The organism is Microvirga massiliensis, from assembly GCF_001006805.1.
Taxonomy (GTDB): Bacteria; Pseudomonadota; Alphaproteobacteria; order Rhizobiales; family Beijerinckiaceae; genus Microvirga; species Microvirga massiliensis.
Genome location: NZ_LN811354.1, coordinates 266,563 through 320,681, shown reverse-complemented (window position 1 = coordinate 320,681; position 54,119 = coordinate 266,563). Strand labels below are relative to the sequence as shown.

50 protein-coding genes and 2 pseudogenes (1 of these 52 running past the window's edge) are annotated in these 54,119 nt (G+C 64.2%); 28 read left to right on the top strand and 24 right to left on the bottom strand.

The window, feature by feature from the left end; all coding sequences use genetic code 11:
* The 4 genes from BN1233_RS17575 to BN1233_RS17560 form a co-directional block, all read left to right on the top strand.
* The coding region (locus BN1233_RS17575; RefSeq protein WP_048708019.1) for a TOBE domain-containing protein at window positions 1–253 on the top strand (253 nt) is incomplete at its 5' end.
* Window positions 254–331: 78 nt separating this feature from the next.
* A complete protein-coding gene (locus tag BN1233_RS17570; RefSeq protein ID WP_046864881.1) occupies window positions 332–1,657 on the top strand; it encodes an ABC transporter substrate-binding protein in 1,326 nt (441 codons plus the stop codon).
* A gap of 150 nt (window positions 1,658–1,807) precedes the next feature.
* Complete coding sequence (locus BN1233_RS17565) at window positions 1,808–2,707, top strand: carbohydrate ABC transporter permease (RefSeq protein ID WP_046865046.1); 900 nt, start codon at window positions 1,808–1,810, stop codon at window positions 2,705–2,707.
* Between the two features lie 16 nt (window positions 2,708–2,723).
* Window positions 2,724–3,626, top strand: coding sequence for a carbohydrate ABC transporter permease (locus BN1233_RS17560; protein WP_046864880.1), 903 nt, complete (start codon window positions 2,724–2,726; stop codon window positions 3,624–3,626).
* Between the two features lie 187 nt (window positions 3,627–3,813).
* Here BN1233_RS17560 and BN1233_RS17555 read toward each other — a convergent pair whose 3' ends face one another.
* Window positions 3,814–6,885: an efflux RND transporter permease subunit gene (locus BN1233_RS17555; RefSeq protein WP_046864879.1), complete on the bottom strand. Its 3,072-nt coding sequence runs from the start codon at window positions 6,883–6,885 to the stop codon at window positions 3,814–3,816.
* 128 nt (window positions 6,886–7,013) lie between these two features.
* Window positions 7,014–8,129 carry an efflux RND transporter periplasmic adaptor subunit gene (locus BN1233_RS17550; RefSeq protein WP_046864878.1) on the bottom strand — a complete coding sequence of 372 codons (1,116 nt, stop codon included), beginning with the start codon at window positions 8,127–8,129 and terminating at the stop codon, window positions 7,014–7,016.
* A gap of 136 nt (window positions 8,130–8,265) precedes the next feature.
* On the opposite strand from BN1233_RS17550, the gene BN1233_RS17545 reads away from it, so the two are divergent.
* From BN1233_RS17545 to BN1233_RS17520, 6 genes are all read left to right on the top strand, one after another.
* Complete coding sequence (locus BN1233_RS17545; RefSeq protein WP_046864877.1) at window positions 8,266–8,832, top strand: TetR/AcrR family transcriptional regulator; 567 nt, start codon at window positions 8,266–8,268, stop codon at window positions 8,830–8,832.
* 135 nt (window positions 8,833–8,967) lie between these two features.
* A complete protein-coding gene (locus tag BN1233_RS17540; protein ID WP_046864876.1) occupies window positions 8,968–10,146 on the top strand; it encodes a 4-hydroxybenzoate 3-monooxygenase in 1,179 nt (392 codons plus the stop codon).
* A 107-nt stretch (window positions 10,147–10,253) separates the two neighbouring features.
* Entirely contained in the window at window positions 10,254–11,618 is a 1,365-nt protein-coding gene (locus tag BN1233_RS17535; RefSeq protein WP_046864875.1) for an MFS transporter, read from the top strand.
* 127 nt (window positions 11,619–11,745) lie between these two features.
* Window positions 11,746–12,471, top strand: a complete 726-nt coding sequence (gene pcaH / locus BN1233_RS17530; RefSeq protein WP_046864874.1) for a protocatechuate 3,4-dioxygenase subunit beta — start codon at window positions 11,746–11,748, stop codon at window positions 12,469–12,471.
* 4 nt (window positions 12,472–12,475) lie between these two features.
* On the top strand, window positions 12,476–13,111 hold the full coding sequence (gene pcaG / locus BN1233_RS17525) for a protocatechuate 3,4-dioxygenase subunit alpha (RefSeq protein WP_046864873.1): 636 nt from the start codon (window positions 12,476–12,478) through the stop codon (window positions 13,109–13,111).
* 14 nt (window positions 13,112–13,125) lie between these two features.
* Window positions 13,126–13,959: a 3-oxoadipate:acetyl-CoA acetyltransferase gene (locus BN1233_RS17520; protein ID WP_046864872.1), complete on the top strand. Its 834-nt coding sequence runs from the start codon at window positions 13,126–13,128 to the stop codon at window positions 13,957–13,959.
* A gap of 345 nt (window positions 13,960–14,304) precedes the next feature.
* Here the strand turns inward: BN1233_RS17520 and BN1233_RS17515 are convergent, their stop codons facing one another.
* On the bottom strand, window positions 14,305–15,054 hold the full coding sequence (locus BN1233_RS17515; protein WP_046864871.1) for an aspartate/glutamate racemase family protein: 750 nt from the start codon (window positions 15,052–15,054) through the stop codon (window positions 14,305–14,307).
* Between the two features lie 186 nt (window positions 15,055–15,240).
* Between BN1233_RS17515 and BN1233_RS17510 the strand changes: the two genes are divergently transcribed.
* Window positions 15,241–15,666: a hypothetical protein gene (locus BN1233_RS17510; RefSeq protein WP_046864870.1), complete on the top strand. Its 426-nt coding sequence runs from the start codon at window positions 15,241–15,243 to the stop codon at window positions 15,664–15,666.
* A 46-nt stretch (window positions 15,667–15,712) separates the two neighbouring features.
* Here BN1233_RS17510 and BN1233_RS17505 read toward each other — a convergent pair whose 3' ends face one another.
* A complete protein-coding gene (locus tag BN1233_RS17505) occupies window positions 15,713–16,630 on the bottom strand; it encodes a LysR substrate-binding domain-containing protein (protein WP_046864869.1) in 918 nt (305 codons plus the stop codon).
* Window positions 16,631–16,811: 181 nt separating this feature from the next.
* On the opposite strand from BN1233_RS17505, the gene BN1233_RS17500 reads away from it, so the two are divergent.
* The 3 genes from BN1233_RS17500 (at window position 16,812) to BN1233_RS17490 (ending at window position 18,321) form a co-directional block, all read left to right on the top strand.
* The gene (locus tag BN1233_RS17500; protein WP_046864868.1) at window positions 16,812–17,237 is read left to right on the top strand and encodes a DoxX family protein; all 426 of its coding nucleotides are present in this window, start codon (window positions 16,812–16,814) and stop codon (window positions 17,235–17,237) included.
* 73 nt (window positions 17,238–17,310) lie between these two features.
* Window positions 17,311–17,841: a VOC family protein gene (locus BN1233_RS17495; protein ID WP_046864867.1), complete on the top strand. Its 531-nt coding sequence runs from the start codon at window positions 17,311–17,313 to the stop codon at window positions 17,839–17,841.
* A gap of 180 nt (window positions 17,842–18,021) precedes the next feature.
* The gene (locus BN1233_RS17490) at window positions 18,022–18,321 is read left to right on the top strand and encodes an HU family DNA-binding protein (RefSeq protein ID WP_046864866.1); all 300 of its coding nucleotides are present in this window, start codon (window positions 18,022–18,024) and stop codon (window positions 18,319–18,321) included.
* 90 nt (window positions 18,322–18,411) lie between these two features.
* On the opposite strand, the gene BN1233_RS17485 is transcribed toward BN1233_RS17490, so the two are convergent.
* From BN1233_RS17485 to BN1233_RS48410, 6 genes are all read right to left on the bottom strand, one after another.
* Window positions 18,412–18,930 (bottom strand): DoxX family protein, encoded by a 519-nt coding sequence (locus tag BN1233_RS17485; RefSeq protein WP_082145512.1) that lies wholly within the window; start codon window positions 18,928–18,930, stop codon window positions 18,412–18,414.
* Window positions 18,931–19,213: 283 nt separating this feature from the next.
* Window positions 19,214–20,497: an RNA polymerase sigma factor gene (locus tag BN1233_RS17480; protein ID WP_046864864.1), complete on the bottom strand. Its 1,284-nt coding sequence runs from the start codon at window positions 20,495–20,497 to the stop codon at window positions 19,214–19,216.
* On the bottom strand, window positions 20,494–20,859 hold the full coding sequence (locus BN1233_RS17475) for a YciI family protein (RefSeq protein WP_046864863.1): 366 nt from the start codon (window positions 20,857–20,859) through the stop codon (window positions 20,494–20,496). The genes BN1233_RS17480 and BN1233_RS17475 overlap by 4 nt, the downstream gene beginning before the upstream one ends.
* A 276-nt stretch (window positions 20,860–21,135) precedes the next feature.
* Window positions 21,136–23,496 (bottom strand): Tex family protein, encoded by a 2,361-nt coding sequence (locus tag BN1233_RS17470; protein WP_046864862.1) that lies wholly within the window; start codon window positions 23,494–23,496, stop codon window positions 21,136–21,138.
* A 346-nt stretch (window positions 23,497–23,842) separates the two neighbouring features.
* Window positions 23,843–24,637, bottom strand: coding sequence for a DUF6455 family protein (locus BN1233_RS43000; protein WP_048708022.1), 795 nt, complete (start codon window positions 24,635–24,637; stop codon window positions 23,843–23,845).
* Entirely contained in the window at window positions 24,634–25,029 is a 396-nt protein-coding gene (locus BN1233_RS48410; protein ID WP_048708026.1) for a hypothetical protein, read from the bottom strand. The genes BN1233_RS43000 and BN1233_RS48410 overlap by 4 nt, the downstream gene beginning before the upstream one ends.
* A gap of 163 nt (window positions 25,030–25,192) precedes the next feature.
* On the opposite strand from BN1233_RS48410, the gene BN1233_RS17450 reads away from it, so the two are divergent.
* Window positions 25,193–27,049 (top strand): ABC transporter ATP-binding protein, encoded by a 1,857-nt coding sequence (locus tag BN1233_RS17450; protein WP_046864860.1) that lies wholly within the window; start codon window positions 25,193–25,195, stop codon window positions 27,047–27,049.
* A 194-nt stretch (window positions 27,050–27,243) separates the two neighbouring features.
* Window positions 27,244–28,077: a hypothetical protein gene (locus BN1233_RS17445; protein ID WP_046864859.1), complete on the top strand. Its 834-nt coding sequence runs from the start codon at window positions 27,244–27,246 to the stop codon at window positions 28,075–28,077.
* Between the two features lie 111 nt (window positions 28,078–28,188).
* Here BN1233_RS17445 and BN1233_RS17440 read toward each other — a convergent pair whose 3' ends face one another.
* Both BN1233_RS17440 and BN1233_RS17435 read right to left on the bottom strand, forming a co-directional pair.
* Window positions 28,189–29,166 (bottom strand): MBL fold metallo-hydrolase, encoded by a 978-nt coding sequence (locus BN1233_RS17440; protein WP_046864858.1) that lies wholly within the window; start codon window positions 29,164–29,166, stop codon window positions 28,189–28,191.
* Window positions 29,167–29,368: 202 nt separating this feature from the next.
* Window positions 29,369–29,635, bottom strand: a complete 267-nt coding sequence (locus BN1233_RS17435) for a hypothetical protein (protein ID WP_046864857.1) — start codon at window positions 29,633–29,635, stop codon at window positions 29,369–29,371.
* 1,039 nt (window positions 29,636–30,674) lie between these two features.
* On the opposite strand from BN1233_RS17435, the gene BN1233_RS17420 reads away from it, so the two are divergent.
* Window positions 30,675–31,043 carry an SPW repeat protein gene (locus BN1233_RS17420; protein ID WP_046864854.1) on the top strand — a complete coding sequence of 123 codons (369 nt, stop codon included), beginning with the start codon at window positions 30,675–30,677 and terminating at the stop codon, window positions 31,041–31,043.
* Here the strand turns inward: BN1233_RS17420 and BN1233_RS17415 are convergent.
* Window positions 31,040–31,303: a hypothetical protein gene (locus BN1233_RS17415; protein WP_046864853.1), complete on the bottom strand. Its 264-nt coding sequence runs from the start codon at window positions 31,301–31,303 to the stop codon at window positions 31,040–31,042. The two genes, BN1233_RS17420 and BN1233_RS17415, sit on opposite strands and share 4 nt — an antisense overlap.
* Before the next feature lie 407 nt (window positions 31,304–31,710).
* On the bottom strand, window positions 31,711–32,778 hold the full coding sequence (locus BN1233_RS17410) for a sensor histidine kinase (RefSeq protein WP_048708029.1): 1,068 nt from the start codon (window positions 32,776–32,778) through the stop codon (window positions 31,711–31,713).
* Window positions 32,779–33,151: 373 nt separating this feature from the next.
* Between BN1233_RS17410 and BN1233_RS17400 the strand changes: the two genes are divergently transcribed.
* From BN1233_RS17400 to BN1233_RS17340, 11 genes and pseudogenes are all read left to right on the top strand, one after another.
* Complete coding sequence (locus tag BN1233_RS17400; RefSeq protein WP_046864851.1) at window positions 33,152–33,559, top strand: response regulator; 408 nt, start codon at window positions 33,152–33,154, stop codon at window positions 33,557–33,559.
* Between the two features lie 308 nt (window positions 33,560–33,867).
* On the top strand, window positions 33,868–34,314 hold the full coding sequence (locus BN1233_RS17395) for a hypothetical protein (protein WP_052763830.1): 447 nt from the start codon (window positions 33,868–33,870) through the stop codon (window positions 34,312–34,314).
* Between the two features lie 1,563 nt (window positions 34,315–35,877).
* Window positions 35,878–37,131 carry a Do family serine endopeptidase gene (locus tag BN1233_RS17375; RefSeq protein ID WP_244470706.1) on the top strand — a complete coding sequence of 418 codons (1,254 nt, stop codon included), beginning with the start codon at window positions 35,878–35,880 and terminating at the stop codon, window positions 37,129–37,131.
* Entirely contained in the window at window positions 37,076–37,312 is a 237-nt protein-coding gene (locus tag BN1233_RS49720) for a PDZ domain-containing protein (protein ID WP_342341654.1), read from the top strand. The genes BN1233_RS17375 and BN1233_RS49720 overlap by 56 nt, the downstream gene beginning before the upstream one ends.
* Window positions 37,313–37,563: 251 nt before the next feature.
* Window positions 37,564–38,722: pseudogene (locus BN1233_RS17370) on the top strand (glycosyltransferase family 4 protein).
* A gap of 443 nt (window positions 38,723–39,165) precedes the next feature.
* A complete protein-coding gene (locus BN1233_RS17365; protein WP_046864847.1) occupies window positions 39,166–39,654 on the top strand; it encodes an Hsp20 family protein in 489 nt (162 codons plus the stop codon).
* A gap of 87 nt (window positions 39,655–39,741) precedes the next feature.
* On the top strand, window positions 39,742–40,260 hold the full coding sequence (locus tag BN1233_RS17360) for an Hsp20/alpha crystallin family protein (RefSeq protein WP_046864846.1): 519 nt from the start codon (window positions 39,742–39,744) through the stop codon (window positions 40,258–40,260).
* Window positions 40,261–40,335: 75 nt separating this feature from the next.
* The gene (locus BN1233_RS42990; RefSeq protein ID WP_048708032.1) at window positions 40,336–40,713 is read left to right on the top strand and encodes a hypothetical protein; all 378 of its coding nucleotides are present in this window, start codon (window positions 40,336–40,338) and stop codon (window positions 40,711–40,713) included.
* Window positions 40,714–41,158: 445 nt separating this feature from the next.
* Window positions 41,159–41,500 (top strand): hypothetical protein, encoded by a 342-nt coding sequence (locus tag BN1233_RS17350; RefSeq protein ID WP_048708035.1) that lies wholly within the window; start codon window positions 41,159–41,161, stop codon window positions 41,498–41,500.
* Window positions 41,443–42,063 (top strand): hypothetical protein, encoded by a 621-nt coding sequence (locus BN1233_RS42985; RefSeq protein ID WP_147707354.1) that lies wholly within the window; start codon window positions 41,443–41,445, stop codon window positions 42,061–42,063. The genes BN1233_RS17350 and BN1233_RS42985 overlap by 58 nt, the downstream gene beginning before the upstream one ends.
* Window positions 42,064–42,279: 216 nt before the next feature.
* On the top strand, window positions 42,280–42,879 hold the full coding sequence (locus BN1233_RS17340; protein ID WP_052763828.1) for a PepSY domain-containing protein: 600 nt from the start codon (window positions 42,280–42,282) through the stop codon (window positions 42,877–42,879).
* Between the two features lie 379 nt (window positions 42,880–43,258).
* Here BN1233_RS17340 and BN1233_RS17335 read toward each other — a convergent pair whose 3' ends face one another.
* From BN1233_RS17335 to BN1233_RS17290, 10 genes and pseudogenes are all read right to left on the bottom strand, one after another.
* Window positions 43,259–44,002: an ABC transporter permease gene (locus BN1233_RS17335; protein ID WP_082145530.1), complete on the bottom strand. Its 744-nt coding sequence runs from the start codon at window positions 44,000–44,002 to the stop codon at window positions 43,259–43,261.
* A 58-nt stretch (window positions 44,003–44,060) separates the two neighbouring features.
* Window positions 44,061–45,248, bottom strand: coding sequence for an ABC transporter permease (locus BN1233_RS17330; protein WP_046864844.1), 1,188 nt, complete (start codon window positions 45,246–45,248; stop codon window positions 44,061–44,063).
* On the bottom strand, window positions 45,245–46,309 hold the full coding sequence (locus BN1233_RS17325) for an ABC transporter ATP-binding protein (RefSeq protein ID WP_046864843.1): 1,065 nt from the start codon (window positions 46,307–46,309) through the stop codon (window positions 45,245–45,247). Before BN1233_RS17325 ends, BN1233_RS17330 begins: the two co-directional genes overlap by 4 nt.
* Before the next feature lie 153 nt (window positions 46,310–46,462).
* Complete coding sequence (locus BN1233_RS17320; protein ID WP_046865037.1) at window positions 46,463–47,506, bottom strand: ABC transporter substrate-binding protein; 1,044 nt, start codon at window positions 47,504–47,506, stop codon at window positions 46,463–46,465.
* A gap of 147 nt (window positions 47,507–47,653) precedes the next feature.
* Window positions 47,654–48,169: a GNAT family N-acetyltransferase gene (locus BN1233_RS17315; RefSeq protein ID WP_082145509.1), complete on the bottom strand. Its 516-nt coding sequence runs from the start codon at window positions 48,167–48,169 to the stop codon at window positions 47,654–47,656.
* 47 nt (window positions 48,170–48,216) lie between these two features.
* Window positions 48,217–49,272, bottom strand: a complete 1,056-nt coding sequence (locus BN1233_RS17310) for a histone deacetylase family protein (RefSeq protein ID WP_046864842.1) — start codon at window positions 49,270–49,272, stop codon at window positions 48,217–48,219.
* Window positions 49,273–49,358: 86 nt separating this feature from the next.
* Window positions 49,359–50,651: pseudogene (gabT, locus tag BN1233_RS17305) on the bottom strand (4-aminobutyrate--2-oxoglutarate transaminase).
* A gap of 81 nt (window positions 50,652–50,732) precedes the next feature.
* Window positions 50,733–51,689: a 2-hydroxyacid dehydrogenase gene (locus tag BN1233_RS17300; protein WP_046864841.1), complete on the bottom strand. Its 957-nt coding sequence runs from the start codon at window positions 51,687–51,689 to the stop codon at window positions 50,733–50,735.
* An 80-nt stretch (window positions 51,690–51,769) separates the two neighbouring features.
* Entirely contained in the window at window positions 51,770–53,380 is a 1,611-nt protein-coding gene (locus tag BN1233_RS17295) for an ABC transporter ATP-binding protein (protein ID WP_046864840.1), read from the bottom strand.
* Window positions 53,377–54,119: the 3' portion of an ABC transporter permease gene (locus tag BN1233_RS17290; RefSeq protein WP_046864839.1), read on the bottom strand. It continues 97 nt past the right edge of the window; the window shows 743 of its 840 coding nt (coding positions 98–840); the start codon falls outside the window, past its right edge; it ends in the stop codon at window positions 53,377–53,379. Before BN1233_RS17290 ends, BN1233_RS17295 begins: the two co-directional genes overlap by 4 nt.

The following is a 54,119-nucleotide window of genomic DNA, read 5'->3' as shown; positions in this document are numbered from 1 at the left end:
TGAGGGCCGCGCCGCGATCTACGGCGTGCGGCCGGAGCACTTCGCGCTCGGCAATGGCGGGATTCCCGCGACCGTCGTCGTGGTCGAGCCCACCGGCTCGGAGACCCAGGTCGTGGCGCGCCTCGGCGACCAGGAGGTCATCTGCGTGTTCCGGGAGCGGATCACGGCCCGGCCCGGCGAGACGATCCACGTCGCCCCCGATCCGCGCCTCGTCCACCTCTTCGACGAATCCAGCGGCAAGCGCCTCGCCTGACCCTTTCGAGCGCGCGGCCTCACGGGACAACCGGCGCGCTCGGTACAAGAACCAGTCCCGGCCATGGAAGGAATGCCGATGTCGATTTCGAGACGTAACCTCCTGCTCGGCGCGACGGGGCTCGCGGCCGGCGCCGCGGGCGCCAAGCTGATCGGTGCCACGCCCAGTCCGGCCTTCGCACAGGCCAGCATGCCCACGTTCAAGCCGGAACAAGGCGCGTCGCTGCGCGTGCTGCGCTGGACGCCCTTCGTGAAGGGCGACGAGGATTCCTGGCTCGCCAACTCCAAGAAGTTCACCGAGATGACGGGCGTCGAGGTGCGCGTCGACAAGGAGAGCTGGGAGGACATCCGGCCGAAGGCGGCGGTTGCGGCCAATGTCGGCCAAGGCCCGGACATCATGCTCGTCTGGTTCGACGACGCCTTCCAGTATCCCGACAAGCTGCTCGACGTGACCGATATCGGCACCGCCTTCGCGCAGAAATACGGCGGCTATTACGAGGGCCTCGAGGGCTATGCGAAGCGCGGCGACAAGTTCATCGCGCTGCCCATCGCCGCGATCGGCAACGGGATTCTCTATCGCGAGAGCATGGTCAAGGCGGCCGGCTTCTCGACCTTCCCAGACAAGACCGACGCCTTCCTGGAGATGTGCAAGGCCCTGAAGGCGAAGGCGAAGCCGGCGGGCTTCGCGCTCGGCAAGGCAGTGGGCGACGGCAACAACTTCGCGCACTGGATCCTGTGGAGCCACGGCGGCCAGCTGGTCGACGAGAAGGGCAAGGTGGTCGTCAATTCGCCTGAGACCATCAAGGCCCTGCAGTATGCCCGCGAGCTCTACCAGACCTTCATCCCGGGCACCGAGAGCTGGCTCGACATCAACAACAACCGTGTGTTCCTGGCCGGCGACATCTCGGTGACGGCGAACGGCGTCTCGCTCTACTACTCGGCGAAGAACGACCCGAAGCTCGCCGAAATCGCCGCCGATATCCGCTCGGCAAACCTGCCGATCGGGCCGGTCGGCAAATCGGCCGAGCTGCACCAGACGACCTCCGGCGTGATCTTCCAGTACACGAAGTTCCCGAACGCCGCGAAGGCCTACATGCAGTTCATGCTCGACAAGCCGCAGATGGACCAGTGGATCACGGCCTCGAGCGCCTATTGCTGCCCACCGCTCCGCGGCATGATCGACAATCCGGTCTGGGAGTCGGATCCGGTGCACAAACCCTACAAGCGCGCCTCCGAGACCCTGCGCACGAACGGCTATGCCGGCCCGCTCGGCTATGCCTCGGCCGCGACGATGGCCGATTACGTGGTGGTCGACATGGTCGCCGAGGCGGCGACCGGCCAGCGGACGCCGGAAGAGGCGGCAAAGCGCGCCGAAACCCGCGCCAACCGCTACTACCGCGTCTGACGATCGGGGCCCCTGCAGACGGGGCCCGCCTTTTCGCTGTCGTCCCGCATCGCTGCCCCGGTGCGGGACGAGTTCCATGGAGCGCCGAGCGAGGATCACACCATGGCCGAAGCCGCCCTCGGACGGAATGTCGTCCCGCCTCACCGATCGATGACGACCTCGATCCTGCAAAGCCGTGGCATGACGGGCTTCCTGTTCATGCTGCCGGCGCTCGCGTTTCTGTTGATCTTCCTGACCTATCCGCTCGGGCTCGGCGTCTGGCTCGGCTTCACGGATACGCGCATCGGCCGGGCGGGCACCTTCGTGGGGCTCGAGAACTACCAGCTCCTGTGGGACGACTCGATCTTCTGGCTGTCGGTATTCAACACCCTGCTCTACACGGTGGCGGCCTCGATCCTGAAATTCGCGCTGGGGCTGTGGCTCGCGCTCATCCTCAACGAGCACATCCCCTTCAAATCGTTCTTCCGCGCGGTCCTGCTCCTGCCCTGGGTGGTGCCGACCGTGCTCTCGGCGATCGCGTTCTGGTGGATCTACGATTCACAGTTCTCGGTGATCTCCTGGGCACTCATCAAGCTCGGGCTGATCGACAGCCCGATCAATTTCCTCGGCGACGTCGCGAATGCGCGCGCGACCGTCATCGCGACCAATGTCTGGCGCGGCATTCCCTTCGTGGCGATCACGCTGCTCGCCGGTTTGCAGACCATCTCGCCCTCGCTACACGAGGCCGCGACGCTCGACGGCGCCACCGGCTGGCAGCGCTTCCGCTATATCACGCTGCCCATGCTCTCGCCGCTGATCGCGGTGGTGATGACCTTCTCGGTGCTGTTCACCTTCACGGATTTCCAGCTCATCTACGTGCTGACCCGCGGCGGACCGCTCAATGCCACCCACCTCATGGCGACCCTGTCGTTCCAGCGCGCCATCCCGGGCGGACAGCTCGGCGAAGGCGCGGCGATCGCGGTCGCCATGATTCCCTTCCTCCTCGCAGCCATCCTGTTCAGCTATTTCGGCCTGCAGCGCCGCAAATGGCAGCAGGGCGGCGGTGACTGACGCGCGGAGCTGAACGATGGCCGTTGCCGCCGAAACCGAATCCCGCAAAGCCCTGGTCGACGAGAGCGTCGGCATGACCTATCTCGACCGGCTGCCGCGGCGGCTGGTCGTGCTCTACCTGCCGCTCGCCGTGTTCACCTTCGTGCTGCTGTTCCCGTTCTACTGGATGACGGTGACGGCGCTGAAGCCGAACCACGAGATGACGGACTTCAACAATTACAGTCCGTTCTGGCCCTCGAGCCCGACCTTCGATCACATCCGCTATCTCCTGTTCCAGACCTCCTATCCGGGCTGGCTCTGGAACACGATGCTGGTCGCGATCGGCGCCACCATCCTCTCCCTCGTGGCCTCGGTTTTCGCGGCCTACGCCATTGAGCGCATCCGCTTCGCCGGATCGCGCTATATGGGGCTTGCGATCTTCGGCGCGTACCTCGTGCCGCCCTCGATCCTGTTCATCCCGCTCGCGGTGATGATCTTCGGCTTCGGGATCTACGATTCGAAGCTCGCGCTGATCTTCACCTATCCGACGTTCCTCATTCCCTTCTGCACCTGGCTGCTGATGGGCTATTTCCGCTCGATTCCCTACGAGCTCGAGGAATGCGCGCTGGTCGACGGCGCGACGCGCTGGCAGATCCTCATGCAGATCCTGCTGCCGCTGGCGGTGCCCGGCCTGATCTCCGCCGGCATCTTCGCCTTCACGCTGTCCTGGAACGAGTTCATCTACGCGTTGACCTTCATCCAGTCGTCGGAGAACAAGACGGTGCCGGTCGGCGTGCTCACGGAGCTGGTGCGCGGCGACGTGTATGAGTGGGGCGCCCTGATGGCGGGCGCGCTGCTCGGGTCGCTCCCGGTGGTGCTGCTGTACTCGTTCTTCGTCGATTACTACGTGTCATCGATGACGGGGGCGGTGAAGGAGTGAGTGCAGACTGCGTGATCTGAGAGGGTGGCGCAGCCACCCTCACCCGCCGCCCTTCGGGCGTCGACCTCTCCCATCGAGGGAGAGGTGATGTGCGCGCTGCCGCCCCTTAGCCTCTCCCCTGGAGGGAGAGGTCGCGTGCGTCAGCACGCGGGTGAGGGGGGGAAACACCGCGCTCTCAATTCTGCGTTTATTCCGCAGCCGCAAGCACCGGCTGCGCCCCATGCACCGCCCTCACCTTCTCCTTCGCGATGAACGTGTAGAACATCGGCACGACGAAGAGCGTGAAGATCGTTCCGATCGACATGCCCGAGGCGATGACGAGACCCATCGAGAAGCGCGCGGCGGCGCCGGCGCCGCTGGCGGTGATGAGCGGGGCGACGCCGAGGACCATGGCGGCCGTGGTCATCAGGATCGGCCGCAGGCGCACTTTCGCGGCCTCCTCGATCGCCGCGCGACGGCTCAAGCCTCGGTTCGCCCGCAGCTCGTTCGCGAACTCCACCATCAGGATGCCGTGCTTGGTGATCAGCCCCACGAGGGTGATCAGGCCGACCTGCGTGTAGATGTTGAGCGTCGCGACCCCTAGATTCAGGAACATGATCGCGCCGAACATCGAGAGCGGCACCGACATCATGATGATGAACGGATCGCGGAAGCTCTCGAACTGCGCGGCCAAGACGAGATAAATCACGATGATCGCGAGGCCGAAGGCCAGCGCGATGGAGTTGCCCTCCTGGATCTCGAGGCGCGACTGACCGGCGAAATCCTCGTAGAAGCCGCCCGGCATGACCTCGGCCGCGATGGCGCGTAGCGTCTTCAGTCCCTCGGTCGTCGTGACGGTCGGGAGCGGAAGCGCCGAGATCGTTGCCGCGTTGAGCTGGTTGAATTGCTCGATGGCTGCCGGCGCTGCGCCGGTTTCGATCTTCACGAGCGCCGAGAGCGGCACCATCGTTCCGTTCGCGGCGCGCACGTAGTAGTGGCCGAGCCGGTCCGGGTTGAGGCGGTCCTCCTGCGAGACCTGGCTGACGACGTCGTAGGAGCGGTTGTCGCGGTCGAATTTAGAGATCGGCGCGCCGCCGACGAGCGCGCCGAGCGTGTTGCCGATCTCGCTCACCGCCACGCCAAGCGCCGCCGCCCTGTCTCGGTCGACGGTGATCTGCGCGCGCGGCGTCTGGTACGACATCGAGTTCTGCACCACGATGAAGCGCCCGGATGCGACCGCCTTCTGGCGAATCTGCTCGGCGACCTCGTAGGCCTGCGACGGATCCCCGATCGTGCGCAGGACATACTGGATCGGCAGGCCCTGGCTCGCGCCCGGCAGCGAGGGCGGCGCGAAGACGAAGGCCTGCACGCCGGCATTGCGATCCAGCATCGCCTGGATCTCCTGCTTGGTCTGCGGGCCTTTCTTCGTGCGCTCGTCCCAGGGCTTCAGCTTGAAGCCCACGAAGCCGCCGCCGGCGCCGTCGATGCCGACAATCAGGAAGGTGTCGTCGACCTCGGGAATCTGGTCGAAGGCCCGAGTGAAGCCCGAGGCGAAGAGCTGCGTGTATTCGGGCGTCGCGTATTTCGGGGCATTGACGAGGCCAAGATAGGCGCCCTGGTCCTCTTCCGGGGCGAGCTCCGACGATGTTTTCATGAACATGAACGCGGTCGTGGCGAGCATCACCGCGACGATCACGAGGGTGACGCTGCGATAATCGAGCGAGCCGGCGAGCCGGCGCCCGTACCAGTTCTCGAGCCCCGTGAAGACGCGGTCGACGAGCCGCGCGAAGCCGCCACCCTGACCGTGCGGCTTCAGGAGCTGCGACGACATCATCGGCGAGAGCGTCACGGCGACGATGCCGGAGATCACGACCGCACCCGCAAGCGTGAAGGCGAACTCGCGAAACAGCGCCCCGGTCAGACCCTGCGTGAACCCGATCGGCGCATACACCGCCGCGAGTGTGATCGTCATCGAGACGATCGGGCCGAAGATCTCCTTCATGCCGACGATCGCCGCGTCGACGGGCGCCAGCCCCTCCTCGATATGCCGGTGGATGTTCTCGACCACGACAATCGCGTCGTCGACCACGAGGCCGATCGCGAGCACCATCGCGAGGAGCGTCAGGAGATTGATCGAGTAGCCGAGCACGAAGAGCACGAAACAGACGCCGACGAGCGACAGCGGGATCGTGACGATCGGGATCAGGACGGAACGGAACGAGCCCAGGAAGAGCAGGATCACGACGACGACGATCAGCGCCGCTTCGCCGATGGTCTTGAAGACCTCCTCGATCGAGGCGGAGATGAAGTTCGACGCATCGTAGACGATCTCCACCGTCATGCCTTTCGGCAGGGTCGGCCGGATCTCGTCGATCGCTTTCGTGACCGCTGCGGCGACGGTGAGCGGATTGGCGGACGGCGTCGGCGTGACGCCGATGAAGGTGCCTTCCTTGCCGTTGAAGCTCACGATCGTGTCGGTGCTCTTCGGGCCGAGCTCGACCTTCGCGACGTCGCGCAGGCGCACGACCTGATCGCCTTCGGCGCGGATCGGCAGCGCGCCGAAGGTTTCCGGCGTCTGCAGCGTCGTCTGCATCTCGAGCGCATAGGCGACGAATTCGTTCTTGGTCCTGCCGGGCGCCGAGAGGAAATTGCTGGCGCGGATCGCCGCGACGACGTCGCCCGCGGTGACGTTGCGCGCCGCGAGCCGGATCGGATCGATCCAGATCCGCATCGAGAAATCGCGGCCGCCGAGGATCTCGGCCGAGCCCACGCCGTCGAGCGTCGCGAAGCGCGGCTGCACGACGCGAGTCAGGAATTCCGAGACCTGCTCGGGATTCATCTCCGTGCTCGCGAAGGTCAGGTACATGAGCGCGAAGGTCTGGCCCGTGCCCTTCACGATCACGGGGTCCTCGGCATCGGTGGGCAACTGCGCCCGGACTTGCTGGACCTTGGAGGTGACTTCCGTCAGAGCCGCGTTCGGATCGGTGTTCAGGCGCATGCGTACCGAGACGGTGCTGACCCCGAGGCGGCTCTGCGACGTGACGTAGTCGACGCCTTCCGCGCTCGACACCGCCTTCGCGATCGGCGTGCTGATGAAGCCCTGCATCAGCTCGGCGCTCGCGCCCGTATAGGTAGTCGTGATCGTGACGGTGGTTTCCTGCACCTCGGGATACTGGCGCACCTGCAGGCTCATCAGGCCCTGCGCGCCGAGCAGCAGGATGAGGAGGCTCACCACCATCGCCAGAACGGGACGACGGATGAACAATTCGGTGAAACTCATGGTCGATGCCTATCGCCTCGACGCAGGTCTTGCGCCGGGCCATCGAGAAGAGGAATGCCGACCGCCCGGCCGCGACTTGCGCGACCGGACCGTCGGAAAGAGAGCGCGACGATCTCCGCGAGCGACGCTCAGCGCCGCTCTGCGACCTTGGTCACGTCGATGCTGTTGTCGATCTTCACCACCGCACCGGATTGCAGCTTGTTCTGACCGGAGACGACGACCTTCTGGCCCGGCTCGATGCCGGAGATGATCTCTGACACGGCGCCCTGGCGACGGCCGATCTTGACGAAGACCTGGCGGACGACCTCGCGCGACACCCCGTCCTTCTCCTCCTGCTCGACGAGATAGACGTGGTCGCCATAGAGGCTTGCGATGATGGCAGTCTGCGGCACGGTCACGACGTTCGGCTCCGGCGGCAGCTGCACGCGCACCTGGAGGAACTGGCCTGGCAGGACCGCCTCGTCCGTGTTGTTCAGGATCGCCTGGACCGAGACGAGACGCGTCTGCGGATCGACCCGTGGATCGATTCCAATAACCTCGCCGGAATACGGGAGTTCCTTGTCGGTCACGCCAAAGCGGACCGGCTGCCCGACCTTCACCCGCGGCACCATCTGCTCGGGCACCGTGAAGTCGACCTTCATGGACCGGAGATCCTGAAACGTCGCGACGATGGTGCCGGGCTGCACGAACTGCCCGATATCGATGCGCGGGATGCCGGCCACGCCCGTAAACGGCGCATTCAGAGCCTTCTGATCGATGATCGCCTTGACGCGGTTGAGACGCGAGCGCGCCGTCGCGAGCTGCGCAACCGCCTCGTCATGCGAGACCTGCGTGTCGAAGCCGCGGGATCGCAGGGTCGTTGCACGCTCCAGAGTCGCCTCGCGGAGCTTCACGGCCGCCTCGATGTCGACGAGATCGGCCCGCTCAACGGAGTCGTCAAGCTGGACGAGCACGTCGCCCTTGTTGAAGCGCGTGTTCGCCTTCAGCTTGATCTCGCGCACGACGCCCGCGGTCTCGACGGCGAGCTCGACGCCGTTCGCCGCGCGCGCGGTCCCGATCGCGTCGATGCCGGGCGTCCATTCCCGGGCCTCGACCATGACGGCCGAGACGGTCTGGGGCGGCGGCTGCATATTCGCGAAGAAGCCGGCGATCATCTGGTCCCGGAAGAAGTTGAACCAGACGAGGCCTCCGCAAAGCCCGATCGCGAGCAGGAAAACGAGGGAGACTACGATGCGCCGCTTCATGGGCTGTCCATTCAGGATGTTTGAAGACAGGCCGGGTGATGCGGCTTAATCGCCCGCCTGCACCATTTCGTTAACGCCCGCGCCTGTGAGGCGCCTACATACCGTCCAGACGGTATAGTTTCAACAGGATTCCATCGTGACGGCCAAGCCTCGGATTCGCGCAAGCTCTCGGGAACGGATTCTCGACGCGGCGGCGGAGCTCGTGACGGAAGTCGGCTCCGGCCATCTCACCCTCGACGCCGTGGCGGAGCGCGCCGGTCTGAGCAAGGGCGGCCTCCTCTACAATTTTCCGAGCAAGGATGCCCTCCTCCAGGGCATGCTCGAGCGGCTGATCGCCGAGGTCACGGCGCACCGGGCCAGCCTGCGCGCCGAACAGCAGGTTCGGCGCAACCTGGAAGCCTGGCTAAGCGTGACCGCATCCTTGCAGACCCGTTGCGGCGAGATGAAGGCAGTCGCCAATGGGCTTCTCGCCGCCTCGGCCGAGAACCCCCGCCTGCTCGAGCCGGCGCGTGACGCCATCAAGAACGATTGGGAGCGCCTCAAGGCGACTTCGGACGATCGTCCCGCCGCGATGCTGGCCTGGCTCGCCGTCGAGGGGCTCAGCAGCCTCGAGATGCACGACCTGAGTCCCCTGACGGATCAGGATCGGAAGGAGATCGCGGACGCGATCGACAAGCTCCTGGAGAAGGGGATTTCGAGGTAGCAGGGCCACCATGACGGGCCGGTTCCGCTCGAGATAGGACGTTCATCTCTACAAGGGCAGATCGGAACTGTCCGTTTACTTTGCCCCCTCCTGGATTAGGATCGGAAAGAGCGCGGCTCATCAGAGAAAAGCGCCATGCGGACCCAGGTTGCGATCCTCGGCGCCGGCCCGGCGGGCCTGTTGCTTTCGCACATGCTCCATTTGCGGGGCATCGACTCGGTCATCATTGAGAGCCGTTCGCGGACGGCGATCGAGGCGACGATTCGCGCCGGCGTGCTCGAGCAGTCCACCGTCGATCTGATGACCGAAATCGGCGCCGGCGAGCGCCTGAAGCGGGAGGGCTTCGTCCATCACGGCATCGAACTGCGCTTCGCCGGCCGAGGCCACCGCATCAACCTTCATGATCTCGCCAATGGGCGCGTGATCACGGTCTATGCCCAGCATGAAGTACTCAAGGATCTGATCGCCCTGCGGCTGCGGACCGGCGGCCAGATCCACTTCGAGACCAAGGCGACCGGTCTTGAGGATGTGACCTCCGATCAACCGAAAGTCCACTTCAGGACTCGAGAGGGCGAGGAGAGGGAGCTCGCCTGCGACTTCATTGCGGGCTGCGACGGCAGTCACGGCATCAGCCGCCAGGCAATCCCGGAGGGCGGCGTTCGCAAGGATTACTTCCGGGTCTACCCGTTCGGCTGGTTCGGCATCCTGGCCACGGCGCCTCCGTCCTCGGACGAGCTGATCTATACGCACCACGACCGCGGCTTTGCGCTGGTCTCCACCCGCTCGCCCGATGTCCAGCGCATGTATTTCCAGTGCGATCCGAACGACTCGGTCGACAATTGGCCAGACGAGCGCATCTGGGAAGAGTTGCAGACACGCACCGGGGGCGCGGGTTTCCGATTAAAGGAAGGGCCGATCTTCCAGAAGGGCATCATCCCGCTGCGTTCGTTCGTGTGCGAGCCGATGCAGCATGGCCGCTTGTTCCTGGCCGGCGATGCGGCCCACACCGTGCCGCCGACCGGCGCCAAAGGCCTGAATCTCGCGGCGGCCGACGTCCACGTGCTCGCCCGCGCCCTCTCGACCTACTACGCTTCGGGCTCGACCGACCTCCTGGGAGACTACTCGCGCACGGCGCTGCGGCGGGTATGGCGGGCACAGCATTTCTCGTGGTGGATGACGTCCATGCTGCACCGGTTCTGGGAGGGGACGGAGTTCGATCTGAAGCGGCAATTGGCCGAGCTCGACCTCGTCACCTCCTCACGGGCGGCTGCGACCACGATCGCCGAAAACTATGTCGGCTTGCCACTCACCTGAGAGAGACCGGAACGTCAGGTTCCTCCGAGCCGTGGCAAATGCGTAACAGGCTACGGCAAGACTGCGATCGGCAAAACGCATCCTGAAAGAGAAAGAGGGAGAACGTCATGCCTGATGGCCCCATCATTGACGTCCAGACCTTCCTCAACGAGCACCCGTTCTCCGGCTTCCAGCGGGTGATCTTCGCCCTGTGCTTCTGCATCGTCCTGCTGGACGGTTTTGACACGGCAGCTATCGGCTACATCGCACCTTCGCTGGTCACCGAATGGGGCGTGGAGCGACCGGCGCTGGCGCCGGTCCTGAGCGCGGCGCTATTCGGCTTGGCGTTCGGGGCGCTCTCCGCAGGACCGCTGGCTGACCGCTTCGGTCGTAAGGCGGTCCTGGCGGGTGCGGTGATTCTCTTCGGCATCGCCTGCCTCGCCTCCGCATCGTCGGGCAGCCTGACGCAACTGGTTGTTTGGCGTTTCGTCACAGGCCTCGGGCTCGGCGCAGCCATGCCCAATGCCGTGACCCTGATGAGCGAGTATTGTCCCGACGGACGGCGGGCGATGCTGACCAACGCGATGTTCTGCGGCTTTCCGCTCGGCGCGGCTTTCGGAGGCTTTCTCGCGGCCTGGATGATCCCGCAATTCGGCTGGCGCAGCGTCCTGATTCTCGGCGGAGTCACGCCGCTGATCCTGGCGCTGCTGCTCGTCCTGTTCCTGCCGGAGTCGCTCCGCTACATGGTCGCCGAGGGCTATCCCGCAGAGCGTATTCGCGGCGTTCTGCATCGCATCTCCACAACCGCCGTCGATGCAGCCTCCTTCGTGATGCACGAGAAGGGGCCGGCGCCCCAAGGAAAGAGCAGCATCGGAGTGGTGCTCTCGAGGGACTACCTGGTGGGGTCGGTGATGTTGTGGCTCGCCTATTTCATGGGACTGGTGATCTTCTACGCCTTGATCAACTGGATGCCGATCCTGTTCAGGGACGCGGGGCTGGCGCCTGCCACTGCTTCCCTCATCACCGCCTTGTTCCCTCTCGGAGGCATCGGTGCGATCCTCTCCGGCTGGCTGATGGACCGCTTCAACGCCAACATCACCATCGCGGTGTGCTTCGCGCTGACGGCCGTGACCGTCTACGCCATCGGCCAGACGACCAGTGCCCTCGGCCTGCTAATGCTGGTCGTGCTCGTCGCGGGCACGGTCATGAACACGGCCCAGTCGTCGCTGCCCGCGCTGGCCGCTGCGTTTTATCCGACGAATGGGCGCGCGACGGGTGTGGCCTGGATGCTCGGGCTGGGCCGCTTCGGCGGCATCGCGGGCTCATTCCTCGTGGCCGAGCTGTCGCGCCGAAATCTCAGCTTTGCCGAGATCTTCATGATCATCGCCGTTCCGGGCCTGATCTCGGCTGTGGCCTTGGCGATCAAGCAACTCGTCCACCCCGAGGACAAATCAGCCTATGCCGCGGCTCGAGGCGAAGCCCTGGGCCATTGAGCCGGCCACGTCACATGCGCTGCGAGACCGGTTGCGGATCCACGGTAGCGCCTGGGGTGGAGATGACGCATAGATCTCACCTGCCCGCTGGCCTGGTGCCACGAGCATACAAGGGAGGAGAGCGCGCATGAACCCGGAGAGCGAGTTCATTCAGCGGGACCGGAGCCTGCATCCGCCCGCGCTGACCCCGAACTACAAGACGAGCGTGCTGCGCTCGCCGCGCATTCCACTCTGGTCGCTGCAGAACTCGCTCTCGGAGGTGACCGGGCCGACCTTCCGGCGTGAAGAGCTCGGCCCCCTCGATAATGACCTCATCCTGAACTACGCCAAGTCCGGCGAGCCGATCGGCGAGCGCATCATCGTGCACGGGCGCGTTCTCGACGAGAACGGACGCGGCCTTCCCAATACGCTCGTCGAGGTGTGGCAGGCCAATGCCGGAGGCCGCTATCGGCACGTCAACGACCGCTATCTCGCACCGGTCGATCCGAATTTCGGAGGCTGCGGACGCACGCTCACCGACAAGGACGGCTATTACTTCTTCCGCACCGTGAAGCCGGGCGCCTATCCCTTCCGCAACCAGGTCAATTCGTGGCGTCCCGCGCATATCCATTTCTCGATCTTCGGCACGGGCTTCGCGCAGCGGCTGATCACCCAGATGTATTTCGAAGGCGATCCCCTGATCCGCCACGACGTGATCGCGAACACGATCCCGGATCCGGAAGCCATCGAGCGCCTCATCGCCCCGCTCGATCTCAGCGCTGCCATTCCGCTCGACTGCCTCGCCTATCGCTTCGATATCGTGCTGCGCGGGCGCCGCTCGACGCTGTTCGAGAACAAGCTCCAGGGGAACTGACGCCATGACGATCCCATCCCTGCCCTACCTGAAGGAAACGCCCTCGCAGACAGCCGGACCCTACGTCCATATCGGCCTCATTCCGCACCAGGCGGGCTTCGATATCTTCGAGAACAACTTCTCGAACGTCCTCGTGACCCCGGCCACCAAGGGCGAGCGGATCACCATCGAGGGACGGATCTTCGACGGCACCGGCGCGATTGCGCGCGACATCCTGGTCGAGATCTGGCAGGCCAATGCCGCCGGACGCTATGACCATCCGGCCGACCGGCAGGAGAACAAGCCGCTCGATCCGGCCTTCCGGGGCTGGGGCCGCACCTGCACGGATTTTGACAGCGGCCTCTATCGCTTCGAGACGATCAAGCCCGGACCGGTCGCGGGTCGGCACGGGCACCGGCCGATGGCGCCGCATGTCAGCTTCTGGCTGGCGGCGCGCGGCATCAACATCGGGCTCGCGACCCGGATGTATTTCTCCGACGAGGCTCAGGCGAATGCGGCCGATCCGGTGCTCAACATCATCGAGCAACCCGCCCGCCGCGAGACCCTGATCGCGCGGCGCGAGGAGCGCCCAGGCGAGGTCGTCTATGTCTTCGACATTCACCTGCAGGGCGAGCGCGAGACCGTGTTCTTCGATATCTGATCAAGGAAACAGCCATGAACCCCGTCGTGATCGCGGTCGCCATCACGGGCTCGGTGCCGCGCAAGAAGGACAACCCGGCGGTGCCGGTCACGCCTGCGGAGCAGATCGAGTCGACGCACGAGGCCTTCGAGGCGGGCGCCTCGCTCGTGCACATCCATGTCCGCAACGACGACGAGAGCCCGTCCTCCGATCCGGAGCGCTTCGCGGCCGTGCAGGAGGGCGTCGAAAAGCACTGCCCAGGCATGATCGTGCAATTCTCGACCGGCGGGCGTGGGCGCGATCCGAGCGCCCGCGGCTCGGCCTTGTCTCTGAAGCCCGACATGGCCTCGCTCTCGACCGGCTCGGTCAATTTCCCGACCATCGTCTACGAGAACCACACCACGCTCGTGACCGATCTCGCGACGAAGATGCGGGAATTCGGGATCCGGCCGGAGATCGAGATCTTCGATCTTTCGCATCTGCATGGGGCGAAGCGCCTGGTCGAGGCGGGTCTGATCGATGAGCGCCCGCACGTGCAGTTCGTGATGGGCGTGCAGAACGCCCTGCCCGCCGAGGAGCACCTGCTCGACCTGCTGCTCGGAGAGCTCCGCCGCGTGCTCCCGAAGGCGACCTGGACGGCGGCCGGGATCGGGCGCAACCAGGCACCGGTCATGGAATGGGCGCTGAAGCGCGGCGCCGATGCGGTGCGCACCGGGCTCGAGGACAACATCCGGATCAGCAAGGATCGGCTCGCGAAGAGCAACGCCGAATTGGTAAGCTTGGCCGTCCAGGCAGTCGAGCGGCACGGAAGACGCGTCGCGACACCGACGGAAGCCAGGACAGCTCTCGGCCTGCAGTCTCGGGCCTGATCGGCGCGGTTGGCGCGGGCAAGAAAAAAGGCCGCCCTGAAGAGCGGCCCGAAGTTTAGGGAGGAAACGCCCAAGAAGGGCTGCGGCAGGGCGACGCCAATCACCCGGCCACGCAAGCAATATGCTGCATCGCACCTAAGAAAGCAAGCGGATTCGATCGTCTGAAACTGTCACAGACGGTCGCACCCTCTCAAAGCCAGCGAAAATGGCCGGATTTTTGAGTCAGAACCATTTTAGACGCGACAAAACCGCCCAAAAACCCGAATTTTTGAGCCATTCGCATGCGTCCCACACATAAGACAATGACACTGACGCATATGCTGCAACGCAGCATAACTCTCATCGTCACATAGGCCGGCCATGCATGGCGCTCTCCAACGCCTCGCCGAGACCAATGGTTTCGACCGGCTGCGGTGCCGATAATGATCCTGCCCGCGCCTTTCGGGGCCGGAGCCTCGCCGCAGCAAAAGCCGCACGGAAGCCGACCTCGACGGAGCAGAGCACGGGAACGGGCACGTCCTCATCGATTCGGCTTGCCAGCCCGGCAAGCGCCGCTCCCCCGAGAATGACGACTTCGGCGCCGTCCTCCTCGGCACACGCCCTGGCCTGCCCGGACAGCGATGCGAGAGCGCGGTCCGGAGCCGCTGCGATCTCGGCGCCCGTCGGAGCAACCGTCCGGACGCTTGCAAGCGAGGCCGACAGCCCGATTGCGGTGACGAATTCCTCCAGCATCGGGCTCCACCGGGCGCCGCCGGTCACGATGGAGAACCGGCGCCCGACTGTTGCCGCGAGGTGACAGGACGCCTCGGCCATCCCGATAACGGGGACCGGCGACAATTCCTTGAGGGCAAACAGGCCCGGATCACCGAAACACGCGAGATAGACGGCGTCGCAGCCTTCGACATGGGTCGCGAGGAGCTCGAGCGCGGCGTGACTGGCGATCGCCGCCGCGCTCCGACTCGAGATGTAGCGCGCGCCGAACCGTCCCGTGACCGCGCGGATCTCACTGCCGGGTTCAGCGAGTCGCCTGCCGAGATCCGCCACGAGCTCCGTGACGGATTCGGTCGTGTTCGGATTGATGACGAGAAGGCGCATCGCTCATGCTCCGAGCTGAATTGTGTGCACCCGAAAGGGCCGGATGCATAGGGCGTCCAGGCCCGATCCGCTTAAAATTTCAGCCATTCCGGCGCGCCGGCTCTCGAACTTTCCCTCGTGGCTCTTGGTTGATCCTGCAGGCTGGTGGGTGATCGAAGCTGCTCTTCCTGAAAGAGGAGTCGAGCCATGGAACATAAACGTCTGGCCGAACTCAACCGCGTTGCAGATGTGAAGCCCGCCCGGCCAGCCCGCCCCCTGTCGCGGCGCGAGCGCCTAGACCGCTGGGCCGAGCTGCTCGAGCGGGACCCGGATCGCCTGCTCGCGACACTGGACGAAATCGAATTCAAGCCGAAATCCGTGCGCCGGTCGATGCGGGCGGACGGGTCTGCTCTGTCGGTCGCCTATACGGATCCGGTGCTGCGGGCGGAGGGCATGGCGAGCGATCGTCTCGGCGATTCCATCGCGTTCTTCGACCTCTCCGAGCATGATGCGCACATCATCCTCTGCTCGTGCCATGGCGGCTCGACGATGCGGGCCGAAGAGGCCGCGCGGCGTGTCCGCGGGATCCGTTCTCCGAGCCTGTGGCCGCTCTATTTCGGCTGGTTCTGGTAGCGCGGCTCAGGAACCGTCTACACGATGCGCCGCTGAAGGGCCGGTGCTAAAGGCCGCGGTCCCAGGGCGGCACCGCTGCGAACCGCTTCACCAGGAAGTCCACGAAGGTTCTGACCTTTGCCGGCGGATGGCGGTCGGAGGGATATACGGCGTAAACATTCGAGGTCTCGATAGCCGGCTCGTCCAGCACGAGCGCGACGAGCCGGCCCGCGCGAATGTCCTCGCCGACGATGAAAGTCGGCTGGTAGATCAGGCCTTGGCCGGCCAGCGCCGCCGCGAGAAGCGCGTCGCCATTGCCCGCGCGAAGATTGCCCGTGACCGGAACGGCGATTCCGCCGTCTCGCCCGAAATGCCAGCGATCGGGCCCGACTCGGCTCGACAGCGTGTATCCGAGGCAGTTGTGGCTCTTGAGATCGTCTACCCTCCGCGGCGTGCCATTCGCCTCGAGATAGGCTGGTGATCCGCAGACCATCAGGCGGCATGGCGCAAGCTTTCGCGCCACGAGGGTCGAGGAACTCAATCCGCCGATGCGGATCGCGAGATCCCAGCCCTCTTCGACGAGATCGACGATGCGATCGTTGAGACCGAGATCCACGCGCACGGACGGGTGCAAACGGACGAAGTCCGGAATTGCAGGCGCGATCTCGCGAACTCCGAACGAGAGCGGGACGTTGAGCCGCAACGTCCCTCGCGGCTCTACGCGGTCGGCGGATGCGACGGCATCCGCCTCCTCGAGATCGTCGAGAATCCGTTCCACGGCTTCGAGATATTTCCGCCCCGGCTCCGTGAGCGTGAGCCGGCGCGTCGTGCGGTGAAGGAGCTTCACGCCAAGGCGCTCTTCGAGGGCGCCGATATGCTTCGTCGCCATTGTCTGTGACATGCCAAGAGCCCGTGCCGCCGCGGAAAGGCTGCCGAGCGCGGCCACGCGCGCGAAAACCTGCATGCCGGTGACACGATCCAGCATCCCGTCTCACTCCTGGGGTGAAAGATCACCGAAGTCGGTGGTCAGAGCATGGAGCCGACGACCACTCGCACCATCGGGCATCCCGCCTCACACTTCAGGTGTGAAGTGTTATTCCCTCTCTCAGGATTATCAATACAGCGATAGCAGTCGATATCTCCTGGGTATCCTCCACGAGGTTCCCATGATCGATACCCGCACCGCACCCTATGCAGCTCTCTTGCTCCGCGTGAGCCTTGGCATTCTGTTTCTCGCCCATGCCGGCCTGAAGCTGTTCGTCTTCACGCCCGCCGGCACCACACAGTTCTTCGGAAGTCTCGGCCTTCCGCCCTTTCTCGCCTACCTGACGATCACGGCCGAGATCGTGGGCGGGGTCGCGCTCATTCTCGGCTTCTACAGCCGCCTCGTTGCCATCGCGCTGATCCCGATCCTGCTCGGGGCGATCGTGACGGTGCACGGACCGGCGGGATTCTTCTTCACGAATCCAAAGGGCGGATGGGAATTCCTCGCCCTGTGGATCGCAGGTCTCGCGGCCCTGGCGCTTCTCGGCGACGGCGCCTTGGCGCTTCGCTCGAGCGATCGGGCGATTCCTCGCACGGTCACACAGTAGATCCTATGTCCTCTCAGCGATTGGCCTCTTCCATCGAGGGGCCGGTCGCCACCAGCGTTTTGGAGCACGAACGATGTCCGAACAGACCACGCCTTTACCGGCTCGGGAAACAGATCTGACGCCGCGTCCGATCGCGGCCGGCGTGAGAATTGGCCATGTCCATCTGAAGATTGCGGATCTCGACCGCGCCCTGGCCTTCTATTGCGGGATCCTGGGCTTCAACCTGATGCAGCGCTACGGCACGCAGGCTGCATTCGTCTCGGCCGGCGGCTATCACCACCATATCGGCCTGAACACCTGGGAGAGCCGCGGAGGATCCCCTCCCCCGCCCGGCACGACCGGCCTCTTCCACATGGCGATTCTCTACCCGACCCGGCGCGACCTCGCCGACGCCCTGCGCCGCTTAATCGAAGCGGGCGTGACGCTGGACGGCGCCTCCGACCACGGCGTCAGCGAAGCCCTTTACCTGCGGGACCCGGACGGCAACGGCCTCGAACTCTACTGGGATCGCCCCGAAAGCGAGTGGCCCCGGACGAGCGACGGCGAGCTCGCCATGCATACCAGAGCGCTCGACCTGCAAGGTCTCCTAAGGGAACTCGCCTGAGCCGGTGCCGAGGTGCCGGGGATCAAGCCACATTCCGGTCACGCGACCTCACCAGCGGCATCGAAAATCGTGTCTATGCCGCATCAGCTATGGCTTTTGCACGATTGGTGCCGCAGGATCCCTTGACGGGTATGCAGAATCCTTCATGAGCTATGCCTCCTATCCCACGACGAGGAAGCCATGAACAAGAACGACCTGATCGAAACCCTGGCCGAACAACACGAGTTGACGAAGACCTTTGCCAGGGATCTGGTCGACAGCGTGTTCCAGACGATTACGGAAGCCGCCCAGAGGGGCGAGGAGGTTGCCATTTTCGGCTTCGGACGGTTCCGCGTTGCGGAGCGCCAGGCCCGGAAAGGCCGCAATCCTCGTACCGGCGAAGCGATCAAGATCGCAGCGTCGAAGAACCTCAAGTTCGATGCGGCGCGCTCCCTGAAATCGACGCTCAACGCAAAGCGCCGCGGGCGCAAGAAGGCCTGAGCGGTCAAAAGCGGCCCATCTTCCGGCACGGGGGTAGCTGACGCTCCCGTGCCGAAACGTATCCTTCTCTTGAACCTACCGAGGCGCGCCTCAGGCAGCCTCAGCGAGCCCGTCGCTCTCCACGGAAGAGCGGGCCGGAGCCGGCTTGGACCGTGGCGTTCTCGGCTTCGATGACTTCTTGCGGGCCTTCTGGGACTTCGCCTTCTCGCCTCTCCACCAGCTCTGCCAGCTCCATTCGCCAGGACCACTGACGAGATAGAGCAGCAACCCGGCGATGGCCCCGATATTCGCCATGAAGACCGCCTGCTCGAACATGCGGATGGTGCCGCTCATCTCCCAGAAGCGGTGCAGGATTCCGGTCGTGAGCAAGGTCGCGGCGATCAGCGAGAGTGAGGCGAGACGGGGCGCGAGCCCGAGGATCAGAGCCACGGGTCCGAAGATCTCGATGATCATGACAGCGGCGGCCAAAAAATCGGTATAAGGCAGCCCTTTCGACGCCAGCAATGCGGCAAAGCCCGAAAGATTGGACGCGCGCGAGATCACGGACGGCAGGAAGCATGCGGCGAGCAAAACCCGCCCCGCCAGCAGCGCCGCATTTGTCGAATTCATTCCTCTCGCCCCCACTCCTGCTGGACGGGAATCGTCCTGGACCCGGGTGCGATCTGGAGCCCACGACGTTAATCAGCCGTTAATGAGAGGCCGAGGTTCGAGAGTGGTGTTGAACGACGGAACGGCGCGCCGGGATTGGAGATTGGCGTAAAAGCTCCAACGGGTAGATTGCTTCGCCTTTGGCTCGCAATGACGGAAGTGCGGCGGAAGGGACTGTGCCTCGCCGCCCGCGGCTCGCAAAGACGACAGTGAGTCTGCATCAGGCTGGTTGGTGACTTGGCGATCACGCCGAACCAGCAGAGGACTTGCCTGCGAAAGCCGTCTCGCCGTCTTTCGCGAGGCGGTCGAGGTGCATCCGGATATGGGCTGCCTCCGCGGCCGTGTTCGCGAGGGCAATGGCGCGGTCGAAGGCCGTGCGGGCCTCGTCCATGCGACCAAGCTGCATGAGAAACGCGCCCTTGGCTCCGAAGAAATGGAAGTAGCCCGAAAGCCGCGGCGCCAGCGGCTCGATCATCTCCAGGGCCGCCGCGGGGCCGTGCACTTTGGCGACAGCCACTGCCCGGTTGAGGGTGACGATGGGTGACGGCTGCAGCTTTTCGAGAGTTGCATAGAGAAGATCGATCTCGACCCAGTCCGTGTGCTCGGGTCGGGTCGCGCGAGCATGCAGCGCCGCGATAGCCGCCTGAACCTGATAGGGACCGGTACGCCAGTGGCGCATCGCCTTGTCGATCAGCGCAAGTCCTTCGAGGATCAGCTTGCGATCCCAGAGGCTGCGATCCTGGTCTTCCAGCAGCACGATCTCGCCATTCGCATCGAAACGCGCCGCGGCACGCGCGTGCTGCAGAAGCAGAAGCGCTGCCAGACCCATGATCTCGGGCTCGCTCGGGAAAAGCCGCAGCAGTAGTCGCGCGAGCCGGATTGCCTCCTCGCAGAGAGGCGCGCGAGCCGGGGCCTCCCCGCCCATGGCGGAATAGCCCTCGTTGAATACGAGGTAGATCATGGCCGCGACGGCAGCGAGCCGCTCTGCGCGTTCCGCGGCGCCGGGCGCCTCGAAAGGAATGTCGGCGTTGGCGATGCGGCCCTTGGCGCGTGTGATGCGCTGCTCCATCGCGCTCTCGCCGACGAGGAATGCGCGGGCGATCTGCTTTACGGAGAGCCCCGATACGATGCGCAGCGCCAGCGCGATCTGCTGGGTCGCCGGCAGATCGGGATGGCAGCAAATGAACAGCAGGCGCAGGACGTCATCACGGTAATCTGCGCCGTCGAGCCTTTCTGCAAGATCGGCCTCCGCATCTTCGAGGTCCGAAATCAACTCCTCATCTGGCAGCGCCTGCTGCCTCGCCCGCCGGCGCACCTGGTCGATGGCAATGTTCCGTCCGACGAAGATCAGCCACGCGGCAGGATCCCGCGGCGGGCCCTTTTCCGGCCAGGTCTTCAGGGCCCGCAGGCAGGCCTCCTGGAACGCTTCTTCCGCGAGATCGAGATCGCGGAAGTAGCGCAGGAGTGCAGCGAGCGCCTCGGGGCGGGCCGACGTCAGCGCCGCGTCGATCCAACGCAATTCGGTCATGTCGTGCCACTCCCGGGCAGGAACAGCGAAATCGGCCGAAGCTCATAGGCACCACCGGGATTGGCGCGCGTCAGATCGCGGGCGATCTCGAGCGCCTCTTCGAGTCCCGAAACATCGATGACATAGAACCCGAGCAGCTGCTCCTTCGTCTCGGCAAAGGGGCCGTCGATCACGAGGTCCCGGTTTTTCAGGAGCGTCGTCGCGGCCGTGGTCGGCAGCAGCCGCGCCGCGGGCCCGAGCTTGCCCTGTTCGCGGACTCTCCGGTGGACCGCATCGAGCCTCGCCATGACCGCGTCGTCTTCCTCCTTGGACCAGGAGCCGACGACCTTCTCGTCATGGTAGCAGAGGATCGCGTAAAGCATGCGTGGCGCTCCCTTCCGATCTGAGGACGAGCGAGCATACGCAAATCCGACACGTCGTCGGCCAAAAATGACGCCGCTCCGCAGATTGATGGGATCAGAGTCGTACCCATTACCTGCCTAGCGCATCGTTCGACGCGGAAAAGTGGGTCCACTTTTCCGCATCGAACGATGCGCCACTCAAGGGCCGAAGCATCGGATTGGTCCCAAAAATGGAATCCACTTCGGGGTCCGATGCTATAGCGGCTGTGACGTATCGAGCTGCCGCCGAAAACCAGCCTAGCGGCGCCGATCCTTGCCGGATTCCGTGCCTTTCGCACCGGAAAGGCCGGCGCGGCGGAACGCCTCCGCGAGCGCTCCGCCAGCGCTTGGCTGTTGCTGCCGTGGGGCGGCATTCGATCGCGCGCCGGACCGCTGACCGCCGCCTGGGCTGCGGTTCGCGGAAGCCCGAGAATCACCGTGTTCGATCTTCTCGTCGAGGCGCATCGTGAGTGCGATGCGTTTGCGCGGAACATCGACGTCGAGGACTTTCACCCGTACCACGTCACCGGGTTTTGCAATCGTGCGCGGATCCTTCACGAAGGTGTTGGACATCGCCGAGATGTGCACGAGCCCATCCTGATGCACGCCGATATCCACAAATGCTCCAAACGCAGCGACATTCGTGACGACGCCTTCCAGCACCATCCCGACCTTGAGATCGCCGATTGTCTCGACGCCCTCCTGGAAGCTCGCGGTCTTGAATTCCGGGCGCGGATCGCGACCCGGCTTCTCGAGTTCGGCCAAGATGTCCGTGACCGTCGGCAGGCCAAACCGCTCGTCGGTGAAGGCCTGCGGCTTCAAGGTCTTCAGCACGGAACCGTTGCCGATCAGGACCTTGATGTCGCTTTTCGTCGCCTCGAGGATGCGGCGGACCACCGGATAGGATTCCGGATGCACGCCCGAAGTGTCGAGCGGGTCGTCGCCGTCGCGAATGCGAAGGAAGCCGGCGGCAAGCTCGAATGTCTTGGGGCCGAGGCCCGAAACGTCCTTGAGCGCCCTGCGGCTGCGGAACGGGCCGTTGGCATCGCGGTGGCGAACGATGTTCTGCGCAACCCACTCGCCCAGTCCGGAGACGCGGGCCAGCAACGGAGCGGACGCCGTATTCACGTCGACGCCGACCGCGTTCACGCAATCTTCCACGACCGCATCGAGAGAGCGCGAGAGCTTGTGTTCGGAGAGATCGTGCTGATACTGGCCGACGCCAATGGATTTCGGCTCGATCTTCACGAGCTCGGCGAGCGGGTCCTGCAGGCGCCGCGCGATGGACACGGCGCCGCGCAGGCTCACGTCGAGTTCCGGGAGTTCCTGGCTCGCATAGGCGGAGGCCGAATAGACCGATGCGCCGGCCTCCGAGACCATGACCTTCGTGAGCTTCAGGTCCGGGTGCTTCGCAATGAGCTCCGCGGCGAGCTTGTCGGTCTCGCGCGATGCGGTGCCGTTGCCGATGGCGACGAGCTCGACGCCGTGGACTCGACAGAGCCTTGCGAGCGTCGCGATCGAGGCATCCCACATCCGCTTCGGCTCGTGCGGGTAGATGGTGTCGGTCGCGACCACCTTGCCGGTGCCATCGACGACGGCGACCTTGACGCCCGTCCGGTAGCCGGGATCAAGGCCGAGCGTCGGACGGGCCCCGGCCGGGGCTGCAAGAAGAAGATCCCTGAGGTTTCCGGCGAAGACCCGCACCGCCTCTTCCTCCGCGGCCTGCCAGAGGCGCATCCGGAGATCGAGCTCGATGGAAACCCGAAGCTTGGTTCTCCAGGCCCAGCGCGCCGTTTCCATGAGCCAGCGATCACCGGGGCGCCCCTTGTCCTGGATCCCGAAGGTGAGCGCGACACGACCTTCATACGGGCTCACATAGCCCGATTCCGAGACGGACTTGTCCTCCTCGAGCCGCAGATCGAGCATCTCTTCCTTTTCACCCCGGAAGAGAGCCAGGATCCTGTGGGACGGAAGCCGCGTGAGCGGCTCGGCGAAGTCGAAATAATCGGCGAACTTTGCGCCTTCGGACGCCTTGCCGTCCCGAACCTTCGATGTGAGGCGTCCGCGTTGCCAGTAATCCTCACGCAACTGGCCGACGAGTTCGGCATTCTCGGCAAATCGCTCGACGAGGATCGCGCGCGCGCCTTCGAGCGCAGCCTCCACGGTTGCGACGCCTTTCTCGGTATTCACGTAGGATTCGGCAGCCGATTTCGGCTCACGCGCCGGATCGACCAGAATCGCGTCCGCGAGAGGCTCGAGCCCGGCGTCGCGCGCGATCTGGGCCTTGGTGCGGCGTTTCGGCTTGTAGGGAAGGTAGAGGTCTTCCAGCCGAGCCTTGGTCTCGGCCGCAAGGATCTGTCCGCGCAGGGCGTCATCGAGCTTGCCCTGCTCGCTGATGCTGTCGAGGATGGCCTTGCGCCGGTCCTCCAGTTCCCGGAGATAGCGCAGACGCTCCTCCAGGGTTCGAAGCTGCGCGTCGTCCAGGGTGCCGGTCGCCTCCTTCCGATAGCGTGCGATGAACGGAACGGTTGCGCCGCCGTCGAGAAGTTCGACCGCCGCCTTCACCTGCCATTCCTGGGCATTCAGTTCGGTCGCGATTCGCTGCGTAATCGAAAGCATGCACGCGCTCTCCTGGGACATGGGGCGCGGTGTCTACAGGAGAGCCGCCGCGGAGGTCAAACGCACCCGCGAGCTGCTGCGCGACAACCGATCCAATTCTGCTAGCGCAAGGACCGATGCTATAGGCGCGGATTCTGGCCTCAGGCACGGCCCGATGGCGATCGAGCGCTCCGACACATCTCTCCATCACGGAGATCCTGACAGAAAAACGCCCGGTGCCTTGCAGCACCGGGCGGACAGGAAGGCCACCAAAAGCGTCAGGACAACGCTGATATGACCATAGCAACACCGGACGCCGAGCGCATCCTAAAGGTGAAGAAATGGTTAAGGCCGAAATCCGGGGCCGTCAGGGTGCGGACGGGCCCGCGGCAAGCCCGGTCCCGGAACGCAGTTCCAGAAACAGGGGAGCGTTCACGCAGAAATCCGGCTCTGCCCGGTCCGGCGACGCACCTTCGCTGAGCCACTGCCGGCACTGCTCCGATGCACTGCACCACAGGCAACGCCGCGTTGCTGTCGCGAAAGCCCGGTCACGGAGCATCGCTGCGACCGGATCGACACTGAGGCGCTCCATCATGTCGCCCATGAGACGCGCCTGGCGCTCGACCCGATCTCTCATCCATCTGCGCATGGTCATGGTCTTCTCTCCTGCTCGCTCTTGCCAGATCCGCCAGCCATTGGTGCTCAACGCCATCACGTCGGTGGCCAAGCCGAAAGGCGAGGCGACGAGCAGGTTGTGTGACGCCCAGCCCAGCGTCGAAGAGACGAAGTACCAGCGCAGTGCCAGCGGGTCCTGCTGCCAGCGCCCGACAGTGGCAAGCGCGAGACCGAGGGCGGCTCCTGCGGATGCCACGCCATGCCAACTCCATCCCGCGAGCAGGATGATGGCCGGAGCGGTTCCCCAGAACGCCAGCATCGCGACCCGTGACCGTGCCGCTGCGGCCGCACCGAGCTGCACGAGCGAGAGCGCGCACATCGCGGCACCGGTATAGGCGCCGATCACTGCGAAATGCGCCCCGAAACAGATCGCCTGCGCACCCTGCCCGATCAGGATCGCGCGGCGGTTACGCAGGAGGCCCCAGACGATCGCGGACGCAACGCCTCCAGCCCCCAGCGCATTGGCGAGAAGCCCGGCCTCGATCACGCTTCGGGACTCTCGACCGGGGCCTCGTCGCGCAGCGCCACAAGAGTCGGCGAATTCGGACAGTAGGCATCGAAGGTCGAGGGGCCCCATCCGCGGTCGAGATCGCGCCGGCACCGGCGGGCCGAGGCACATCCCGAGCAGGTGACCTGCATTTCCTGGAGGATCGCCGGATCGCGGCGCCGAACGACTTCGGGATCGACTGCAAGCCCGTCCATCATTTCCCCGAGGTTTCCACCGGATCGAGCGCCATGGGAGGCGATGTCGGCCAGTAGGCCGACCGGGATACCGATGTCGCGGGCCAGCGCGTGGCGCCCTTCGGTGCCGAGCGCCGCGAATTCGCGCGATGCGGCCAGATTGGAGCGCCAATGCTGGATCGTCGAGGCGAATGTCATGGGAAACTCCAATACTGCAAGTTCATTATGCCGAGGGCCGCGCCAGCTGGCCTTGCTCCAGATCACTCACCAGGGCTGTGGTCCTTAATGCTTGGCCCCGGGAACTGGGCGCTTGTCCCGTGCGGGTCGAACTCGGGCCGGCAACTCCCCATCTTTGAGAACCATGCTGAGTTCCGCCCCCCGGACACGCCAGACCTTTCGCGAGCGCGCGGGCGCGCTACGCCACATCCCGGCGCTGTTCGCCCTCGTGTGGCAAGCGAGCCCGCCGCTGACCGCTGCAAGCCTCTTGCTGCGACTGGTGCGGGCCTCTCTCCCGGTCGCGATCCTCTATGTCGGCAAGCTCATCATCGACGAGGTTGTCCTGCAGAGTCGCCTCACGCCTCCGGGAGCGGATCTGGGCGACTGGCTCGCAAGCGGACGGCTCGATGGGCTCCTGGGGCTGATCGCCCTCGAATTCGCGCTCGCGGTCCTGGCCGATCTGCTGGGGCGGGCGAGCTCGCTCGTCGACAGCCTCCTCTCGGAACTCTACAGCAATTTCGCCAGCATCCGCCTGATGGAGCATGCAGCGACGCTCGATCTCGAGCAGTTCGAGAGCAGCGAGCAGCAGGACAGGCTCGAGCGCGCCCGCAGGCAGGTCACCGGAAGGACCACGCTCCTGACGCAATTGTTCGGCCAGGCGCAGGATATTTTGACCGTCATCTCGCTGGCTGCCGGCCTCGTCGTCTATTCTCCGTGGCTGATCGGCCTTCTCGTCCTGGCGCTCGTGCCCGCGTTCCTCGGCGAGGTGCATTTCAATGCGCAGGGATATCGACTGAACTATTTCCGGACGCCCGAGCGACGGAAGCTCGATTACGTGCGCTTCCTCGGCTCCAGCGTGGACACGGCTAAAGAGGTCAAGCTGTTCGGCCTCAATGGCTTTCTGGTCGATCGTTTCCGCGGCTTTGCCGAGCAGATGTACGACGACAACCGCAATCTCGCCGTGCGACGGGCGGTGTGGGGCGGAGTGTTCGCGGCTCTCGGCTCGCTCGCCTACTATCTCGCTTATGGCGTGATCGTGTGGCGAACTGTCAGCGGAGAGTTCAGCGTCGGCGACCTCACCTTTCTGGCGGGCTCTTTCCTGCGGCTGCGCGGATTGCTGGAAGGGCTCCTCCTGGGCTTCTCCCAGATCGCCGGCCAGGCGCTCTATCTCGAAGACCTGTTCTCCTTCTTCGAGGTCCGGCCCGAGATTACGTCACCGTCGAACCCGAGACCCTTCCCCCGTCCCATCCGGACCGGCTTCGTGTTCGAGGGCGTCGGGTTTCGCTATCCCGGAACGGAAAGTTGGGCTGTCCGCAATCTCGATCTGACCCTGCGCGCCGGTGAAGTCATCGCCCTCGTGGGTGAGAACGGCGCCGGCAAAACGACGATCGCGAAGCTCCTGGCGCGCCTCTACGACCCCACGGAGGGCAGGATCCTTCTCGATGGGCACGACCTGAGGGACTACAGCCTTGCCGATCTCAGGGGTCACATCGGCGTCATCTTCCAGGACTTCGTACGCTTTCATTTCACGGCCGGCGAGAACATCGGAGCTGGCCGGATCGAGGCCGCAAACGACCGCGATCGCGTTCAGGAGGCGGCCGGACGCAGCCTGGCGGACCAGGTGGTTGCCCGGCTCCCGAGAGGCTATGAGCAACCCTTGGGCAAGCGCTTCAACGAGGGCGTCGATCTCTCCGGTGGCGAGTGGCAGAAGATCGCGACGGCCCGCGCCTATATGCGGGATGCTGATCTTCTCATCCTCGACGAGCCGACCTCGGCGCTCGATGCGCGCGCCGAATACGAGGTCTTCCAGCGCTTCAAGGACCTGAGCCGAGGCAAGACCGCGGTTCTCATCTCGCACCGATTCTCCACGGTGCGCATGGCCGACCGCATCCTGGTGCTCGAGGGCGGGCGCGTTATCGAGAACGGCACGCATGCGGAACTCGTCGCTGCCGGCGGACGATACGCGGAACTCTTCGAGCTGCAGGCTGCCGGTTATCGGTGATGCGACCATTCTGGGACTGCCGCTCCTTGGAGTCCGAAGGTATTGGCCGGATGACATCTCCCGTGCGGGCAGGTCTGGTTTTTAGACAGTCAATCTCCAGATTCACTGTGCGACCATCACCATAGTATCGCCAAGGTGAAACGGTTGTCAGAGACATGCGTTTGCCGGCTGGACAGCTCAGATCAGGTGCGCCGATGGGCGCCGTCGCTCGCGTAAGATCGGTTTCGGCGGTGGCTCTTCCGCTGTTCCTGCTTCTTTGTCCGATCCCGAGCCAGGCACCGGAGGCTGCGCAGCCTTCGCCACCAACCAGCGTCGAGCCCGATCTGCTGAGCCGCGCCTACCGCGAACTCGCAATCGGTCTCAAGCGCCGCGCAGAGAGCGCCAGGGATACGGCGGGAACGGACGCCGGAGCCGGGCCACTGTCGGGCGGAGCGTTCTCCCTGACTCAACCTCTAGAGCTTGAAGCGGCCGAGCCGGATCGGCTCCTGTTCGACACCCGCCCGCTTGGCCCGCAGCAGGCTTTTGCCGCTCCTGAACATCCGAGCCAGGAGGCCGAGAGATCTCTCCTCGCACTCCCTCTGCCGCCGCCCGTTCCGGACGTCACCATCCCACCAGCCATAGCCGAAGCCTCTGCAGGAGTTCCCGAAGGCGTGCCTCTCCCGCCGGAGCGCCCGGACGAGACAGCAGTGGCCTCGGAGGATTCTGCGTCATCGCCAGAGGTGACATCGGCGATCGGAGCGCCCGAAAAGGCTCGCCCGCGAAAGGCACCCCGGCGTCGCGAGGTGCGCCGAACCACCCCAAAGCCGGAAGTCAGGCGCGGTGCGACGGCGCCTGCTCCAGCACCAACGTCCCCTCCTGCAGAAGCCCCCTCGCCCAATGGCGGTTCCGCTCTTCAGCGCGCGTCGCAGAGTTTCACCAACGCCCTCACCTGCCTGTTCACTCCGGGCTGCGCCGGCCACAATCAAGCCACGGGGAACGCAACCGGGGCCGTACCGCAGCAACTCGGTTCGGATCCGGTCCGGAGATAATCCTCCAGGAGCATCCCGCTCGAGGCATTTCCGGACTCTCGTTGCGCCTCGCTCACGCAAGGAGACAGCGCAGGCGAGTGCCGGCCGCCCGGCCCGAACTCCGTGCTCGGCTCACATGGCCGACATCCACTGGACGGGCACGTATTCGAACCCGTTGCCTTCCTTGCGGACATGCCCTGTCGCCGGGAACGGCGCATGGTAGAACGCAAGCTGGGTGCGTTCCGCAGCCGCCATGTCGAGCATCCTGCGCCGTGTCGCTCGCGCCTTATCGGCATCCATATCGAAGATGGCGGACCAGTCCGGATGGCGAACGAAAAGCCGGGGATGGTTGGTGAGGTCGACGACGTGCGTGAGGCTCTTCCCGGCGGATTGAATGACGAAAGCCGTATGGCCCGGCGTATGGCCGGACGCGTCGATCGCCGTTATGCCAGGCGCGATTTCCTTACCCCACTCGAACTGCTTTACGTCCTTTGGGTTCGGGCCGAAGACCCGACGCGCATTCTGGAAACTGCCTTTCAGCCCTTCCGGTGACTGCGCCATCCGAGCGTCGTCCATCCAGAAGGCCCATTCCGGTGCAGGCACCATGATTTCTGCATTCGGGTAGACGGTCGTTCCATCCTTCAGACGCAGGCCATTGATGTGATCGCCATGGAAATGGCTGATGATCACGATGTCCACTCTGGCCGGGTCGAAGCCGGCTGCGCGCAGATTCGTCACGGCAAGGCCGGTCGTCGGCGCTCCCGTGTCGCCGAGGCCGGTATCGATCAGGATCGTCTTCCCGCCGGACCGGAGGACCATCGGCGTGAACGTGTTCTGATAGGCGTCCGTCGGCAGGAAGGCCTCTTCGGCCGCCTTCCGGACTTCCGCGATATCTGCATTTCGGACGAAGTTCTCGAGCGGCCTGGGCGCAGACCCGTCATGAACCGCGGTAATCTCGATGTCACCGATCTTGTAGCGATAGAAGCCAGGTGCCTGCCGATCTTCCGACGAGGCGCTGGTCGGACTGCTCGTCTGCGCGCCGGCTGGCATGGCAAGACCCGCTGCAGCAGCAGGGCCGGCTGCCAACAGAGTACGGCGTGAAACGGACATGAAGACCTCCCTATATTTCGACCCGCCCAGCGGGCACTCACGCATTAAAGCTCAGCTCGAACGTTGATGCCTTGCACGATTCGGTGAGTGCATCATGCATATCTCTCACCTATTTCGGCCATAACTCGGCGAGAGGCCGCGTGACGTCCCTTTCGGTGCTCCGCGCCAGCATCCTCCGGATCTCGCGTCAGGGGCGCTCCGTTCAGTTCAGGCGAAGTGTCCAATTGTTCGAGAGCGGAAAACGCGGCGGAACCACTCCTGCTCGTGCAACGAGGCGATCTTCCTGATAGCCTGTATCGGGATCGATGGATCGCTCCAGGATCGCGACGCCGCTGACATTCCGGCCGACACTCTTTGCGAACGAGGAGGCTTTGTCGACGGCATCGAAGACGACTGCCTGACTCGTGCCGACAGTTGCACCGACGCGGTGAAACGGGAAAACGATGTAAGCTTTCAGCGGTTTCGACATCAGAACATCCCACTCGAATGAGAACGTCCTCGTGCTCCGAAAGTGGGATCCGTATAGCCACGCTTCAATACCCTTGCTGGCCAGCCCCAAGTCCGCCTCGAGTTCCCCGCAGCCTCAGGCGAGCCCGATTTTCAAAGGCGCCGCATCACCAATCTTTCGGGTGAGAATCGGGCCGCCTACCGACCCCTTCCCGGACAGGCTCTCGCGCCTCGGTACATTCCGCAACCAATTGCGCGTCATCGCCGCAGCCGACTCGGACAGCGTCCCCTTGACGGGCTCATGGACACTCACCAACTCGAATAACGTCAAGACTTGCAAGATCTTGGCACAGCGGGCGCCGGCTCGTGTCCGGCGATTCCGTGGTTGCGTCGCTCGGTAGAGAATGCAGCTATGAGGAGCTTTTGCTTTCCTCTCTATCATACGACAGTCGGCTGCGACCGGCTGTTCGACAGGTTCGACCGGACTTCCGGTCTCGCGGTGCCTAATTTCCTGCCCTGTGACATCGAGAAACTGCACGACGATCACGATCGTATCATCGTGACACGTGCCAGTTGCCAACCGGATGATGTCGAAGTCGTTCGGAAGAAGTGCCTGCTCCTTGCTGCTGGTCAGAGGCGCTCGAGCGAGGAAGTTCTCCAGTTCCTGCATCGAGGTATTGCGGCACTTTCGTCCAAGCAGAACTGCAGTCCTAGCGGACGGAATGCAGATTGCGGCTGCGCACCTGCCGTATCGCTTGCCGACACTCAAACTCGTGCGCGTGATGCCCGAGGAGACGAAGCCACGACGCATAAGTATTGCGACCCAAGGTCACCCAACGCCCGTCACGCCGGAATGGCCCAAGTATCGGGCGTTCATCGGGCAGCCTCTCCCGCTTCGGACCGGAGCGAGAGCGGCCCGAGCTCGCCGAATTGGCGTGCCGTCCTCGAGGCGGCACGCCCTGAGTTCTCCGCTGGATCCGTACCTTCGGGGCCTGTCCAACGGAGAAGCGCCGATGAGGCGCATCGAGTGAGACCCTCGCCTGAGTAAGAGGGAGGTTGCAATGTTGGAGTTGAAGAATCGAAGTGAGCTGACTGCGATTAATATCGTCAACGCGATACTCGCCGCATTTCTGTTCATTTCACCGTGGGTCATGAAATTCCGGGAGTTGCAGGCTGCCTCCTGGAATGCATGGGCCTGCGGGATCGTCATCCTGATTCTTGCCATCGCGGCTGCGAGCGAGATCAGGGAATGGGAAGAGTGGGTCAATGGCCTGCTCGGTCTCTGGACCCTGGTTGCGCCCTGGGCGCTCGGCTTTGCGAGCGTTGCCGCCGCCAGATGGACCCACGTGGTCGTAGGCATCATTGTGGCCGTCCTGGCAGCCGTAGAACTGTGGCTGATCCACAGCGGACCACCTGCCAAGGCCGTCTAGACGATGATCTCGGAACTGGCGCGGGCTTCCGCCTGACGCGGAAAGTCCCGCGCCAGTTCCGCCGGCGCAAACCATTTCCCAACGGTTGAAGGCAGCGAGCCCGTCACGCCGACACGAAGAGGAAGTGCTTTCTGTCGGCCTATCCCTTTCTGCGGTTTTTGACTGGTACCGGCCGGCAGACTTTCGGTTGCTTCCACGTCCGAGCCGTGGCCGCGCATGGAAACGGCCCTTTCAGGCCGCAGTCCCGGATGCACATCCATCTTGAAGGGGCTCCGCGTTCAGCTTCGACGGAAACGGCGAGGCGATGAACCGTGATGGAAATCCGGCATTAGTGCATCGCGCGGAGAAGGGACCCACTTTTCCGCGTCGAACGATGCGCCGCTCAAGAACCGAAGCGGATTGGACCCAAACGTGGAATCTACGTTTGGGTCCGAAGCTAGAGGCTGCAAGAACCTCCAGAGGTCGAGTTCCTATCCCTCGAGAACGACTGAATTGCATCGAGAGACGGACCTTCGATGGACTTCCACGAAGTGCCAGAAGGCGCCATTCGTGGTTGATCATTGGATGCCACCGTTGATCATCTGAAGAGCGCGACTGGAATGCCGCCGGCCACGTCCAAGGGTAGCGCACACAAACCGCGCCGGCCGCACCGATCCGGTGGCTCCCGTTACTGCGCCACGCCCTTGGAGGGGAGTTCGACGATGCATTGGAGCCCACCCGGCTTGAACGTCAGCGTCGTTGTTCCCCTGAGCTGATAGGGCAAGGTCTGTGTCAGAAGCTCGGTCCCGAAGCCGTTGTGCCGGGGTGCGAGCGCGAGGACCGGCACCCCCGTCTCCGTCCACTCGAACCGCAGCCGCGGATCGCGCTCCTGGTCCTCCAGGCGCCAAGCCACCGTCACATGGCCGTTGGGGCTCGACAGCGCCCCATACTTGACCGCGTTGGTCGCCAGTTCATGGATCGCCAAGCCCAGGATCTCGGCTGCCTTGGGCCGCAGGCGAACGTCAGGTCCGGACAGGCTGAACTGCTCACCCTCCTTGGCGGCACAGGAGAGCATCTCCTCAGCAACCAGGGACGCCAGATCCACCCCGGCCGCGGGATCACGCGTCACCACAGCCTGGACCCGGGCAAAGGCGTCGAGCCGGCCCTCCAGATGCATGGCGTAGTCCGCGACCGTCTCGCTGGTTTCGGCCGTCTGATGCGCAATCGAGCGGATCACCGCGAGCGTGTTCCGCACCCGGTGCTGCAACTCGGCCAGCAGCACCTTCTGGTGCTCCTCACTGCGCTTGCGCTGGGTCACATCGACCAGCATGTTGACCGCTCCGATCACGGCTCCGGAAGCGTCGTGCAACGGGGTTGGAGAGGCCAGAAAGGGGACCCGTGTGCCATCAGGACGCTCAGCGATGGCCTCGCCGTCATGGATAGCCCGATCCTCCTTCAGCGCTATGGCCATAGGACATTCGTCGTGCGGCATCGGCCGCCCATCCGGCCAGTACAAGCGCCAGGAGCCGCACCATTCACTCTTCCCGATCTCTGGGCGACATCCCCACAGGTCGACGGCGGCCTGATTGTAGAAGGTGATCCGCCCCGCGGCATCGGTGGTGTACACCGCGGCCGGCAAGGCTTCGAGGATGGGCAAAAGCGGGCGTCCGCCCGCGATCTTGTCCAGCTCGCGGGCCGCTGGGAAGCGCCGGAAATCACTACCGGTAACGGTCAGATGTGGTCTGTCACTCGCCATGTAAGCAAGTATCCAACTTGGCCCGCGGAGGGTCCGACAGGATGTCCTGAAACCCAGGACGGGCAATCTCGGCAAGGGTGTCAAAGTTCCACACAGTAAGGAGTGCATGTTCCCAATTGCACCCCGCCATGATCAGCCGAAGGAAGCTTTTCCTTGGAAGCCAAGCCTTCGCGTGCCCCTCTGATCTCGCGGTCGGCAGTTGGATCAGGATGTCGACCATAATCTTCAGGCTTTGGGGCCAGGGCTCCCGGGAACCGGGCGGCGTCATAGGACCACATCCGACAGCACAACCCGATAACCTGTATTAAACTGGTGCGACTTCTTTCAGGTTATCTTGCCCGAAGTCCCTGACGAGGCCCCGGAGGGAAGAGAAATGACCGCTCCACCCCATGGCGCTCTGGCGAATTGCCGGGTGCTGGTTGCCGAGGACGAATACTTCATCGCCCGCGACATTGCCCGAGCGCTGCACGCACTCGAGGCCGAGGTGGTCGGGCCGGTGCCGTCCCGGGATGCGGTGCAGGCGATCCTAGCTACGGGCGAGCGCATCGATGCGGCCATTCTCGACATCAACCTGAATGGCGAGACGGTCTTTCCGGTCATGGACGTTCTCGCCGCCCGGGGCATCCCTGTTGTGTTCGCCACCGGGTATGACCAGACGGCCCTGCCGACACAGTACTGGGACGTCCCACGCTGGCAGAAGCCATTTGATCCTCGGGCCCTGGTGCGGGCCCTGCCTGACCTCGTGCGAGACCCACCGGCCCGAGCCGACACCCACCCGTGAAGGTCTGCATCGGATCCGAGTGCGATGTAGCGTCAATCAATCGAAGCTCTACCCGCTGCTGGTTTCCGGAAGTTCGGTGAACTTCAGGTCCGTGGGCGGACGTCTCGTTTCGGAATGCCGAGGCTGACCGTCTCAAGTCGGAAGTGGAGCCCATGCGAGGCCATGGACCGGCATGGACCTGCTGCCGTGGCTGCCCACCGGTAACATGACTATCGAACGGACCAGGAGTAATCTGGACATCGGCAGCCGGATCGCTCCAGCTCCCAACAGCGCACTGTCGCACGGGGGCGCTCACGAGGGAGGGTGACATGCGTCGCTTCCTGGTTCCTGCGGCCCTGATCGGCGCCGTGATGGTTCTTCTGCCGGCGGACGCTGAGGCCCGGCGCGGTGGCGTGCACGTGCGTGTCGGCGGCGTGCATCGGGCGGCCGTGGTTCGGCCTGGCGGTGTCGGATACCGGAGAGCCGCTGTCGGTCGCGCGGGCTACTATCGCGGCGGCTACTATGGCCGCGGCTATTATCGCGGCGGCTACTATGGCCGTGGCTACTATCGTCCCGGGGTCGCGGCCGGCATTGCCGCGGGCACGCTGGCAGCCGGGGCCGCCGCAGCGGCGGCGCCGTACTATTACGGCTATGGATACGGCTACCCGGCCAGCTACGGCTACGGATACGGCTATCCGGCCAGCAATGCGTGTCTGCGCCAGCAACAGGTCTGGACCGGCTACAATTATCAATGGCAGTGGGTCCGCGTCTGCTGAGGAGCGTGCGCGAGACAGCGATACCGTGGCGGGCTGGAGCGGATGATCCAGTCGGCTGCTAATGTCAGGAACGGCCCAGCGGTCACGGCGGGTGATCGCTGGGCGATCGCAAGCGACTTCTCGGATGAGCCGTCAGGACGGCCGTTCACAGGCGCTTCTGCGCCTCTGGCGGATAACGGCATCCACGCCCGGAAGACGCGGTATTCGGAAGCAATACTTCTCGAACTCGGCGGACGCGACCGTGGTGGTCTGCTGCGACCCATGGGAATCGATAAGGACATACGTGGACTTGACCACCGCGCGGCTCAAAGGGCCCTCGGTCATCACTGTTGTGAGACGGCGCTCCCGGGCACCGCCGCCCCGCCGTGGCCTACCGACCGAACGATGCTTTTCGCCGGAAATCCCCTTCCCGGTGCGGGTCAGTATCCGGCCCCGGGTGGCATCTGGTCGAGGGGATGGGATGGTTGCTCCGTCGCGCCTCTTTCGTTGCAAATCTTCGGCCGTGAGCGACATGGAACGCGCGAGTCGGGGTGCCAAAGGGCAAGAACAGTGGAACATTGCTGATCGCCAAGCGGCCTCCCGGAACGCCCGAGTCGCGTCAGCCTCGGTCATGGAACGGACCGGGGGCAACGTCCGCTTTTCCAGCTTCTTTGGACCGCCTCCATCGCCAACGGATTTGGAGATCACCTGTGATCGGGTCGAGCCTCAAATCACTCTTTTGTCATCCCCGCCTCGCGAAATCTCCCGAATGGTCGAAAGGCCGGTATCTTTTTTGATCAGTCAATTGCCGAGCGATCGGTGGTCATTGCTAGCGAATGCCGTGGGAATCCGCTTCCCCGAAGCCGCTGACTGCGACGATGGCTGCCATGCCTGCCCATTCGCCGAGCGATTCATATTACGGAATGACAGCAGGGCCTGGAAAATGGGCGCTGCGGTCATGACCAGGAATCCGCCGGCAACTGCATTTCCGAGGATGAAAGGTGCCAGCATCGCGATCAGCCTCTGCATAGGGCACGGGAGCGATATGTGTGCTCGGTCGGCCTACGCAAGAATTTGCAGACGGCAGAGGACGTGCGGGGTGCGTTGCGCCATTCGGGATCTTTCACGTCGTCATAGCGTTGAATGGGTTCGCGGCACCAAAGTCGACCACGGCGCCCGGAGACTGCAGGTCAGCCGGGAGAACTCCGATGAGGCCTCTCGATAGGGCCTGATGGCCGTGTTCCGACGCGACGCCATTCGGGCGATGGGCCGGCTGGATACTGCACATGTCGATGTTGCGCGTTGGCAAGCTCTGCCGCTTCGAGCCTCTCCACCCTCGCTTGGAACGTGTGCGCAGTGTCGCCTTTGCAGGATCCGCCGGCACCGATGATGGAGCCGGGACTGTACTCTTCCATGTCGATGCCCGTTCTCCCTGCAATTCCGTCTTCAATCCGGCCGCGCACGGCCGGTTCGGAGGAGCTTTCAGCCATGGCCTCGGGCCATGACGGGTTCCGGTTTCGACCATCGATCCGGCGGCCCGACGATTCGTGAGTGACGCATTCGACCCGTCCAAAGGAGGTGTGCATGCATCCCAGCATTTCGCGCTTCGACCCGCGCGCCATCATTGTGGCCGGCGCTCTGGCCGCGATGACCCTGGCCTCACCACCGGCTCTGGCTCAGCAAGGCCCTCCGGCCGACTTCACCGCCATCGTCAAGCAACAGACCCCGGCGGTCGTTGCTATCACGACGAAACAGCGGGTCGAGGAGCAGGACCTTGCCCAGTCCCTCCCCGATGATCTGCCGTTCCGCGAGTTCTTCCGGCGCTACTACCAGAATCGTCCAGGACCGCAGCCACAGCAGGAGCGCCAGGCGCTCGGCTCGGGATTCGTGATCGGCGCCGACGGGCACATCGTCACCAACAATCACGTCGTTGAAGACGCCGACGAGATCCATGTCGTCTTCAACGACAAGACCACCGTTCCCGCCCGCCTCGTCGGGCGTGATCCTGCGACCGACATCGCCGTGCTGAAGGTGGATCCGAGGCCCGACATGGCCGTCGTCAATTGGGGTGATTCCGACGCCGCCGAGCCAGGATCCTGGGTCATCGCCATCGGAAGCCCGTTCGGCCTCGGCGGAACGGTCACCGTCGGCGTCGTCTCCGCGAGATCGCGCGACATCCACTCCGGACCCTATGACGACTACATCCAGACGGATGCCTCGATCAACCGCGGCAACTCGGGGGGCCCTCTGTTCAATGCGCGCGGCGAGGTGATCGGCGTCAACACCGCCATCTTCTCACCGGCCGGAATCAATATCGGCATCGGTTTCGCCGTGCCATCCCGGACGGCCCGGGCCGTGGCGGACCAGTTGATCCGGACCGGGCGAGTCGAGCGCGGGTATGTCGGCCTGCGCCTGCAGGAGATCACCCCGGCTATTGCCGAGGCGCTCGGTCGCAAGAGCTCCGAAGGCGTTCTCGTCGCGTCGGTCGAGCCAGACGGTCCCGCTGCGAAAGCCGGCGTCAGGACGGGTGATGTGATTACCCGCTTCGAAGGGAAGGAGGTCGAGAGCGGACGGGCGCTGTCCCGCACGGTCGCCGGGACCAAGCCGGGAACGGAGGCTCGGATGACCGTCATCCGCAATGGGTCGTCCCAGGATCTGATGGTGACGATCGGGTTGCGCCCCGAAGAGCAGACACCCCGGACCGCGGCCCTCGAGTCCCCGGAGAGCGGAAAGCGCCTGGGCTTGGCCCTCAGCCCGATTCCGGAAGCCGCGCGGGGGGCAACTGAACCTGGAGCCCGGCACTTCGGGCGTCCTGGTCCAGCGCGTCGAGCCCGATAGCCCGGCGGCAGAGAATGGCCTTCAGTCGGGTGACGTCATCGTCTCCGTCAACAACCAGCCTGTCGAAGCGCCCGCCGACGTCGCCAATGCGTGGAGCGAGGCGCAGAAACAGAAAAAGCCGATCCTGTTGCGCATCCTTCGAAACGATCAGTATCTGTTCGTCGCAGTGGGTGCCTCCTGATCTCCAGTGCTGCTGCAGCCGCCCGCGTCACGTTACTCTTTCCAGAGTAACGTGACGCGGGCGGTCGCTGTTCTGACGTCCGGCGTGCAGGCGTCCCGCTCTGCCGACGCGCGCCCTCTCACCAGCCGCGTTCCCCCTTGCAAGCTTGAGCGCACGACCTATCTCGAGGGCGCCTTGTGCCGCGCGGGCCGCCTCGCGGGACCCGCGCCCATCTCATTGTCGATGCTTCGCTCATTTGAGGAGGTTTTGCGATGAAGATCGCCCAAGTGGCGCCTTTGGCGGAACGTGTGCCACCCAAGCTCTACGGAGGAACCGAGCGGATCGTCTCCTACCTGACCGAGGAACTTGTCAGGCAAGGCCACGACGTCACTCTGTTCGCCTCGGGAGATTCCATCACGAAGGCGGAACTCGTACGCTGCTGTGACGTGGCACTCCGACTCAATCCGGCCGTCAAAGATCCGATGCCTTACAACATCCTGATGCTCGATCAGGTACGAAGGCGTGCCGACGAGTTCGATGTTATCCACTTCCACATCGACTTCCTACACTTCCCCATGATCCGCGACATCGCGGACCGGACTCTGACCACGACTCATGGCCGCCTCGATCTCGTGGACCTGGTTCCCTCTACCGGATGTTCTCCGAAATTCCCCTGGCATCCATTTCGGATGATCAACGGAAGCCGCTTCCGGGTGTAAATTGGCTGGGTACCGTCCATCACGGGCTTCCGAAGAATCTGCTGCCGTTCCATCCGGTTGCTTCCGGCAATTATCTTGCCTTCCTGGGCCGGATCTCGCCCGAGAAGCGCCCCGACCGGCAATCGAGATCGCGGCGCGAACCGGAATGCCGCTCCGGATTGCCGCGAAGGTCGACAAGGCTGACCAGACCTACTGGGACGACGTGATCAAGCCTCTGGTGGATACTCATCCGCACGTGGAATTCGTCGGAGAGATCGACGAGCACGACAAGGCCGAATTCCTCGGAAATGCAGCAGCGCTCCTCTTCCCGGTGGATTGGCCCGAACCCTTCGGTCTCGTCATGATCGAGGCGATGGCCTGCGGCACGCCCGTGATCGCGTTCGGCCGCGGCTCCGTTCCGGAGGTGATCGAGGATGGCATATCCGGGTTCATCGTCGACAGCGTCGAGGAAGCCGCCCGTGCGGTCCGCGATATCGAAAAGCTGAGCCGGGGCGAAGTCCGCCGCTGCTTCGAGCGCCGTTTCACTGTGGAGCGCATGGCGGCCGATTACCTGGACATCTACCGCAGCCTTCCCGGCGTACAGCGCGAGAGCGGATATCTGCGCAAGGCCGCGGCAAACCGGATGCATCCAGCGCTTACCGGCTCTCGTCTCGCCGCCGCGAATCTGAGCGTCGCAACTGGAAAGGTAGCGCCACTTCACGATGCGGTCTGAGACCTGCTCCGCCCCGCCCGGCCGCTCGAGCGCCGGTCTGACCGGTGCCGTCGCTCTTCCTCGAGGGACTGAAACGGTAAGCAGCGCCTCTCGGGCGCCACGTCGGTGCGCATCGAAAAGGACGCCAACTGCTACTGCCCTGCCGGACTGTGCTCCCGGCAGGGCATTTCAACCGGCAACGAGCCAGTTCCTGTCTTCCTGCCGAGGAGCCGAAACGCATCTCTCGGGCGTAGCAGGGTGAACTGCCACGCCACGCCAGACTCGTCACAACGTCCAGAACGATAATCGGACACGGGCCCTTCGACACGCTGTGCGTAGGGTCTTGACGCCTGACGAGGCCGTTCCTAACTCAAATCCGCCAAGGCTCCTGTCGAGCTTGGCATCGGGCGCCGGCAGGTGTCCGGCGTCGCTTGTATCCATGTTGCTCTATGGAGGATGTGGCTATGAGAACGGCTTTCGACTTCTCCCCCCTGTATCGGTCGACGGTCGGCTTCGACCGTCTGTTCGACATGCTCGATGCCGCCGCGCGCGTCGAGCCGATGACGAACTGGCCGCCCTACAACATTGAGAAGCTGGGCGACGACCAGTACCGCATCACGATGGCAGTGGCGGGCTTCGGCTCCGACGAGATCGAACTTACCCAGCACGAATCGGCGCTCGTCGTCACAGGCCAGAAGCATCCCGAGCCGGAAGGCACGCAGATCCTGCATCGCGGCATCGCGACTCGCGCCTTCAAGCAGACGTTCAGCCTGGCCGACTATGTGAAAGTCACGGGCGCCAAGCTGGAGAACGGTCTCCTGACTGTCGACCTGAAGCGCGAGATTCCCGAGGAACTGAGGCCCCGCCGGATCGAGATTAGATCCGGGTCGGCCGCGCTCAGGCAGGACAGCGCCAAGCAGATCGAGCACGAAGCACCCCGAGAAGCCGCCTGAGGCGCAAGGGGCGAACCGTCGCGACGGTGTCGGGCTCGACAGCCTGACACCGAGTGCTTGGCTCGATCCGACTGAAAGGAGGTATCGATGAATATGCGAGATCTCATTCCGTGGGGCCGCAACGAGCGATCCTCGATCCCCGGTTCGCTGCGCTCCGGGGCTGCCAGCCCCTTCATGACTCTTCATCGCGAGATGAACCGGCTGTTCGACGATATGTTCAACCAGTTCGAGAGCGTCCCGTCCCTGTTCGGGCGCATACCGGCTTGGCCGAATGTCGAGGTCACAGCGTCCGACAACGAAGCCCGGATTTCGGCGGAACTGCCGGGCCTTGATGAGAAGGACGTCGAAGTACTCGTCAGCGACGACGTCCTGACCATACGCGGCCAGAAGAAGGCCGAGACCGAGGACAGGGAGCGTGGCTTCAGCGAGCGCTATTATGGCCATTTCGAGCGCCACATTCCGCTGCCATTCGAAGTCGAAGAGGACAAGGCGGAAGCGTCGTTCGAAAACGGTGTGCTCACCGTCACCTTGCCGAAGTCGCCGAATGCCAACACGCGTATGAAGCGCATTTCAATCACCGGGAAGAGCAAGAACACGAAGCACTGAAGACCTTATAGCAGCTCCGGGCAGGCCGGCCATGGCTGCCCGGAGCCTTCGCTCACCCCATGAGGGAGGTACGATATGGAGCAAATTTCAAGCAACAGCACGATAGGATATCAGCCTGTAGGGATCGATTGCGAAGGGCATGCCCTTCCGAGCTTCGTCGATGCCCTGATCGATCCTGGTCATGTTTTCGCCCACCCGTTCGAGGTTGTTGAGCATCCCTGGTTCGGCAGCGAGGAGAAGCGCACAATTCTCTTGTCCTGGGCCCGCGACGAGCTCGTGGCAGAGCAGGTTGCATCCCGCGTCGCTCCAGAATTGCAGGTTCGATCCCGCATCGATGCGGTTATCGACGCACTTTCGCATTTCGATGCGGCGGCTGCCGGCGAATACCTCTCGGCGACGAAGACCATTCGGGCGGGGCACGCAGGGCGGGCGCGGCAACGGTCGTGTCAGTAGCCTGCGTGAGGGAGAAACGCTGTGATGGAGCATCATGTCACTTCGCTTCCAACGGAAGTATCGCTTCCGCCTCCCGTTTCAGTGGGACTGAGTCTTACATTCTCGCATCCCGACGCAGTGCTCGCCGCGCGCGATCTGACGCGCGAGGACAAGCGGGCCTATCTCGCCGGGTGGGCATCGGACGTGTGGGCCGTCGAGTCCGCTCCGGCCCTGCGTTACTGTCCGGGTCAACCGGGCCGCCAAGTGCCACTTGACGAAATCTTGGCAGCCCTGCGCAGGCTCGATGTCGAGGAGGTGAGATCCGCATTTGCGCAGCCGCGAAGGCCGAGGCCCATTGCCGGACAGGGATCTCGCGCCGGTACCGTCCGCTGGCTCACGTCAGACCCGCGAAGGCGGGGAGTCCGGCGGCCTAGGTTCGTGCGTAGGTAACCGGGAATCTAGCGTCATGGCAGTCTTCGATCCGAACGACTGGTGGGACCGCCGGTTCTGGCTGGCTCCGGCGACTCGGCATGAGCCCCGACGCGCCGACGCAATCAATCGCGAGATCACGCAGCGCTGGCTTGCAGCCGTCGCCTTTTGTCTGTGCTTCGCAAGTCTCGGTCCGGCTAAGCAACTGCCGCTCGCCTTTGCCGGTCTTCTGTTCGCAGCAGGCCTTGCAGCCGCATTGGTCGCCCTCATGCGGCGCGAGCACCCGCTCGACCGGCATCTGACCGCGTGGGACGAGGCAGCGTGGTCGTGGACGCTGAGTCTTGGTATCGTTCTTTGGGCCAATACGGCAGCCCCATGAAAGGAGAAAGCCTGGAGGGTAAAATGCAGGAGCATCTGATTGGTATCGGCCACAACGGACCTCCCCGGGATATCGCCAGCCCGCAGTGGCTGAACGGCGTCGAGGCCCGCATCTGTTGGCGTGTACACCGCACGGTGCACGTGAAATCGGCACGGCGGCGACATGAACCGAGCGAGTTGCCCGACGTTCCATCGAATGCAGCTGGGGATATCATCCGGCTGGAGAGCGCACGAACCTCTTACAGTCGACGCACCCTTCCGATGGTGCACGATCTTGAACAGGCTCTTGTCAGCCCTGCATCCGTGTTCCGGACGCCTGAAGACGTTGTGCGCGATCCACTGCTCTCGCATTATTGCAAGCGCGAGATCCTTTGGCGCTGGGCCTGGGATGAATACCTGGTCGAAATCGCACAGGGCGAAGGCATGATCGGAGAATCGGCCTCGCGCCTCGATGAGGTCAAGACCGCACTGCTGCAGCTCGGAGACGAGTGGCATCCGCACCCCTCGGCCCCAGCCGCTCTTGCAACTCGCTTCGAGGAAGCCGAAACAGCACTCGCAGCATGAGGCCCTGCCTCGAAGTCCAGGCGCGATGCGGACTTCTGATCCACTCGAGTCCAGCAGGCAATCACGGGCTCTGGAGAAATCTGGAGCCCATTCGCTTCGCTCGATCCGCAATGCGCACCCAAGTCACGAGCAAAAAGCACCCTGGCGTGGAAACACCTTAGCCGGGAACGCGTTGTCGGGCTGTGTCATCCACAACGATCGGAAATGCGAAACCCTATGTTGAATCATGTGATCCTCACCGGCACCGCACTGGCGCTCACAACCGCTCTGGCCATGGCACAGGCCACCAGTGCTCCGCCCGCGTCGGGAGCAACCACCCCTGCTCCAGCCGGAAGCACCGTCGATCAACGCGCGAACCGCGGCTCGTCCGAGTTCCAGGCCATTCAGTCCGTGAAGGTGCCTCTCTCTCAGGCAATCGCGACCGCTGAACAGCAGGGCCAGGGGCGTGCGATCAGTGCAGAGTTCGAAGAACAGGATCGCAACGATCCGGCTCATTACGAGATCAAGGTCGTCCAGAGCGACGGCAAGCTGGTCGAGCACAAGGTCGACGCTAATTCCGGGACGGTCATCAAGAGCGAGAACCAACCATTCGAGCGTTATTTCACCCGCCTGAAGCCGGCTGACTTCCAGAATGCCCGGACGTCTCTGAAGGATGCCATCACAATGGCGGAGCAGAGAATCGCAGGCGGCAAGGCGGTCGAGGCGGAGGTCGGCCGCGAGAATGACGCGATCGTCTACGAGATCGAGGTCGCAACCGCCGAGCGGTCACAGGAGATCAAGATCGACGCCAACGGGCAGGTTGTCTCGAGAGATTGAGCCGGCTGCCATGTGCGGAGCGAAGCGATTCAGGAGCGCATCCGTCCAGGGGTAGATTGCTTCGCCTGCGGCTCGCAATGACGGAGGTGGGGCGGAAAGGGCAGTGCATCGCGCCTGCGGCCCGCAAGGACGGGAGTGCAACGGAACGGGCAGCGCATCACGTCTCCCGCTCGCAAGGACGGCAGTGGGTCCGGCGTCATTCCGTTTCCGGTGTTGCTTCTCGCGCTCTCACGCCCTTTGCGTCATTGCGAACGAAGTGAAGCAATCCAGGTGCACTACGGTTGAAAGACTGGATTGCTTCGCCTGCGGCTCGCGAGGACGGAGGTGTGGCGGGACGGACTGGATACCTTCGCCCGCCCCAAGCCTCACGCGAATCCATTCACGGTGCGGCCACTTGAACCTCGTTCCGCTTCTCGCGTGACCGCAGCAGGGCGGCGAGGCCCGCGAGGCAGAGTGTTCCGATGATCAGGAGCAGCGCGGCGGCGGCGACGGTCGGGCTGATGTTTTCCCGAATGTTCGAAAACATCTGACGCGCCAGGGTCCTCTGGTTCGGGCCGGCGACGAACAGAGTGATGACGACCTCATCCAGCGATGTCGCAAAGGCGAACACAGCCCCGGAGACCACACCCGGCATAGCGAGAGGAAGCGTTACGCGTCGGAATACGGTCGCCGGCGAGGCGCCGAGGCTGCCTGCAGCACGTTCGACGGAGGGATCGATGCCCTGGAGCGCCGCCGAGACACTGACGATGACGAACGGAATGCAAAGCACCGAATGGGCGATGATCACGCCCGGATAGGAACTCGCGAGGCCGAGCCGGGCCAGGAAGATCTGCATGCCGACGCCGAGCACGACGGCTGGAACGACCATGGGGAGCAGAAACAACGTCCGAAGCAAACCGGTCAACGGCAATGCACGCCCGCGAAGGCCCAGGGCGGCCAGCGTTCCGAGCACCGCCGACAGCACGGTCGCTCCCGTTCCGATCACGATGCTGTTGAAGATCGATAGGCGCCAGACATCGGCCGTCACCAACTCTTCGAACCACCGGGTCGAGTACGCCTCAATCGGATACGTCAGAAACACGCTCGACGTAAAGGCCAGCGGCAGGATCGCCACGATCGGCATCAGGAGGAAGAAGACGACCGCCAGTCCGAAGATTACCTGAGCGACGCGCAGCACGAGCTCATACTCCCGGCAGCTGGCGCGACGTCGAGAGCCGGCCGTAGACGAGATAGAGCGCGATCGTCACGAGGAGCAGGATCAGCCCGAGCGCACCGGCCATGTTCCAGTTTGCGGTGCTCAATGCATAGAACGCGATGATGGAGCTTATCATCTGGTCGTTTGCGCCACCGACCAAGGCCGGCGTGATGTAGTACCCGATCGCCACCATGAAGACGAGAAGGCAGCCGGACAGAAGGCCCGGCAAGCTCAGGGGCAGGAGCACGCGCCAGAACGCCCGCAACGGCCCTGCCCCCATCGAAGCGGCGGCCGGCATGAGGTTCCGCGGAATGCCGATCAGCACGCTGTAGATCGGCAGGACCATGAACGGAAGCAGCACGTGGCTCATCGCAATCACCACGCCGGTCCGATTGAAGATCAGCGGCAACGGCGCGTCGATGAGGCCGAGCCACTGCAGCGATCGATTGATGAGCCCCTCGTTCTGCAGGAGGATGAACCACGCGGCCGTGCGCACGAGCAACGATGTCCAAAGGGGGAGCAGCACGGCGAGCAAGAGCATGTTGCGCTTCCACCCCGTCACCGCCGCCGCGAGCATCGCGTAGGGCAGCCCGATCGCGGCACAGACGAAGGTCACGAGGGCCGAGACCAGGAAAGTCCGGCCCATGATCAGCCGGTTCGTCGCGATCTCGGGCGATTCCGGAACGATGTTCCCGCTGGAATCGCGCTTCAGATCGACGGCAGCGAGGAGGAAGCGATCCGTATAGGGCGGCATCGCGTCCTTGAGCGCGAGCCAGAACCGCGGCTCGCCCCAGCGCGGGTCGACGCCTGCAAGGTCGATCTCAGCCTCTTCCGGTGCTTCCCGGATGGCGGACGTTGTCCGGGACATCAGGGTCCTGAACCCCGAGATGGCACTGTTCAGGCGCCGGACTGCCTCGCCGAGAGCCTGCTGGTCCTCGGTATTGCGGAGGTCGGTCACCAGGGCCTGCCGGACCTTGGCCGGAACCGGTTCATCCGGTGTCCAGGTCCGGATCGCAACCGCCGTTCTCGGAAAGACCTTGCCGACGCCGTCATCGACGACAGCGGCCGTTATCATCGTCCAGAGGGGCCACAGAAAGAACACCGCGAGGAAAAGAACAAGCGGGGCGACCAGCACCAGGGCTGCGAGTCGATCCCGCGCAGGAACCTTGCTCATGCGGCGAGCACCGTACAGTCGCGTGGGTCGAAGGATGCCACCACCGGCGCGCCGACGGCCCAGTCGCCCATGATCCGCTCGCGGCGCGCCACGAAGGCGATATCACCCTTGGCGAGCTGCACCCGGATATGGTCGCCGTGATAGACGCAATCCGCGATCGTCATGCGCAGGGCGTTGCCGCTCTTCGGCTCGTCCGCGAGCTGGATCCGCTCCGGCCTGAGGGAGATCGCCACCTTCTGACCGGGGGCAACGCCGGGGCCGGCATTCACGAGCAGCGAAACGTCATCGGCGAGCGCGACCCTTGCCGTCCCATTGTCGACGCCGATGACATTCGCTTCGATCAGGTTCGTCTCACCGATGAATTGAGCCACGAAGCGCGTTCGCGGCGTATCATAGATTGCCTGAGGGGTATCGAGCTGCTCGATCTTGCCGGCATTGAACACCGCGATTCGGTTCGACATCGTCAGCGCTTCCGACTGATCGTGCGTCACGAAGACGATGGTCAGGCCGAGCCGCTTGTGGAGCTCGCGGATTTCGAGCTGCATGTGCTCGCGCAGCTGCTTGTCGAGGGCGCCGAGGGGCTCGTCCATCAGGATCACGCTCGGCTCGAAAACGAGGGCTCGCGTGAGCGCGACGCGCTGCTGTTGACCGCCGGACAGTTGCGACGGACGGCGTTCCTTGAGGTGCCCGAGACGTACCATGTCGAGCGCGCGGCCGACCCTCTGCGCGATCTCGGCACGCGGAACGCGCTGCATCTCGAGTGGAAAAGCCACGTTCTCCGCGACCGTCATGTGCGGAAAAAGCGCGTAATTCTGGAATACGACGCCCATGTTGCGACGGTAGGGCGGGAGCTGGTCGATGTGTCGCCCATCGAGCAGGATCGAGCCTTTCGTGGGCCGCTCGAATCCCGCCAGAAGCATCAGGATCGTCGTTTTCCCTGAGCCTGATGGACCCAGCAGGCTCAGGAACTCGCCTTGCGAAATCTCGAGATTGAGATCGTCCACCACGACGTGAGAACCGAACGCCTTCGAAATGGACTCGAACTTGATGAAGGCTCGCATTCCTCTTCGTCCTCGGTTCACTTGGCGGATACGGGCGATGCGTTCTCGAGAACCGTCAAGCCCCTATCCCGAGCCGGATCTGCGCACCGGCACGGAGGTGCGTGCAGATCATTCGATGCGCACGCACCTCCACTGAAAGTCGAACAACGGCTCTTACTGCGCCAGCCAGGCGTTGAACCGCTTGTTCAGTTCCTCGATGTTGTCGACCCAGAACTCGGTGTCGAGAACGATCGAGTCAGTGAGATTCTCTGGCGCCGTCGGGAGATCCTTCTGCAGATCCGGCGGCACGCGGCTCGCGGCCTCCTTGTTGGGCAGACCGTAAGCGACATACTCCGGCAGTTTCATCTGGTTCTCAGGCTGGCTCGCGAATGCGATGAAGTCCATGCCCGCGTCCTTGTTGGGGCTGTTCTTCAGGATCACCCAGCTGTCGACCGCGTAGATGCTCCCAGGCCAGACGACCTTGAAGTTCTTGCCTTCGCTCCTGTTGATGCCCGAGATGCGGCCGTTATAGGCCGACGTCATCACGACCTCTCCGGAGGCCAGGAGCTGCAAGGGCTGTGCACCGGCCTCCCACCACACGATGTGCGGCTTCAGCTGGTCGAGCTTCTTGAAGGCCCGGTCGACGCCCTCCGGTGTCCCGAGTACCTTGTAGACCTCGCTCGGCTTGACGCCGTCGGCCATGAGCGCGAACTCGAGCTGGTATTTCGGCCCGCGGCGCAGCCCCCGCTTGCCCGGGAATTTCGTGACGTCCCAGAAATCCGCCCAGGATTTCGGGCCTTCCTTGAGCTTGTCCGCGTCATAGCTCAGGGCCGTGCTCCAGACGATCGCACCGACGCCGCAATCATTGACAGCGGCCGGCAGGAACTTGTCCTTGCCTCCCACCTTCGACCAGTCGATCTTCTCATAGAAGCCGTCTGCGCAGCCCAGCGTAAGCTCTTCGGCTTCGACCTGGACGACGTCCCAGTTCGGCACCCCGGCCTTCACCTTCGCGGCAATGACGCCGATGCCCCCGTCCCAGCTCTCCTCGAGAAGCGGCTTCCCGGTCTTCTTGGCGAAGGGCTCGAAGTAGATCTTGCGCTGTGCATCCTGATACGTGCCGCCCCATGACACGACCGTCAGATCCCGGGCTTGCGCGCCCGGAACGGCCCAGCCGGCAATGGCGACCGACAGGCTTCCGACGATGGTAGCGATCTTCATCCCATTCATAGTTGCTCCCCTCTTTGTTCGAACCGCTCCCGGAAGAGGCAGGCACGTTTCGAGAGCGCCGAAAACTACCAAGATCCGAGATCGTGAGTAAAGCCACGGCCGCGGAGCCGTATCGCCCCAGTGCGGCTCCGCCTCGGCTCAAATGAGCCTGATGTCATAGGTCAGCCACTTCGTGCGCTCGGCGAGCCGGTCGTAAACGGCTCGTGCCCGATAGTTGTCCTCCGCCGTGATCCAGCGGATCACGGACCAGCCCCGCTCGCGGCCTGTATCCGCGACAGCCCCGATCAGTGCCTGGGCAGCCCCTGAACCACGCGCATCCGGGCTTACGAAGAGGTCGTCGAGAAACCCGCCGGTCGTTGCGCTGAGCGGCCGTGCGAAGGGCCGGAAATGTGCGAGCCCGACGACCCTACCGGAGCCGTCGAGAGCGACGAGACCCTCGACCTCGTGATCCGGGTCGCTCAACCAGGTCCATACGGTCTCACGCATCTGTGGGGTCTGCTCGACCCGATAGAAGGCAGCATAGCCGGCGTAGAGAGCGTCCCATTGGGCCCGGTGTTCAGCTGCGACGGGCACGACGCGAATGCCATGGTCCCGTGTTCCAGGCGACCCCCTGGAACCCGTAGCGCCCGGACCGATCTGTTCCGAACTTGTCATCTCATTCCCCAGCGGATTTCACGTCCTGCGGCTCGATCGCATTGCCCTCACTCGACCGAGACGCTTCGGAAGGCTTCCATGAAGGCCGGAGCGGCCTGCGCAACTGCGGTCAGCGAATAGCCACCCTCCTGCACGATGAGCGTCGGCAGGCCGAGCTTGCCCCAAACCTCACCGATGCGCGCATAGGCGTCCGTCGTCACCGTCAGTTGCGAGAGAGGATCATCCTTGTGGGCATCCCACCCAGCGGAGACCACCAGAGCCTCGGCGCCGTGAGCCTGCACCGCCAGAGCAAGGCGCTGATTGGCGTCGATGAAGGCCTCGTCACCCGCGCCGGGAGCAAGCGGCAGGTTGTGATTGGCCCCCTCGCCTGCCCCGCTGCCAGTCTCGTCCGCATAGCCGGCGAAGTGAGGAAAGTAGGCCGATGGATCCGTGTGCACGGAGCCATAGAACACGTCGTCGCGCGTGTAGAAAATTGCTTGGGTGCCGTCCCCGTGGTGAGTGTCGAAGTCGACGATCGCAACGCGGTGGAAATGACGCCGCAGCACCTCTGCGGCGATGGCCGCATTGTTGAAGAAGCAGAAGCCGGACGCCTGGTCGACATAGGCATGGTGTCCGGGTGGGCGGCACAACGAGAAGGCGGCACGCTCGCCCGCGAGGACGACCTCGGCACCGGCGACGGCCATCTGCGCCGAGGCATAGGCGGCACGCGCGGTGCCCTCCATCATGGCGCAGGACAGGCCTGCGATATACCAGCCCGCGCGTCCGAGAATTCCCGTCGGGCGCGGCTTTCCGCGGGGCGCGAAATCGTCGCCGGCTCCTCGGTAGGGGTGGATATTGGGGAGCACCTCCGGACCATGATTCGGGAGTTCCATGAAGCGGTCATAGGCCTCCTGGATGAACTCCACGTAGTGGTCCGCATGAACTCTCAGAATGGGTTCGATGCCGAAATCGGCAGGTTGCGTCCGGACCAGGCCGAGCTTTGTCAGGGCGTTGATCAGAGTCGTGGCGCGATCCGGATTCTCGAAAGGATCGACGATCCGGCCACTGACCATGTACTGCTTCGGCTGGTGGGCGAGTTGGGTCTCGTCGAAGAAGAGCTTCATTGCTTTCTATCCGCGGATCTCGAGGCTGGCGGGAATTCCGTACGACGGGAAGACGCGAGTCGGCGCTGCCTTCCCGTCCGTGCATATCATCCTGCAGCGCGATTCAGAGCACCGTCGAGGATCGTGAGCGCTTCGTCGAGCTGCGCCTCGGTCGTGACGAGCGGCGCAAGGAACCGCACGACATTGCGATTGACGCCGCACTTGATGACCAGGAGACCACCGATACGGGACTCGTCGATGATGCGCTGCGCCAGCGCCGCATCCGGAGCTTTGCCGGAACGGTCTGCGACGATTTCGATGGCGAGCATGAAGCCGAGCCCGCGAACCTCGCCGATGCACTGATACTTCTGCTGCAGCTTCTCGAGACCGTCGCGCATCCGGGCCGCGAGATGCTCTCCCCGTGCGAGGAGGTCTTCCTTCTCGAAAGCCTCGATGACCGCGAGTGCGGCTGCACAGGCCAGAGCATTGCCGCCATAGGTGCCGCCGAGGCCGCCCGGAGCCGGAGCATCCATGATCTCCGCCTTTCCAACGACGCCGGAGATCGGCAGGCCGCCCGCGAGGCTTTTCGCGACGGTAACGAGATCGGGCCGAATCCCGGAATGCTGGAATCCGAACATCTTGCCCGTGCGGCCGAACCCGGCCTGGATCTCGTCGACGATCAGGACAATCCCGTGCCGGGTCGTCACGTCGCGAAGCGCCCTCATGAACTCGGGCGGGGCGGGCAGGAAACCGCCATCGCCCTGCACCGGCTCGACGATGATCGCCGCGACCCGCTCCGGCGCCGCCTCCGTCGCGAACACCTCCTCGAGCGCTGCAAGTGCGTCTTCGGTGCTGACGCCTCGATAGGCGTTCGGAAAGGGAACATGGAAGACGTCGGACGCGAAGGGGCCGAAGTTCTGCTTGTAGGGCTGGCTCATGCCCGTCAGGGTCACGCCGAGGAGGGTTCGGCCGTGGAAGCCGCCCCGGAAAGCGATCACCGCAGGACGATTCGTGAAACCGCGCGCGATCTAGATGGAGTTCTCGACGGCCTCCGCGCCAGACGTGAAGAGCACGGTCTTGTATGCCTCACCGCCGCCGACGAGCTGATTGAGCTTCGCGGCAAGGGCAATGTAGGGCTCGTATGCGGCAACCTGGAAACAAGCATGCGAGATCTCGCGCAGCTGCTCGCTCACTGCCGCAACTACGCGCGGATGATTGTGTCCCACATTCAGGACGCCAATCCCGCCGACGAAATCCAGATAGCGCTTGCCGTCGACGTCCCACAGCTCGGCTCCCTGTGCGCGGGCTGCGACGACGGGATGAGCCGTGAGCACGCCGCGCGCGACATTGCGCTCGCGAAGCTCCAGAAGCCGTGCCGACTCGCTGGCATTGGTGGTCATCTGTCGGATCTCCATGAGATTGCGTGGATCGTGGATCCACGGGTCCTTATCGCCTGACATGGTACACGCCACGAGGCGCACTCAATACCCTCGTTTCATATCCACGGTATTCGAAAGCGGCTCTCCCTTCTCCAGGCGCTCCACGTCACGCATGATCTGCGCGACGATCACTTCCGGATCGGAATCGGCCGCGACATGCGGCGTGATGAGCACATTCTCCATGGCCCAGAGCGGGCTGTCGGATGGCAGCGGCTCGACATTGAAGACGTCGAGCACCGCTCCCGTGAGCATTCCGGACCTCAGGGCCTCGACGAGTTCATCTTCGACGACGGTCTTGCCGCGGCCGGCACTGACGAAGGAAGGGCCGCCGAGGCTCCCGTCCCGTGCCAGTCTCGCGAAGACGTTGCGACCGACGAGGCCGGCGGTATCCGGAGTATCGGGCAGAAGACTGACGAGAATGTCGGTCCGCTGCAGGAATTCGTCGAACCCATCTTGCCCGGCGAAGACTGGAAAGGGTGATGCGTCACGCGGCGTGCGCGCCCATCCCGCGACGTCTAAACCGATCTGCGCCAGCGTCTTCGCGCAGGCTTCGCCCAGGACTCCGACCCCCATGATGCCGACCCGCACCCGCGAGGCAGCCGGCTGAATCATCGGCCGCCAGGCATGCCGCCTCTGCTCGGCCTGATAGGTGCCGATCTGGCGGTGAAGGTAGAGCACCGCGAAGGTGACGTATTCCACCATCCGCATCGTCAGATCCGGGTCGACCACCCGCACGACGGGTATATCCCGACTCGTGCGAAGGCCCTGCAGGTGATCCACGCCGGCGCCGAGCGAGAACACGGCCCGGGGTGCGGGAAATTCGTCGAAAATCTTCGGATCCGCCTTCCAGGCACAGATCACATAGGGGCCGTTGTCGACCCGGGCGCGGTCCTTCGGCCAGACGTGGACCGGCCGCCCATCGGAGGCAGCCTCGAATTCCTTGCGCCAGGGCTCGGGATCCCATGGACCGGGAGCGACGATGATGGATGAGCGGGACATGTCCAACCTCGGAACTGCATGACAGAAAAAGCGGCGCGGCGGCTTTCGCCTGACTTCGAGTTCACATCGCGAGCGCGGCTTCAGTGCGCGCCGAATCGCCGGCCGCCCGGGACGGCTGCCAAGAGCTGGCGCGTATATTCGTGCTGCGGCGCCGCAAAGAGCGCGGCGGTTTCTCCTGTCTCCACGATCCGGCCACGCTGCATCACTGCGATCCGGTGGCAGATCTGCGCGGCGACCCGGAGATCGTGAGTCACGAATAGGATCGCTAGACCGAGCCGTTCCTGGAGTTCCTTGATGAGCGCGAGGATCTGCGCCTGGACGGAGACATCAAGCGCCGAGACGGCCTCGTCGGCCACCAGAACGTCCGGCTCCAGCGCGAGCGCCCGCGCGATGCCGATCCGTTGCCGCTGCCCGCCCGAGAACTCGTGCGGATAGCGGTCGATCGCGTTCGGGGAGAGCGCGACGAGATCGAGAAGCTGGCGCGCTTTCTCGAGTGCTTCCGCGTGCGGAACGCCATAGGCGATCGGCCCCGCCGCGATGATCCGCCCGACCGTCTGCCGCGGATTGAGCGAGGCGAACGGATCCTGGAAGATCATCTGGATCTTCCTGCGGTGCGGCCGAAGAGCGGCCTGCGAAAGCTCGCTGAATCGCAGCCCGCCGAGTTCCACGGCTCCGGAATCGGGCTCGATCAGGCGCAGGCAGCATCGTCCAACTGTCGATTTTCCGGATCCCGATTCCCCAACCAGCCCCAATGTCTCGCCCTTTGCCAAGGTGAAGCTCACCTGATCCGCGGCTCGGACCTCTCGGCCCATGGAGAAAAACGAGCGCTTGCGATAGACCTTCTCGAGCTTCTCGACCACGAGAACGGGCGCTCTCGGCGGTGCCTTGGGGCGCTCTGGCGGCTTCAGGGACGGCACCGCCGCGAGCAGCCGCCGAGTATAGTCATGGCGCGGCCGCGAGAAGATCTCGTCCCCGGTTCCCTCCTCGACCAGAACGCCTTGCTGAAGGACCGCGATGCGATCGGCGATCTCGGCGACGACTCCGAAGTCGTGCGTGATGAACAGAACCGCAGTGCCGTGCTGCCGGCGTAGCCTGTCGATCAGTTCGAGGATCTGCGCCTGCGTGGTGACATCGAGCGCTGTGGTCGGTTCGTCGGCGATGAGCAGCTTGGGCTCGAGTGCCAGGGCCATGGCGATCATCACGCGCTGACGCTGGCCGCCGGAGAGTTCGTGCGGATAGGCGCGGGCAATGCGCTTCGGGTCGGGCAGGCCCACCTCATCGAGAAGCTCGATCGCGCGCCTGGCACGCTTCGTGCCGTCGAGCATCCGATGCGCCTCGAAGGTCTCGACGATCTGCTGGCCGACACGCATGACGGGGTTGAGCGACGTCATCGGTTCCTGGAAGATCATGCCGATCTCGCGCCCACGGACGTCCTGCATGGCCTTCGCATCGAGCAACAGCAGGTCGCGACCGACGAGGCGAATCGAGCCTCCAGTCGGCTTCACGGCTTCAGGCAGGAGGCCCATCACCGCATGCGCGATCATCGATTTGCCGGAACCCGACTCACCGACGACGCAGAGCGTTTCGCCGGACCGGATCGAGAGCGAGATATTCTCGACCGCTAACGGGCGATCGGCATAGGCCGGCAGTGCGAGCGTCAGATTGTCGATGGCGAGGACGGGATCACTCATGCCTTCGGCCCCCGCGACAGACGCGGATTGAGTGCGTCGTTGAGGCCCTCGCCCGTGAGATTGAGCGCCAGCACCGTGAGAAAGATCGCGAGTCCCGGAAAGAAGCTGATCCACCATGCATCGAGCAAACGCGTCCTGCCGGCGCCCACCATGTAGCCCCAGCTCATCAGGTTGGGATCGCCAAGGCCCAGGAACGACAGCGACGATTCGAGCAGGATCGCCGAGGCGACCATCAGGGAGCCCATGACGATGATGGGTGCGATGGTGTTGGGCAGGACCTGACCGAAGAGGATGCGCGGCGTCGATTCACCGATCGTCACCGCAGCCTGGACGTATTCGCGCGTCTTCAGCGAGAGGACCTCGCCACGCACCAGCCGCGCCACCGGCGGCCAGCTCACCAGGCCGATGGCAAGCACGATCGAGCCCAGTGACGGCTGCAGGATCGCAACGAGCACGATCGCGAGCGCAAAGCTCGGAATGGTCTGGAAGAACTCCGTAAACCGCATCAGCGCATCGTCGACGAGCCCGCCGGCATACCCCGCAACGGCTCCGAGCGGCACGCCGATCAGCAGGGCGCCGAGCGTCGAGATGAGACCGATGAGCAGCGAGACGCGCGCTCCATGCACCAGCCCTGTCGCGATGTCGCGGCCGAGCATGTCGGTGCCGAGCGGAAATCTCTCCATCGCCAAAGGCGCCACGAAGGGCCGGCCGACCATGCGCCAGGGCGATTGCGGAAACA

What these genes read in the sequence shown, in the direction of transcription:
- BN1233_RS17515 (WP_046864871.1), bottom strand. Translation starts at nt 15,054, where the DNA reads ATGCGCCTTCTCGTCATCAATCCGAACACGACCGAATCCGTCACGGAG.
- BN1233_RS17360 (WP_046864846.1), top strand. Translation starts at nt 39,742, where the DNA reads ATGAATATGCGAGATCTCATTCCGTGGGGCCGCAACGAGCGATCCTCG.
- BN1233_RS17410 (WP_048708029.1), bottom strand. Translation starts at nt 32,778, where the DNA reads ATGGCGAGTGACAGACCACATCTGACCGTTACCGGTAGTGATTTCCGG.
- BN1233_RS17315 (WP_082145509.1), bottom strand. Translation starts at nt 48,169, where the DNA reads ATGACAAGTTCGGAACAGATCGGTCCGGGCGCTACGGGTTCCAGGGGG.
- BN1233_RS17535 (WP_046864875.1), top strand. Translation starts at nt 10,254, where the DNA reads ATGCCTGATGGCCCCATCATTGACGTCCAGACCTTCCTCAACGAGCAC.
- BN1233_RS17350 (WP_048708035.1), top strand. Translation starts at nt 41,159, where the DNA reads ATGGCAGTCTTCGATCCGAACGACTGGTGGGACCGCCGGTTCTGGCTG.
- BN1233_RS17480 (WP_046864864.1), bottom strand. Translation starts at nt 20,497, where the DNA reads ATGACCGAATTGCGTTGGATCGACGCGGCGCTGACGTCGGCCCGCCCC.
- BN1233_RS17450 (WP_046864860.1), top strand. Translation starts at nt 25,193, where the DNA reads ATGCTGAGTTCCGCCCCCCGGACACGCCAGACCTTTCGCGAGCGCGCG.
- BN1233_RS17295 (WP_046864840.1), bottom strand. Translation starts at nt 53,380, where the DNA reads ATGAGTGATCCCGTCCTCGCCATCGACAATCTGACGCTCGCACTGCCG.
- BN1233_RS17540 (WP_046864876.1), top strand. Translation starts at nt 8,968, where the DNA reads ATGCGGACCCAGGTTGCGATCCTCGGCGCCGGCCCGGCGGGCCTGTTG.
- BN1233_RS17420 (WP_046864854.1), top strand. Translation starts at nt 30,675, where the DNA reads ATGTTGGAGTTGAAGAATCGAAGTGAGCTGACTGCGATTAATATCGTC.
- BN1233_RS17375 (WP_244470706.1), top strand. Translation starts at nt 35,878, where the DNA reads ATGCATCCCAGCATTTCGCGCTTCGACCCGCGCGCCATCATTGTGGCC.
- BN1233_RS17325 (WP_046864843.1), bottom strand. Translation starts at nt 46,309, where the DNA reads ATGCGAGCCTTCATCAAGTTCGAGTCCATTTCGAAGGCGTTCGGTTCT.
- BN1233_RS17490 (WP_046864866.1), top strand. Translation starts at nt 18,022, where the DNA reads ATGAACAAGAACGACCTGATCGAAACCCTGGCCGAACAACACGAGTTG.
- BN1233_RS17310 (WP_046864842.1), bottom strand. Translation starts at nt 49,272, where the DNA reads ATGAAGCTCTTCTTCGACGAGACCCAACTCGCCCACCAGCCGAAGCAG.
- BN1233_RS17510 (WP_046864870.1), top strand. Translation starts at nt 15,241, where the DNA reads ATGGAACATAAACGTCTGGCCGAACTCAACCGCGTTGCAGATGTGAAG.
- BN1233_RS17555 (WP_046864879.1), bottom strand. Translation starts at nt 6,885, where the DNA reads ATGAGTTTCACCGAATTGTTCATCCGTCGTCCCGTTCTGGCGATGGTG.
- BN1233_RS17520 (WP_046864872.1), top strand. Translation starts at nt 13,126, where the DNA reads ATGAACCCCGTCGTGATCGCGGTCGCCATCACGGGCTCGGTGCCGCGC.
- BN1233_RS17435 (WP_046864857.1), bottom strand. Translation starts at nt 29,635, where the DNA reads ATGTCGAAACCGCTGAAAGCTTACATCGTTTTCCCGTTTCACCGCGTC.
- pcaG (WP_046864873.1), top strand. Translation starts at nt 12,476, where the DNA reads ATGACGATCCCATCCCTGCCCTACCTGAAGGAAACGCCCTCGCAGACA.
- pcaH (WP_046864874.1), top strand. Translation starts at nt 11,746, where the DNA reads ATGAACCCGGAGAGCGAGTTCATTCAGCGGGACCGGAGCCTGCATCCG.
- BN1233_RS17340 (WP_052763828.1), top strand. Translation starts at nt 42,280, where the DNA reads ATGTTGAATCATGTGATCCTCACCGGCACCGCACTGGCGCTCACAACC.
- BN1233_RS17335 (WP_082145530.1), bottom strand. Translation starts at nt 44,002, where the DNA reads ATGCCGATCGTGGCGATCCTGCCGCTGGCCTTTACGTCGAGCGTGTTT.
- BN1233_RS17320 (WP_046865037.1), bottom strand. Translation starts at nt 47,506, where the DNA reads ATGAAGATCGCTACCATCGTCGGAAGCCTGTCGGTCGCCATTGCCGGC.
- BN1233_RS17300 (WP_046864841.1), bottom strand. Translation starts at nt 51,689, where the DNA reads ATGTCCCGCTCATCCATCATCGTCGCTCCCGGTCCATGGGATCCCGAG.
- BN1233_RS17550 (WP_046864878.1), bottom strand. Translation starts at nt 8,129, where the DNA reads ATGAAGCGGCGCATCGTAGTCTCCCTCGTTTTCCTGCTCGCGATCGGG.
- BN1233_RS17475 (WP_046864863.1), bottom strand. Translation starts at nt 20,859, where the DNA reads ATGCTTTACGCGATCCTCTGCTACCATGACGAGAAGGTCGTCGGCTCC.
- BN1233_RS42990 (WP_048708032.1), top strand. Translation starts at nt 40,336, where the DNA reads ATGGAGCAAATTTCAAGCAACAGCACGATAGGATATCAGCCTGTAGGG.
- BN1233_RS17415 (WP_046864853.1), bottom strand. Translation starts at nt 31,303, where the DNA reads ATGGATGTGCATCCGGGACTGCGGCCTGAAAGGGCCGTTTCCATGCGC.
- BN1233_RS17570 (WP_046864881.1), top strand. Translation starts at nt 332, where the DNA reads ATGTCGATTTCGAGACGTAACCTCCTGCTCGGCGCGACGGGGCTCGCG.
- BN1233_RS17500 (WP_046864868.1), top strand. Translation starts at nt 16,812, where the DNA reads ATGATCGATACCCGCACCGCACCCTATGCAGCTCTCTTGCTCCGCGTG.
- BN1233_RS17505 (WP_046864869.1), bottom strand. Translation starts at nt 16,630, where the DNA reads ATGCTGGATCGTGTCACCGGCATGCAGGTTTTCGCGCGCGTGGCCGCG.
- BN1233_RS17565 (WP_046865046.1), top strand. Translation starts at nt 1,808, where the DNA reads ATGACGACCTCGATCCTGCAAAGCCGTGGCATGACGGGCTTCCTGTTC.
- BN1233_RS17395 (WP_052763830.1), top strand. Translation starts at nt 33,868, where the DNA reads ATGCGTCGCTTCCTGGTTCCTGCGGCCCTGATCGGCGCCGTGATGGTT.
- BN1233_RS17470 (WP_046864862.1), bottom strand. Translation starts at nt 23,496, where the DNA reads ATGCTTTCGATTACGCAGCGAATCGCGACCGAACTGAATGCCCAGGAA.
- BN1233_RS17365 (WP_046864847.1), top strand. Translation starts at nt 39,166, where the DNA reads ATGAGAACGGCTTTCGACTTCTCCCCCCTGTATCGGTCGACGGTCGGC.
- BN1233_RS17495 (WP_046864867.1), top strand. Translation starts at nt 17,311, where the DNA reads ATGTCCGAACAGACCACGCCTTTACCGGCTCGGGAAACAGATCTGACG.
- BN1233_RS17330 (WP_046864844.1), bottom strand. Translation starts at nt 45,248, where the DNA reads ATGAGCAAGGTTCCTGCGCGGGATCGACTCGCAGCCCTGGTGCTGGTC.
- BN1233_RS17560 (WP_046864880.1), top strand. Translation starts at nt 2,724, where the DNA reads ATGGCCGTTGCCGCCGAAACCGAATCCCGCAAAGCCCTGGTCGACGAG.
- BN1233_RS17485 (WP_082145512.1), bottom strand. Translation starts at nt 18,930, where the DNA reads ATGAATTCGACAAATGCGGCGCTGCTGGCGGGGCGGGTTTTGCTCGCC.
- BN1233_RS48410 (WP_048708026.1), bottom strand. Translation starts at nt 25,029, where the DNA reads ATGACATTCGCCTCGACGATCCAGCATTGGCGCTCCAATCTGGCCGCA.
- BN1233_RS17400 (WP_046864851.1), top strand. Translation starts at nt 33,152, where the DNA reads ATGACCGCTCCACCCCATGGCGCTCTGGCGAATTGCCGGGTGCTGGTT.
- BN1233_RS17445 (WP_046864859.1), top strand. Translation starts at nt 27,244, where the DNA reads ATGGGCGCCGTCGCTCGCGTAAGATCGGTTTCGGCGGTGGCTCTTCCG.
- BN1233_RS17440 (WP_046864858.1), bottom strand. Translation starts at nt 29,166, where the DNA reads ATGTCCGTTTCACGCCGTACTCTGTTGGCAGCCGGCCCTGCTGCTGCA.